This window comes from Streptomyces thermoalcalitolerans (assembly GCF_039525155.1).
In the GTDB taxonomy this organism is placed as follows: domain Bacteria; phylum Actinomycetota; class Actinomycetes; order Streptomycetales; family Streptomycetaceae; genus Streptomyces; species Streptomyces thermovulgaris.
This window is the reverse complement of sequence record NZ_BAAAHG010000020.1, coordinates 1-57671: the sequence shown is the minus strand read 5'-3', so window position 1 is coordinate 57671 and position 57671 is coordinate 1. Positions and strand designations below refer to the sequence as shown.

Genomic DNA, 57671 nt, shown 5'->3' with positions numbered 1-57671 from the left:
TCCTCCGCCCGCCCCGACCGGCACGCGGCTGCCGTGGCCCACCTGCCCACCACCCTCTCCCGCCCCGCCCGAGCCGTCCTGCTGGCCAGGGAATGGGCCGACGAGGCCGCCTGGCTCATCGGCGCCCCCCTGATCACTGCTGCCGTGGTCTCCGCCTGGTGGGCCGGGCCCGCATGGGTCGCCGTCGCAGCGGCCGGACTGCTGCTGCACGGGCCCGTCACCACCGCCCGGCTGCTGGCATGGGCACCCCGCCTGCACGCAACCGTCCACCCGCCACTGCGCCGGCAACTGCCCAGGCCCGCCCCCGCACATCCCCGCGCTCTCATCGCCGCCAGCCCACTCCAACCGTTCGTACGACTTGCTGGGCCCTGGCGCTGGATCTGGCAGAAGAGCACCGGACACCACCGCGGTTTCGGCAAGACTGAACGCTGACCTCTCTTCCAACCACCCGCCAGCGAGAGTGGAGTCCACCGTGGCCGACCCCGTCACTCCGATCATCCGCACCTCCGCCAAGGCCGTCGTCGTCCACGACGGCCACGTCCTTCTCCAGCACGCCACCTGGGAGGGCCAGGACTGCTACTTCCTGCCCGGCGGCGGCCAGCACCCCGGCGAACCCCTCGACGCCGCCGTACGCCGCGAAGTCCACGAAGAAACCGGCCTGACCGTCACCGTCGAGCAACTGCTGTGGCTGCGCGAGTACATCGGCGCCAACCACGACCACGCCGACACCGAGGCCGGCACCCACCGCATCGAAGCGATCTTCCTCTGCACTCCCGAAGGCGACCCCGACTGCCTCGGCGGCCACGCCGAAGACCACCTGCAGACCGGCCTGGAATGGGCCGAACTGGAAAAGGTGCCCGGCCTGAACCTGCTCCCCCACGCCCTGCGCCAGCCGATCGCCGACCTCGCCACCACCCGCCCCGCACCCAGCTACCTCGGCGACGTCGCCTGAACCATGACCATGCCGGACGGACGGATCCCCCACGGAGCCAGGGAGATCACCACCGGACAGGCCAACCGTGTCTGGTACATCGACGGGCCCGAGCCGTATGTGCTCAAGCACTACAGCGACCCCGCCCGCGCCGCCAACGAGGCCGAGGCCCTCACTCTCCTCAACCGGTACCAGACCCCAGCCCCCAGGCTCCTGGGCGCCGCCCCCGAAGCACGGCCGGCGTGGACTGCGCAAACCGCGGTCCACGCCGAACCCGTCCCCGCATCCCAGCTCTTGAAGGCACTGGCCGAACCCCTGACGACGATCCATCGCATTCCGGGCCCCCACGTCGGGCGCCTCGCCGGCGCCCGCCACCACCACAGGTGGCGCGACTACCTCCACGACCGTCTCGACACCTACGCCGCAGCGGCCCCCGACCTCGTCCGCACAGCAGCAGCGCTCCATCATGAACTCGACACTTTGGACGACAACATCCAGCCGAGACTGCTCCACCACGACCTGCAGCCGGGCCACCTCGTCCGCTCCCACACCGGCAAACCACTGCTGCTGGACTGGGAACTCGCCGCCTTCGGCGACCCGTTGTCTGACCTCGCCCGCCTAGCCGTCCGCCTCGGCCTTCCCGACCCCGCGGACACACTCCACCTCGCCCACCAACCCGGTCCGGCAGCCAACCGCCGCGTCCATCTGTACTGGCGCATCCACCTGCTCGCCGACGCGGCTCTCAGCACCGACCCCGTTGTTCGGCATCGCGGACGAACCCAGCTCTCGTAACAGCAAGTCCCCATGCGCTCTCACGTCACGAATAGGCGTGAAGCCACACGGCCCCAGCTTGACGGAACACCGTGGTGATCACTGATATGCAGCAGTCAACTGCGGCTATTCAGCGGCGCTTTGAGAGAGAAATGTCATGCAGTCACAGCATTGCTCTGTGCGCTCGTCTTGTCGCTTCAATGAGGAATCCGGATGAGCTACACAGAGCAGAACGTGCGCGAGGTGCGCAGGCTGATGGACGACGGCTGGGAGAACCGGCTGGCGATCAGGAACAAGCTGACGTGCGGCCCGGCGCAGCTCGACAAGATGCTGACCGAAGCCCGCGCCCGCACGCCGTGGCTGCGTGAAGGGGCGTCGGTGCCGCAGCAGCAGACCATCCGCGACTTCGCCAGGGCCCGCACCAAGGCGCTCAAGGACATCGCCAACCGGCTTCCGGTGCATCAGCGCGCCGGCATGCCCCGCTGCAGGAAGAAGCGAAAAGCGCTGCCGACGCTGAACTACACCCGGCGGGGCTTCCGGCTCAAGGACGGCCGCCTGCACCTGGCGGGCGGGATCGTCCTGACGGTGGTGTGGTCGCGGAACCTGCCGTCTGCGCCGTCGTCGGTGCGCGTGTACCGCGACAGCCTCGGCCACTGGTACACCTCCTTCGTCGCCGCCGCCGAGGTCCAGCCGCTGCCCGCCGCCAGCGCGGTGATCGGCGTGGACTGGGGCGTTTGTGAGACTGCCACCACCACATCCGCCGCGCACGATCTGCCCCACCCGCAGCACGGGAGGACTGCGGCGCGGAAGCCGGCCCGCCGCAAGCCACCGGAGGGCAAGCCCGAAAGCAGGGGATACCAGCACGCCGGACGGCAGGCGGCGAAGCTGCACAAGAAGGTGGCGCGGCAGCGGCAGGACACCGCCCGCAAGTGGGCGAAGAAGGTGGTCCGCGACCATGACGCAGTCGCCGTCGAGGACTTCCGGCCGACGTTTCTCGCGAGGACCACCATGGCGCAAGGCGGCCGGCGCCGCGATCGCTGCCACCAAGAGGGCCGTGATCGAGATGAGCCGCAAGCACGGGCGGGACATCCGTCTCGTGCACCCCGCGCACACCACCATGGACTGCGCATCGTGCGGAGCGAGAACCAAGCACGCACTTCCTCTAGCGGAACGTACCTACACCTGCACCGCGTGCGGCCTTGTGTCTTCCAGGGACAAGAACTCCGCGCGCGTGATGCTGGTCCGGGCTGGTCTCATCCCGGCTGGTGCTGAGGGCGTAAGACCTGCGGGAGCGCTGCTCCCGCAGGCAGCCTGAGCCAGGAATCCCCCGCCCCCGGGCAGGAAAGGAGGTCAATTCAACGAGTACGACAAACGGGACGTCGCTCTCGCTCAGGCGCGAGAGCTGGGGCTGGATCCCCGCTCGTGCGGGGCCGTCGGGGACAGCCGCTCCGACCTGCCCCTGTTCGCCTCCGTCGGGGTGAGCGTGGCGTTCAACGCCTCGGCCGGGGCACGCGAGGCGGCGACCGCCGCGGTGGACGGCGACGACCTGCGAAGCGTGCTTCCCGCCCTGAGCCGCCTGCTCCCGGCCACCCGCTGAGGGCCGCGACCGGCACGGTCGCCGCATCAGGCACCGCGCGCTTGCCCCATTTGTGCCGTACCCGGCGGCCGCAGCCCGGCGTCGGTCCGGCGTGCTTCGCCTGTGGCCGGCCGTGTGCCGGAATCGTTCACTGGATCAGCTCGATGTGCGGATGGTCCGGCGACACCGGGCAGATGTGGAGTTGCAGGTCGTACCCCCGGGCGATATTGAGCAGGGTGAAGTTCGCCGGAGGGGTGCCGGGAAGGAGCGGCGTGGGGTTGGCCTGCTCCTCTTCCGGCGCCCAGCTCTCGCTGCTGTGGTCCCACTCGGTGGTGGCGATGGTCAGCAGCGGGTCCGCCTCGGTGCCGCATTCGGGGCAGAGCCGGGGGACGGGGTCGGTGAGGCCCCAGCGGGTCCAGCCGCCGACCTTCCAGCCGGGGGAGATGGACAACATGTCCATGTAGAGCTCCTCTGGGGCGGCCTCGTAGGAGCTGTCCAGGGCCGGTCCGGCCGCCTGCCACCTGCTCCAGTCCCTCAGCTGCTGCTGCAGCTCCTTGCTCAACTCCATGAAGTGCGGGAACTCGGTGACCTGCTCCGGCGCGAGCAGGCACGGCTCCGGCAGATAGCCGGAGTACTGGACCACGGGGGCTCGGGCGGTGCGTCGAGCACGTCGGTGACATCGGCGGCGGACCGCCAGAACAGCGCGGTTCTGGGGTGTGCCGGGTGGTCGAAGGGACACCAGAGGACCTGGAGCAGATCGGCCTCGGACTGCCCGGGCGGGCGCAGCAGGGGGATGTCACGGACGTACAGCTGGGCCACGGGAAGCATGGCGATCGGACCCTCGGGCCACGGCCGGCCGGCCATGATCCGTCTTTCGGCCGCCAGTTCCTCGGGCGTGGCGGCGGGTGCCGGGGGTCGCGGCGCTCCCGGTCGGCCGCTGCCGCCTGGTTGCGGCGCAGCAGCCGGACGTCGTCCGGCGAGAGGGCCGCTCCCGCGGGTCTCACGTGCGGCCCTTCGCAGTACGGCCACGGCTGGTCGGCGGGCCACAGCAGCGGTCCGCCGACGGAGCTGTCCTGCCGCGACGGAGACCCGGGGCGGGGGTGCAGCCGGGTCGCCGTGCGTGCCAGCGGAGTCAGCCGAGGGAAGACCGCGGTGACGTCCAACGGCCGCGGTGGGGTGGTGAAACTCATTCAGGCTCCTGACGGCACGAACAGAGCGGGATCGGTTGCCGGGATCGAACGGCCCGGTGTCTCCGGCGGCGTCGGCCTAGACGGGGAACCGGCGGCCGGCCCACCTCCACAGGAACTCCAGGGCGGTCGCCGCGACCGCGGCGACGCCCACCGCGAGCCAGGGCATCGTCGTGCCGACCAGCTGCAGGGCGAAGAAGTCCTGGAGCACGGGGACGAGCAGCACGAGGAGAAAGGCCGAGCCCATCGCGGCCACCAGGGCGATGCGCCACCAGGTGTAGGGGCGGGCGACGATCGCCAGGACCCACATCGCGATCAGGAACAGTGTGAGCGTGGCCGCGCTGGTCTCCGCCTCCAGGGCGCCCGGGCCGGTGTAGTGGTGCCGGGCGATCAGGTACGTCGTGAAGGTCGCGGCGGCGGCCACCAGTCCGCCCGGAATCGCGTAGCGCATGACCCGCCGTACGAAGTGGGGCGTGGCGCGTTCCTTGTTCGGGGCGAGGGCGAGGAAGAAGGCCGGGACGCCGATGGTCAGCGTGGACAGCAGGGTCAGATGGCGGGGCAGGAACGGGTACTCCACCTGCGAGCAGACCACCAGCACCGCCAGCAGCACCGAGTAGACCGTCTTCACCAGGAACAGCGTCGCGACCCGCGTGATGTTGCCGATGACCCGCCGCCCCTCGGCGACCACGGCCGGCAGGCTCGCGAAGCTGTTGTTCAGCAGCACGATCTGGGCGACGGCCCGGGTGGCCTCCGAGCCGGAGCCCATCGCCACGCCGATGTCGGCGTCCTTCAGGGCGAGCACGTCGTTCACGCCGTCCCCGGTCATCGCGACCGTGTGCCCGCGTGACTGCAGGGCGCCGACCATGTCCCGCTTCTGCTGGGGGGAGACCCGCCCGAAGACCGTGGCCTCGTCGAGGACCTCGGCCATCTTCTCCCGCTCGGCGGGCAGCTTCCGGGCGTCGACGACGGCGCCGTCCAGGCCGACCTTCGCGGCGACCGCCCCGACGGACACCGCGTTGTCGCCGGAGATGACCTTGGTGCGGACGTCCTGTTCGGCGAAGTAGCGCAGGGTGTCGGCGGCGTCGGGCCGCAGCCGCTGCTCCAGGACGACAAGAGCGGCGGGGACGACGGTCCGGGCGACGTCCGGGTCGTCCAGGTCACGGGTGGCACGGGCGAGCAGCAGCACGCGCAGGCCCTGCTCGTTGAGCCGGACGGTCTCGGCGAGGGCGGGCGCGTCGGCGTGCAGGAGGACGTCCGGGGCACCGAGCAGCCACGTACTGGACTCGCCGTTGCCCTCGAAGCTGGCGCCGCTGTACTTGCGGGCGGAGGAGAAGGGCAGCGACTCCACGCAACGCCACTCGTCGTTGTCGGGACAGGCGTCGATGATCGCCTGGAGGGAGGCGTTCGGGCGCGGGTCGGACTCGCCGAGGGCACCGAGGACCTTGCGGATGTACGTCTCGTCGTGGCCGTCCAGGACTCTCAGCTCGGTGACGTCCATGCCGCCCTCGGTGAGGGTGCCGGTCTTGTCCAGGCAGACCGTGTCGACGCGGGCCAGGCCCTCGATCGCGGGAAGCTCCTGGACCAGGCACTGCTTGCGGCCCAGCCGGATCACGCCGATGGCGAAGGCGACGGAGGTGAGCAGGACCAGGCCCTCGGGGACCATGGGGACGATGCCGCCGACGGTGCGGGCGACGGACTCCTTCAGCTCGGTGTCCTTCACCACCAGCTGGCTGACGATCAGGGCGATCGCGGTCGGGACCATCATCCAGGTGACGTACTTGAGGATGGTGGAGATGCCGCTGCGCAGTTCGGAACGGACGAGCGTGAAGCGGGACGCCTCCTCGGCGAGCTGGGCGGCGTAGGCGTGGCGGCCGACCTTGGTCGCCTGGAACGCGCCGCCGCCGGCGACGACGAAGCTGCCGGACATGAGGGGGGCGCCGGGCCGCTTGACGACGGGGTCGGCCTCACCGGTGAGCAGGGACTCGTCGACCTCCAGGCCGTCGGCCTCGACACAGGTGCCGTCGACGACGATCTTGTCCCCGGGGCCGATCTCGATGAGGTCGCCCAGGACGATCTCGGAGGCGGCGACCTCGGTGGCGATGCCGTCGCGGCGGACCGTGGGCCGGACCTCGCCGATGAGGGCGAGGGAGTCCAGGGTCTTCTTCGCCCGCCACTCCTGGATGATGCCGATGCCGGTGTTGGCGATGATCACGAAGCCGAAGAGGCTGTCCTGGATGGGCGCGACCACGAGCATGATCAGCCAGAGCACGCCGATGATCGCGTTGAACCGGGTGAAGACATTGGCGCGGACGATCTCGAGCAGGGAGCGGCTGCTGCGGACCGGGACGTCGTTGATCTCGCCGCGGGCCTTGCGTTCCGCGACTTCGGCGGAGGTGAGTCCGGTCGCCCGGGCCGTCGCGGGGACGGACACGGGACGCACGGGGTCCACCTCGGCGCCCGCGTCGGTGTATGTCATGCCTCCGACGTTACGTGCGGTCGTGCTGTCGCACGCGTTGGAGCAGGGAAGATCAGGCCAGGGGAGGAGCGGGATCGTACGGGAGATGTAGGGGGGATCTCGTTTGTCCTCGGCAGGGGCCCGTGAGGTCCGGGGGAGTCCAGGGGAGTCCAATGGGGTGAGGGCGGTTCCGTTTCCTGGTCCTTGGGGCCTCGCTCCCCGGGGCCCGGGTGAGGCTCCGTCCCGGCCTCGGCGGGCACGCCGCCCGCGCTGCTCCGCTGCTCCGTCACTCCGCCGACGTCGGCTCCTCCTGCTGGGCGGACCGCTTCGCCGCCTCCCGTTTGATGGCCGCGTCCCGCTTCCGGACGTACCAGATGCCGAACAGGCCCAGCCCGCCGCCGGCCAGACAGGTCCAGAGCCACCAGGTGTGGCCGTGGTCGCGGAGCCAGCCGTAGAAGGGGAGCTGGACCAGGAAGAGGACGAACCAGACGATCGTGCCGCCGGTGATGGTGGCGACCACTGGGCCCTCCAAGGGCTCCGGTGCCTCGTACTTGGGGGTCCACTTCGCCATGGGGGTCAGTTTATGGTCCCCCGTCCCGTTGTTCGGCGCGGCGGCTCTCCCGCACGGGCTCCTGCCGGTCTTCTTGCCCGTCTCTCCTGCTGATCTTCTTGCCGGTCTTCTGTCGATCTTCTTGTCGATCTTCTTGTGGTTCCTTCTTCTACGCGCGGAGATGGTCTTTTGTCCTTCATATGTTCATACTGAAACGGTTCGTGTCTGACCACTTATCTTTGGAGGAATCTCCAAACAGGAGAGAACGGAGATATGAGGGGAAACCCTTCGGTCAGGCCCGCCACTCCGTGCCCATCCGCGTTTCCTGAGGTCAACTCGCATGTCCACCTCGGCCACCGCCAAGGCCCCTGCTCCCGAGGAACCGGGAACTCCGCCGGTGTACGGCGCTCTCGACCGCTTCTTCAAGATCTCCGAACGGGGCAGCACCCTGTCCCGGGAGATCCGCGGCGGATTCGCCACCTTCTTCGCGATGGCCTACATCATCGTGCTGAACCCGATCATCCTCGGCAGCGCGAAAGACATGTACGGGCACCAGCTCGACAACGGGCAGCTCGTCACCGCCACCGCCGTGTCCGCTGCCTTCAGCACGCTTCTCATGGGCGTCATCGGCAATGTGCCGATCGCGCTCGCCGCCGGCCTCGGCGTGAACACCGTGGTCGCGCTGCAGCTCGCACCGCGCATGTCGTGGCCGGATGCCATGGGCATGGTGGTGCTCGCCGGATTCATCGTCATGCTGCTCGTCGCCACGGGTCTGCGCGAGCGCGTCATGAACGCCGTGCCGCTCGGTCTGCGCAAGGGCATCTCCATCGGTATCGGCCTGTTCATCATGCTGATCGGGCTCGTCGACTCCGGCTTCGTCTCCCGTATCCCGGACGCCGCCCAGACCACCGTCCCGCTGCAGCTCGGCGCCAATGGCCACCTCAGCGGCTGGCCGGTCCTGGTCTTTGTGCTCGGCACGCTGCTCACGCTCGCGCTGATCGTGCGCAAGGTGCCCGGAGCGATCCTCATATCGATCGTCGCGATGACCGTCCTGGCCGTCGTGATCAACGCCGTCGCGAAGGTGCCCTCCTGGGGGCTCACCACCCCGAAGTGGCCCGGCAACCCCGTCTCGACCCCCGACTTCGGGCTGATCGGTCAGGTCAGCCTCTTCGGCGGCTTCTCCAAGGTCGGGGTGCTGACCGGCGTCCTGTTCGTCTTCACCGTGCTGCTGTCCTGCTTCTTCGACGCCATGGGCACGATCATGGGCATCAGCGACGAGGCCAAGCTGACCGACGCCCAGGGGCAGATGCCCGAGATCAACAAGGTCCTCTTCGTCGACGGCATCGCGGTCGCCGCCGGTGGCGCCAGCTCCTCCTCGGCCACCACCTGCTTCGTGGAGTCGACGGCCGGTGTCGGTGAGGGTGCCCGCACCGGTTTCGCCAACATCGTGACCGGCGCCCTGTTCGTCGTGGCGCTGTTCCTGACGCCCGTCGCCACCATGGTTCCGTCCCAGGCGGCCACCCCGGCCCTGCTCGCGGTCGGCTTCCTGATCCTGGCCGGAGCGGTCAGGGACATCGACTGGGCGGACTACACCATCGCCATCCCGGCCTTCATCACCATGGTGATGATGCCGTTCACCTACTCGATCACCAATGGCATCGGCATGGGCTTCATCGCCTTCGCGGTGCTGCGTCTGGTGGCCGGCCGTGGCCGGGAGGTCCCGGTGCCGATGTACGTGGTGGCGGCGGTCTTCGCCTTCTACTACCTGATGCCGGCTCTCGGCCTGACCTGATGCGGCCCGGTCCGGTCCAGCCCGGTCCGATCCGGTCAGGCGCTCAGGTCCGGTCCGGCCCGATCGGGCCCGGCCGGCCCGGGAGGGCCGGCCGGGTCAGGTGACTCCGTAGAACCTCTCCGTCTCCTCGACGGCGGCCTGGAATCGTTCGTCGAAGTCGGCTCGAATGAGCGTCCGGACGACATAGTCCTGGACGCTCATTCCTCTTTTTGCCGCATGGCCCTTGAGCCGCTCGAGCAGCTCATGGTCGATGCGCACGCTCAGCACGCTTGATCCCATGGGAACGAGAGTTGCCCCACTCTTCGGCACGAGGTGTGACGTTCCGTGCCGATATCACTCGAAAGAGTGACATTCTCTTGCCGTGGCAGGCATCACGGGTGCGGAGTGCCGTTGCCACTGGTATTTAGCGAGAGTAATGACTTACGCTAAATACCATGCTGGATCTCAGCCGCGCCGAAGACGCCGCCGCCGTGAATTCCCTGCGCTCTGCCGTGATGCGGCTGTCCCGTCGGCTCAGGCACCAGCGCGTCGACGAGTCGCTGAGCCCCACCGAGATGTCGGTGCTGGGCACCCTCTCCCTCTGCGGAAGCGCCACCCCGGGCGAGCTCGCCCGCAAGGAGCATGTGCAGCCCCCCTCGATGACCCGCATCGTGGCGCTGCTCGAGGCCAAGGGACTGGTCCGCCTGGAGCCGCACCCCGAGGACCGGCGCCAGAAGCTGGTCACCAGAACCGAACAGGCCGAGGCCATGCTCGAGGAGAGCCGCCGCAAGCGGAACGCCTTCCTGGCCGGTCTGGTCGAAGGACTGGACGAGGAGGAGTGGGCGAAACTGCGCGCCGCCGCCCCCGTGCTGGAAAAGCTCGCGCATCTGTGAAAGACGTCGGACAAGGAGGCGAAACCCTTTGAGTACGGGATCCGGAGCAGACTCCGTCCCCGCACCCACCCACCACGACACCACGCAGAACACTTCCGCATCCCCCCGCAGGACATCCCCCCGCACGTCCTCGATGTTCAGCTCGCTGAAGATCAGGAACTACCGCCTGTTCTTCTTCGGGCAAGTGATCTCCAACATCGGCACCTGGATGCAGCGCATCGCCCAGGACTGGCTGGTGCTGAGCCTCACCGGCTCCTCCGCCGCCGTCGGCATCACCACCGCCCTGCAGTTCCTGCCGATGCTGCTCCTGGGCCTCTACGGCGGTGTCCTCGTCGACCGGCTGCCCAAGCGGCCCACCCTGCTCGTCACCCAGACGTCCATGGCCGTCTCCGGTCTTGCGCTCGCCGCGCTCACCCTCACCGGGCAGGTCCGGGTCTGGCACGTCTACCTCGCCGCGCTGGCGGTCGGCCTCGCCACGGTCGTCGACAACCCGGCCCGCCAGTCCTTCGTCTCGGAGATGGTCGGCCCGAAGCAGCTGCCGAACGCGGTCAGCCTGAACTCCGCGAACTTCCAGTCCGCCCGTCTGATCGGCCCCGCCGTCGCGGGTCTCATGATCACCGGAGTCGGCACCGGCTGGGCGTTCCTCGCCAACGGCCTGTCCTTCCTCGCCCCCATCATTGGCCTGCTCCTGATGCGCGCCCGTGAGCTGCACGTCGTCGAGCGCACCCCGCGCGGCAGGGGCCAGCTCCGTGAGGGCCTGCGCCATGTGGCCGGCCGCCCCGAGCTGCTCTGGCCGATCGTCCTGGTCGGCTTCGTCGGCACCTTCGGCTTCAACTTCCCGGTGTGGCTGTCGGCCTACGCCGAGGACGTCTTCCACTCCGGCGCCGGCGCCTACAGCCTGTTCAACACGGTGGTGGCGGTCGGCTCGCTGACCGGCGCCCTGCTCGCCGCCCGCCGCCGCGCGGCCCGGCTGCGGGTGCTCCTCACGGCGGCCGCCGCCTTCGGCCTTCTGGAGATCGTGGCCGCGCTGGCCCCGTCGTACGGGCTGTTCGTCCTGCTGATGGCCCCCATCGGGATCTTCGGCCTGACGGTCAACGTCACGGCGAACACCGCGGTGCAGATGGCCACCGACCCGGCCATGCGCGGCCGGGTGATGGCCCTGTTCATGATGGTCTTCGTGGGCGGTACGCCGCTGGGCGCGCCCCTGGTCGGCTGGATCACCGACACCTACGGCGCCCGGGTCGGCTTCGCCTTCGGCGGTGCGGTCTCGCTCGCCGCGGCCGGTGTCATCGGCCTGATCCTGACCCGGGCCGGCGGGATGCGCCTGTCCTTCGGCTGGCACCACGGCCACCCGCGCGTCGGCCTGGTCCCGCGCGAGCGGCGCGAGGAGCCGGCGGCGCTGTAGGCCGGTGCCGCATGCAGGGCCGGTGCCGTGGAGCCGCCGGACGCACGGCGGGGACACTGGCTCCATGGGCTCCATGAGACTCTTCGCGGCCGTCCTGCCTCCCGAGAACGTCCTCGGAGCGCTCGCGCGCGAGGTCGCCGGGCTGAGGAAGCTGCCCGGCGCGGACCGGCTGCGCTGGACGCACCGCCCCGGCTGGCACTTCACGCTCGCCTTCTACGGCGAGGTCGACGAGGAGCTCGTACCGGAACTGTCGGCACGGCTGGAGAAGGCCGCACGGCGTACGGAGCCCTTCACCCTGGCGCTGCGCGGCGGCGGGCAGTTCGGACGCGGCAGGGCGCTGTGGGCGGGGGCGGACGGCGATCTGCGGGCCATGCGGCTGCTGGCCGGCCGGGCGGAGGCGGCGGCGCGGAAGGCGGGGGTGCCGACGAGGGAGCACCGCCCGTACCGGGCCCACCTCACGGTGGCCCGCAGCCGGGACGCGATGGACGTACGGGCGTATGTCCAGGCGCTGGCGGACTTCACCAGCCCCGCCTGGACCGTGGAGGAGCTGGTCCTCGTCCACAGCCGTCTGCCCAGGTCCGGGGTGGCGGGCGAGCAGCCCCGCTACGAGCCGGTCGCCCGCCGGCCGCTGCGCGGGGCCGGTTAGTCTCGAGGACGTGGACCCGAAAACCCGGAACCGGATCATGGCCGGTGCACTCGTGCTGATGTTCGCCGTCGTGGCCCTGGCGGCCGCGTTCGGCAAGTGACGCCCGTGGACGCGACCGCCGGGGCGGAGGCGACGGGTCCGTAGACGCCTGCGCGGATGCCTGCCGGGGCCTGCGGACCCAGGGAGCCTGGGGACCCGCCCGTCGAGCGGGCCTGGGGACCCGCCCGTCGAGCGGGCCTGGGGACCAGCCGGGCCCGCGGGGCGCGGGTCCGGCGGGTCCGATCCGCCGACTCGGCCGGACTCGGCACCCCACGGCTCGACCCCCAGGGCTCGTGGACCCGCCGGGCCCGTGGTCTCTCCGGGCCCGTGGTTCCCGGAACCGCCGGGATCTACCAGGCGAAGGCCTCCGGGGACGGCCCCGGACCCGGGAAGATCTCGTCGAGTTCAGCCAGCAGTTCCTCGCTCAGTTCCAGCTCGACCGCCCGCAGGGCCGACTCGAGCTGCTCGACGGTGCGCGGCCCCACGATCGGACCGGTCACGCCGGGCCGGGAGAGCAGCCAGGCCAGCGCGACCTCGCCGGGCTCCAGACCGTGCTTGTCGAGCAGGTCCTCGTACCTCTGGAGCCGGGAGCGCAGGGACTCGTCGCCGAGCGCCTCGGCGGCCCGCCCGGAGACGCGCCGGACACCCTCGGCCTCCTTCCTGATCACCCCGCCCAGCAGTCCGCCGTGCAGCGGCGACCAGGGGATGACGCCGAGCCCGTAGTCCTGTGCGGCCGGGATGACCTCCATCTCGGCACGGCGCTCGACGAGGTTGTAGAGGCACTGCTCGCTGACCAGCCCGATGGTGCCGCTCCGGCGGGCGGCGATCTCATTGGCCTGCGCGATCTTGTAGCCGGGGAAGTTGCTCGACCCCACGTAGAGGATCTTGCCCTGCTGGATCAGGACGTCGATGGCCTGCCAGATCTCCTCGAAGGGGGTGCTGCGGTCGATGTGGTGGAACTGGTAGAGGTCGATGTAGTCCGTCTGCAGCCGCTTGAGGCTGGCGTCGACGGCCCGCCGGATGTTCAGAGCGGACAGTTTGTCGTGGTTCGGCCAGGCGGGGGCGCCGTCCGGGGCCATGTTCGCGTACACCTTGGTGGCCAGCACGACCTTGTCGCGCCGGTCACCGCCCTTGGCGAACCAGTTGCCGATGATCCTCTCGGTACGGCCCTTGTTCTCGCCCCAGCCGTACACATTGGCGGTGTCGAAGAAGTTGATCCCCGCGTCCAGCGCCGCGTCCATGATCGTGTGGCTGGTCGCCTCGTCGGTCTGCGGGCCGAAGTTCATCGTGCCGAGCACCAGTCGGCTGACCTTGAGCCCTGTGCGTCCGAGCTGTGTGTACTCCATGGTTTCCAAGCCAACGTCCTGGAGTGCGCTCGAAGCAAGGGGAGCCGGGCAGAGGGGTGCGGCAGCGGTCAGTCGCGGGGGAAGCCGTCGGTCTTGAGGGTGAGGCCGAGAGGAGTCGAGGTCATGTCGACCTCGCCGCCGTAGGCGATGGACGTCTCGCTGAGGTATGTACCGTCCTTGGGCTGGGTGAACAGGCGGCACTCGCCCGCGTAGGGGTCGGCGATCAGGTGGACGGGAACCCCGGCGCGGGCGTACGCGGCCTTCTTGGGGCCGTAGTCGTTGAAGCCGGTGTCCTTGGAGATGACCTCCGCGATGAACTCCACGTCCTTCGGGGACCAGCGCCCCCGCGCGTCGGGCGTGGCACCGTCACGGAACTTCACCAGATCCGGGGCGAAGCCGTTCCGATGGCCAGGGAAGTCGACGCGGACGTCGGACACCAGGTTGACGTCTTCGCCGAAGCGGGCCATCAGCACTTTGATGAGCAGAAAAATGGTCTGCCAGCGCACGGTGCGCCGCGGCGACATGCAGACGGTCCCCTCGACGATTTCCACTTTGTATCCCTCGGGGACGGGCATCTTCTCGAGCCGCTCGAACATGTCGTCGAGCCACCGCGTGTCGTCGCTCTCGGCCATCGTGATCCTGCCGTCCAGGACGGTCATCGCGGCGCTCCTCCCCGGCCGCACCGTGGACGAGTACAGCCGCGCAGTACAACGATACGCACGGTGACAAGGACACGGCTCCCCGCGCGTACGCCGAAAGGAGCCGGCGCGGCTCAGCCGCCCTTGTACTCCCCGCCCCATCCCCACGCCTGGTGCATCGCCCTCGCGAATGCTTCCGCGATCTTGTGCTCGCCGCTCTCGTTCGGGTGGGTGCCGTCGTAGGTGTCGGTGCGGACGTCGTACGCCGCCGGAGGGGAGGCGAGAAGCAGCGGGGAACGGGGCTCGTCCAGGTCGGACACCGCCTTGGCCAGCAGCTCGTTGAAGAGGGACACCTGGGCGGCGAAGGACGGGTCGGACGCGGCGAGGACATTGGGGATCACGGGGAGGACGACCATGCGGATGCGCGGGTTGCCCTCCCGCGCCGCCGCCACGAAGGCGCGCACGTTCACCTCCGTCTGCTCGGCGTTGGTGTAGAAGCCGAGGTCGATCAGGCCCAGGAACACCAGCAGCACGTCCGGCCGGTGCTCCCGCACCGCCTCGCCGATCACCGGGGCCATGTGCCCCCAGCCCTCGCCCCAGCCGGCCAGATGGGCGCGGGGAAAGTCCGGGACGGCATAGGCGTACGAGACCGGCGCGTTTGCCGTTTTGTCGTACAGCGCCTCGCGGGGACCGACGAACGTGAACGGGCCGTCGTACGTCGCGCACAGATGCCGCCACAGCCGGTAACGCCACGTGTGTTCGCCCGCGCTGCCGATGGTCATGGAGTCGCCGACGGGCATGAACCTGAGCATCCGCTCATGATGGACGATCACGGGACGCGGTGCGATGTGAGGCCCACCACGCGGGTGAACTCCCCTGCGAGATGGCAGGCTTGAGATATGCGCCGACCGTTCTCCCTGCTCGCCGGGGCTCTTCTCGCGGGTGCGCTCACCGTGTCCGCCGTGCCCGCCGCCTCCGCCGCCGACGGCGACGACGGGTTCACGATCAAGGACCCCCGGATCAAGGAGTCCAGCGGGCTCGCGGCCTCACGCCAACACCCGGGCGTCTACTGGACCCACAACGACAGCGGATACGGCCCCCAGATCTACGCCGTGGACGGCAGGACGGGCGAGACCGTCGCCACCGTCACCCTCAGCGGGATCGGCACGCCCCGCGACGTGGAGGCCATCTCCATCGGACCCGATGATCAGATCTACGTCGGCGACATCGGCGACAACCGCGGCGGCACCTGGCCGTATGTGTGGATCTACCGGCTGCCCGAGCCGAAGGAGCTGAAGGACCAGACGATCCGGGCCACGCAGTACGTCGTGAAGTACGAGAACGGCGCCCGCGACGCCGAGTCGATGGTGGTGCACCCGAAGACGGGGCGCGTCTACATCATCGACAAGAACGAGGACGGAGGGCATCTGTACGAGGGCCCCGCTGAGCTGTCCGCCTCGGGCACGAACATCTTCCGGCCGATCGCTCCCGTCGATCTGTGGGCCACCGACGCCGCCCTCTCGCCCGACGGCGAACACCTCGCCGTACGCGGCTACTTCGGCGGCATCCACTACGACTGGAACGGCGGCAGGATCAAGCGGGCCGGCCGGCTCCAGGTGCCGTTGCAGGCGCAGGGCGAGTCCCTCACCTACAGCGCCGACGGCAGCAAGCTGCTGTACGGCAGCGAGGGGGCCGACAGCCCGGTGGTGGCGTACGACGCGCCGGGCGCCGGGAAGAAGGGCACGGCGCCGTCCTCGCGGGACGGTTCGGGTGCCGCCGGGTCCGGCGCGGGCGGGAGCGGCGGCCTCGGGGCGGGCACCCTCGCGGCGGCCGTCGTGGCGGTGGTCGCGGTGCTGGGACTGGGGCGGCTGCTGCGCCGCCGGCGTTGACACGGATGCCCCCGCAGGTGAGACGTCGTTGACACGGATGCCCCGGCAGGTGAGACCAGCAGGTGACGCGCGGGCCCCGGCAGGGGCCGGGCCCGTGGGGTGCGGGGTCAGGCCGTGCCCCCACGGGCGGCTGAGGCGGGTGCCGGCCGGGCGGCGGCGGTGATGCGGGTGACGGCCCTGCGCGTCAGCTCGCGGTCGTGCGGGCTGGTGTCCAGGGCGCGGTGCAGGGTCAGGCCCTCGATCAGCGCGTCGAGCTGACGGGCGGTGTCCGCGTCGAAGTGCCGCTCCAGCAGACGGCGGCTGCGGTGCATCCAGGCCCGGGTCAGCTCCCGGTAGGCCGGGTCGCGGGCGGCGAGGGTGTAGAGCTCCTGGGTCAGGACGAGATCGCGGCGGGGGCCTTCCGAGAGGGCGTGGACGAGGTCGGTGACCGCCTCACGGGCCTGTTCGGGACCGTCGGCCCGGCCGAGGTGCTGCTCGAAGACGGCCACGATGCGGTCGGCGAAGCGGGTGAAGGCCTCGTGCAGCAGCTCGTCGATGCCGGAGAAGTGATACGTCATCGACCCGAGGGGGACCCGGGCACGGGCGGCGATCTTGCGGTGGGAGACGCCGGCGACCCCCTCGTCGGCGATCAGGTCGAGGGTGGCGGCGAGAATCCGCTCACGTCGCTGCGGGTCGGTGCGTCCGGTGGCCATGAGGGGGCCTCGGCTCAGAGGTCGCGGACGGGACGGGCGGGGTTGCCGACGGCCAGGACGTTGGCCGGGATGTCCTTGGTGACCACCGCTCCGGCACCGATGACGGAGTTGTCGCCGATGGTCACCCCCGGGCACACGATGACGCCGCCGCCGAGCCAGACGTTGTCGCCGATGGTGATGGGGAGCGCGGCCTCCAGCTTGTCGCGCCGGGGCTGCGGCTCCAGGGGGTGGGTGGGGGTGAGGAGCTGGACGTTCGGGCCGATCTGGCAGTCCTCGCCGATGGTGATCCGCGCGACGTCCAGTGCCGTCAGGTTGTAGTTGACGAAGGTGCGGGCGCCGATGCGGATGTTGCTGCCGTAGTCGACATGGAGCGGCGGCCGTACGTCGACGCCCTCGCCCACCGCGCCGAGCAGCTCGGCCAGCAGCGGCCTGGCGCCGTCGGCGTCCTCGGCATAGGCGGCCTGGTAGCGGGCGGCGAGCCGCATCGCGCGCTGCTGCCGCCGGGCGATCTCCGGATCGTCGGCGATGTACAGGTCGCCCGCGAGCATGCGCTCCAGGTTGGTGCGCGGGTCGTCGGCGAAGTAGTCGGTCGGCATGCGGACGACCGTATCCCACGAAGTGTACGAACGTACACTCCTCCGGGCGGGGAAGGGCGCCCGGAGGAGTCCGGCGAGCGCCCGGAGGACGGCGTCCCACGGCTCTGCCGCACCGGTCCCGCGGCTCTGCGCGGCAGGGATGCATCCGGCGCGACGGATCCGCCGAGGGGCTCGGGCCCGCCTGCTGAAAACCCCACCTGCTGAAAAGGTGTGAACACCCGGCCGGTGCACGCCTCTTGCGCACGTTGTGCGCACGCGTCCGGCACGCACCCGGGCGGTGTGCGCACACCGGGGGACGGGAAGCCCGAGGGTCACAGGGGGGACCTGAAGTTCCGCGGCCCGTAGATCGCGCTGCCGGCTCCAGTGGAAAAAGCCCAGTAGCGGTCGCCGTAGGACCAGTGCCACCAGTCGGTGGGGTGGTGCACCAGGCCCACGGCGGTGAGCGCGTCACCGAGCAGTCGCCGGTTGGCCCGCGCTTCGGAGCTGATGCGAGGGGCGGGCGGGGAGCAGACGCCGTCGCTCTCCTCCGGTCCGGCGTTCACCCGGGTTCCCATGTCGAGTTCCCGCCCGTCGGCGGAGATCAGTGTGAGGTCCACCGCGGCACCGGCGCTGTGCGGCGCGATCTCCGGCGGGGACACATGGCGGCTCGCGGCCTCGCGCACCTGCGCGAGCGACCACTCCGGGTTCTCGGCGCGCAGTTCGGTGACGTACCTCTCGAAGTAGGAGCGCTGCAGCACGGGCGGCCGGTATCCCTCGACGAACAGCAGACGGATGCCGTCCGGAAGCAGTTCCTGTGCCTTGAGAAGACGGATCAGGACGCCTTCTCTCACATGCGCGAACGCCCCTAAGGAATCGGCCCTGCGGGGGTCGACGACGAGGGATTCCTGAAGCCGGACGTCCAGCAGCGGTTCACCGCAGTCGGCCACCGGGATCGTCGCGATTCTCGGATCAGACATCAGCACGGTCTCGCTCATGCACCGATCCTTGCCGACCGGTCCACCCGGCAGGTCGGGTTCGCACGATTGAGGAGCAGGTCACCGGGGCTGCGGAAAGAATGGCGGGAACGGACGGCAGGAAACGCACGAAAGGCGCCCAGCGGACAGTCCGCCGGGCGCCTCTCACCGTCGTGGGGCGGCGATCACAGCCTCTCGATGACGTAGTCGATGCACTTCGTCAGGGCCTCGATGTCCGCCGGGTCGATGGCCGGGAACATGGCGATGCGCAGCTGGTTGCGGCCGAGCTTGCGGTAGGGCTCGGTGTCGACGATGCCGTTGGCGCGCAGCACCTTGGCGACGGCGGCGGCGTCGATCTCGTCGGAGAAGTCGATCGTGCCGATGACCTGGGAGCGCTTGGCCGGGTCGGTGACGAACGGCGTCGCGAACTTCACCTCCTCCGCCCAGCCGTACAGCGTGCGGGCGGAGGCGGCGGTGCGGCGGACCGCCCAGTCCAGACCGCCCTGGCCGTTGAGCCACTCCAGCTGCTGGTTCAGCAGGAAGAGGGTGGCCAGGGCCGGGGTGTTGTACGTCTGGTTCTTGCGGGAGTTGTCGATCGCCGTGGGGAGGCTGAAGAACGCCGGGATGTGGCGGCCGGAGGCGTGGATGCGCTCGGCGCGCTCGAGGGCGGCGGGGGAGAAGATGCCGATCCACAGGCCGCCGTCGGAGGCGAAGGACTTCTGCGGGGCGAAGTAGTAGACGTCGGTCTCGGCGATGTCGACCGGCAGGCCGCCGGCACCGGAGGTGGCGTCGACCAGGACCAGGGCGTTCTCGTCGGCGCCCGCGACCCGCTTGATGGGCATGGCCACACCGGTCGAGGTCTCGTTGTGCGTGAAGGCGTAGACGTCGACGCCGGCCTCGGCCCGCGGCTCGGGGTGCGTGCCCGGGTCGGTGGAGATGACGGTCGGTTCGGCGAGCCACGGGGCGAGCTTGGCGGCCTTGGCGAACTTCGAGCTGAACTCGCCGAAGCTGAGGTGCTGCGACTTGTTCTCGATCAGACCGTGGGTCGCGATGTCCCAGAAGGCCGTGGAGCCGCCGTTGCCGAGCACGACCTCGTAGCCGTCGGGGAGCCGGAACAGCTCGCTGATGCCCTCACGTACCTTGCCGACCAGGCTCTTGACCGGAGCCTGGCGGTGGGAGGTGCCCATGAGGGACGTGCCGGTGGCGGCGAGGGCGTCCAGCGCCTCCGTCCGCACCTTGGAGGGACCCGCGCCGAAACGTCCGTCCGCGGGCTTGATGTCAGAGGGAATCTGGATCTCAGCCACGAACGGGAGCGTAGCGGGTCGGGGAAATCCGGGTGAAACACATTCCGCCGGATGAGACTGCCCAGGACAGCCCTTGGACAACCTCTGGACAACCCCTGGACAGCTCCCCGGAACAAACGCCCCGGACAGCCTGCTGGAGCGGTTCCGGACGGCCCCCGGGAGCAGCGATTCCGGACGGCTGCGGACGGCCCGGGACGGCCGCGTGGAGAGCTGTGTGCATGCTGGGACGCATGACCGATTCCTCGGGGCTTTCTTCCGGGTTTTCCTCCGGGATTCCGTCCGGGCTCCGGACGCGGCTGCGCCGGGCCGTGCGCGGTGACGTGGAGTTCGACGTCACCGCGCGGGCGCTGGTCACCATGGACGCCTCCAACTACCGGCGGGTCCCGCTGGGTGTGGTGGCTCCCCGGGACGCCGACGACGTGGCGGCGGTGCTGGAGATCTGCCGGGAGCACGGCGTGCCGGTGGTGGCGAGGGGCGGCGGGACGTCGATCGCGGGACAGGCGACCGGAACGGGCGTGGTGCTGGACTTCACCCGGCACATGAACCGGCTGCTGGAGATCGACGCCGGGACGCGGACGGCCGTCGTCCAGCCGGGGCTGGTCCTCGACCGGCTGCAGGAGGCCGCCGCACCGTACGGGCTGCGCTTCGGGGCGGACCCCTCCACGCACAGCCGCTGCACGCTCGGCGGGATGATCGGCAACAACGCGTGCGGCTCCCACTCGGTGGCCTGGGGGACGACCGCGGACGGGGTGCGGGAGCTGTCGGTGATCACCGCGCGCGGGCAACGGCTGCGGCTGGGACCGGGATGGGCCGGGGCCCCGGACGGACTGCGGGAGCTGGTGGAGGGCGAGCTGGCCCGGCTGCGCACCGGATTCCCCGAGCTGCCCCGCCGTATCTCCGGATACGCGCTGGACGCCCTGCTGCCCGAGCGCGGCGCGGACGTGGCGCGGTCCTTCTGCGGCTCGGAGGGCACCCTGGGCGTGCTGACCGAGGCGGTCGTACGGCTGGTGGAGGTGCCACGCGCGCGTGTACTGGTCGTCCTCGGGTACGCCGACGAGAGCGCCGCCGCCGAGGCCGCGGCCGGTCTGCTGCCGCACCGGCCGCTCACGGTGGAGGGCATGGCACGGGACCTGGTGCCCTCGGCGACCGGGCTGCCGCGGGGCGACGCCTGGCTGTTCGTGGAGACGGGCGGGGAGTCGGAGCGGGAGGCACGCGCGCACGCGGAGACGATCGTGCGCGCGGCCGGTGCCGTGGACGCGCTGATCGTCGGTGAACCGGCCGCCCAGCGCGCGCTGTGGCGGATCCGGGAGGACGCCAGCGGGACGGCGACCCGGATGCCCGACGGCACCGAGGCATGGCCGGGCTGGGAGGACTGCGCGGTGCCGCCGGCCCGGCTGGGCCCGTATCTGCGCGACTTCCGGGCCCTGCTGGCCGCCCACGGGCTGCGCGGCACGCCGTACGGGCACTTCGGGGACGGCTGCATCCACGTCCGCATCGACTTCGACCTGCTGACGAAGGAGGGGATCGGCCGTTTCCGGCGGTTCTCGGAGGAACTGGCCGGGCTGGTGGTGGCGCACGGCGGTTCGCTGTCCGGGGAGCACGGGGACGGACAGGCACGGGCCGAGCTGCTGCCGAGGATGTACGGCGAGGAGATGGTGGCCCTCTTCGAGCGGGTCAAGGGCATCTGGGACCCCGACGACCTGCTCAACCCCGGGATGCTGGTCCGCCCGGCCCCGCTGGACGCCAATCTGCGCTTCTCCGTGCTGCCCCGCCGCCCGGTCGACGTGGCCTTCGGCTACACGGCCGACGGCGGCGACTTCTCGGCGGCGGTACGCCGGTGCGTGGGCGTCGCCAAGTGCCGTACGACCACGGCGGCGGGCCCGGCGGTGATGTGCCCCTCCTTCCGGGTCACGGGCGAGGAGCGGCACTCCACGCGCGGGCGGGCCCGGCTGCTGCACGAGATGCTCGCGGGCGAGCTGGTGACCGACGGCTGGCGGTCGGCGGAGGTCCGGGACGCGCTCGACCTGTGCCTGGCGTGCAAGGGCTGCCGGTCCGACTGCCCGGTCGAGGTCGACATGGCCATGTACAAGGCGGAGTTCCTGCACCACCACTACGCCGGACGGCTCCGTCCCGCCGCCCACTACGTCCTGGGCCGGCTCCCGGTGTGGCTGCGCTGGGTGGCCCGTACCCGCACCGCCCCGCTGCTGAACGCGCTCGCCGCGGTGCCCCCGCTGGCGTCGGCGGCGAAACGGCTGGGCGGCATCGCCCCCGAACGGGACGTCCCACGGGTGGCGGGGGAGCCGTTCACCCGGTGGTGGCGCCGCAGGCGGACGGGCGGGGAGCGGGGGCGGGGCGAGCTGGTCGTCCTGTGGCCGGACACCTTCACCGAGCATCTGTCGCCCGCCGTGGGCCGTGCGGCCGTCCGGGTGCTGGAGGCCGCCGGGCTGCGGGTGGCGCTGCCGCCGACGCTGCACCTGCGCCGGCCTTTCGTGGGCGACGGACGGTCGGTGACCTTGAACCCGGTGTCCGTGCTGCGCGGCCGGGGACGGGTGTGCTGCGGGCTGACGTACCTCTCCACCGGCCAGCTCGACCGCGCCCGCGCCGTGCTGCGCCGCACCCTCGACCTGATGGAGCCGGTGCTCGAGACCTCCGCCCCGGTCGTCGTCCTGGAACCGAGCTGCGCCGCCGCCCTCCGCGCCGACCTGCCGGAACTGCTGCCCGACGACCCGCGCGCCCGGCGTCTGGCCGGCCGGGTGCTGACCTTCGCCGAGACCCTTCGGCGCCACGCCCCCGACTGGACCCCGCCCCGCCTGGACCGCCCGGTCGTCGGCCAGACCCACTGCCACCAGCACGCGGTCCTCGGCGATGCGGCCGACCGGGAGCTGCGCGCGGCGGCGGGACTGACCGGTGAACCGGCCGGTGGCTGCTGCGGCCTGGCCGGGAACTTCGGTTTCGAGAAGGGCCACTGGGAGGTGTCGGTGGCCTGCGCCGAGGAACAGCTCCTGCCGTCGGTGCGGCGGGCGCCGGACGGGGCGGTGGTCCTGGCGGACGGCTACTCGTGCCGTACGCAGCTGGAGCAGCTGGCCGGGGTGCGGGGGCGGCACCTGGCGGAGGTGCTGGCGGAGGGGCTGGAGAAGGGATCGGGGGAGAAGCCGGAAGAGGAGCCGGAGGGGAGGTGAGGGGGCCGCCCCTGGGTTTTCCGGGGGTGAGGGGTCGGGAGGGTCAAGGATTCTTCGGTCCGTTGTGTCCTGGTTCGAGTTCTCGGCCCTCCAGCCGCCCTTCTCGGAACGCGGCGTCGATCCATTCGGCGCGCTCGGCGGTCTGCTGCTGGAGCTTGGGGATGCCGAGGCCGGCGGTCTGGGCGGCGCACGAGGGTGGTTTTGCCGGTGGGGCGGGTGCCGACGGCGACTGTGCCACTGCGGTGGTCACTGCCCCCTGGGGCACTGCGGGGCCGACGTGAAACGCAACCCTCTTCACAGCCCAAACGTCAACGACCGCGATCTGTTACGCCCTCTGATGCCGTGGACGTTGGAAGGCGACGCGGAGCGTCAGTTCACGGAGTTGGCAGCCTGTGGTTGTGATGTTGTATCGGCGCGCGTTGTTGACGGCCGCCTCGGTCAGGACCTTGCGCCGATGGAGGTCGCGGCCCATCTCGTCCAGGGCTGTGGCCAGTGAGCGCGGGTCGCCAGGAATGTAGGGAACACCAGAGCTCCCGAGGATTTCCCTCACACCGGGAAGATCGGAGTGGGCAACCGGAAGTCCGTGGGCTTGAGCTTCGATGAGGACGAGCCCGAAAGCCTCCAAGCCTCTGGTCGTGAAGACGAAGACGTCGAATGTCGGCAGGCGGCGCCACAGTTCGGCGCGGGGTAGGAACGGTTCAAACCGAACCCGGTCTCGCAGCCCGAGTTCGTTGATTCGCTGTTCCAGACGACCCCGGAGGCTGCCGTCTCCGATCACGGTCAAGCGATGCGGCTGACAGGTCAGAGCGAGGGCTTCGATGGCGGTGATTGTGGATTTGTTGTCGTCCAGTCGGCCAGCGTGCACCAGGGACAGGGGCCCGGTTCCGGTAGGCGGTTGGTCGCGTACCCGGACATCGTTCAATGGGATGCCCCATGGGATGACGGTGAGCCGATCGGTGAATCGGTGTCCGGTGAGGCAGTCGATGCGGTCGGCGAGGGCAGAGGTCGGAGCTACGATCGCGGCGCTTGCGGCAGCCACTTCGTTCATGGCCTCGCGTTCCAGTGAGCTGCGCTCGGCTGCCATCACGTCGGGACCGTGGGCGATGGCGATGATCGGGATGTTGCCGACGGTTCGGGTGAGGGCCAGGCTGAGAGCGAACCCGAGGTACTGGGCGTGAATGGCATCCGGCTGCGGCTGGATCTTCTTGATGAGAGCACTGACCTCACGCGTGAGCTCGTCAACGTAGGCGTCGAAGTCCGGGCCGTGAGGCCGTTTCGTCGTGGAGAGGATGAGCAGCTGATCAAACGCGGCCTTCCACTCCTGATCAACCGGTGCCCTGCCCAGGAAGGTCGTGTGGACGTCAGGCATCGCGCTGCCATAGAGATCGCTGACGAGGATCATGCTCCCGGACGAAGGCTCGGAGGCGCGGTTGACACCGGTCAGGACGTTCAGGATTTTGGCGCTCATGTGGAAATTCCATTCAGTGATGACCGTTGGGGGAGAATCGAAGACCGGGCTTCCAAGGCCAACTTGACTTGTGAATTTTCTGCGGTGTCCTGCAGCTCGTGCTGACGGGGAGGCACCCACCACGACGCCAGGTGCGGTGTGAAGATAACTGCGATCTCATCGGCCGGATGTAAACATCCTTTGCTGTCCTGTTCTGCAAGCCATACCCGGACTGTCGACCGGGGGTAGACGGGATTGATCCCAATCTCTCCCTTGGGGAGGATTCCGTTGAAGGGGGTGGGTATTCCCTCGCAGTTCCAGTAGTTCCATGCCTCGAGGGCCTTGGCCTTCTCGAAGCAGTGATACAACTGCCGATAGCGGGGCATATACCGGATCTCGCGGAAGACTATCTGGCCGATCAATCCTGGCGCGGCTTTCCGGAGCATGTCGAGATCGGTGCCCTGGAAGGTTACTGTTGCTGCGTCCTGAGACGGGTGCAGTGCGGTTCGGGCGAACAGATGGGACAGGCGTCTCCGCACGTACTCGGCGACTCCCGGGACGAGTGCCGGTTCCATGCCTTCGATGATCTGAACGAGCCGGTGATGACGTGGATGGAAACGGGACAGGTCGAACACCTGGTCCATGCCGTCCACGGCGGCGTAGGCGAGTCGTTTGTAAAGCCAGTTGTTCAGTTCCCCGACCTGGGCGTAGGTCTTGGTCTCCGAGGTAGCGGAGTGGAGCATCAGGTATTCGGACACAACCTCGAAGTACAGGTAGCCAAGGAACGGCACATGCATCACGGCGTCGGACAACTGGTCGATGAACTGGGGCGCCGGGGTGGCGTGGCCGGCGGCGTTGCGCAGGGCGGTGTCGAGGAACGGGGCGGCGAGGCGCAACCCGGTCAGCACGGCGCGGTCGAGCTGCTCGTTCTCGGCCGGAGTGAGGAAGCTTTGGTAGCGCTGGAACGTGCGCAGGTGGATGGGACCGAGGTGCAAGTAGTCGATGCCCTTGGGCCGGATCGGGCCATCCGGGGTGACCTCGAGGATCATGGGCGTGGTGGAGGGTTTCGTTCGCAACAGGTAGGCGCCGAGGTTGTGCGGGCGCAATCCGTCGCGCTGGCTGGCGAGAGGTGAGCAGTACAGGGCCCCGACCAGGCATCCGGTGGAAACGTGCAACTCCCCGCTGGCGCGGATGGCTTCGATGTTCTTGGTGACGTGCAGCAGGTGCATCGGCCGTCCGCTGACGAGTGCTTCGGTCATGGCGTTGTTCTGCATCAGCCAGCCGTTGGGGGTTGAGTGCTCCAGATAGTCACGCCAGTCACTCTCGCTTTCTGCCAGCGATGCAGGAATATGACGCTGCGCGGGCACGGTGTAGTCCATGTGGGCGTGTTCCCATTCGTCGTGCAAGACAACTCCGGGGAAATGGATGATCGACTGCGGGGCCTGGGGGTTTGATCGGCTAAAGGGTCTCGACGTTCGGCCCGGAAAGGCGGTTTCGGCAGTCGAGAACATAGGCAGCGTGTTGCTGGATCATCGAGAGATCGAATTGCGGGTGATCCATGAGAAGGATCACTGCATCAGTGGCAGCCACTTCGTCCGGAGTTGCGTCGACCCGGGGCACGTTCAGCTTGGCGTCGTCGCCGTCTGGGATGTTGGGTTCGGCCCCACGGACATCGGCACCGAGGCCGAGGAGAAGTTCGGCGACACGTGCCGATGGAGAATTGCGAAGGTCAGTGGCGTTGTACTTGTAGGTCAAGCCGAGCAGCAGAATGCGAGATCCGCTGGCAGGAATTCCGCGCCTGTCGAGTGCTGCCACGGGACGCCGGACGACGTAGTCGGGCATGCGTCGGTTCACATCGGCGGCGAGTTCCGCGAACCGAAAGGGGATACCAAGCTCCTGCTGAACCTTCCAAGATAGGAACATCGGGTCAACGGGCAGGCAGTGCCCACCGACTCCCGGCCCCGGGGTGAACCGCATGAATCCGAATGGCTTGGTCGCGGCAGCGTCAATTGCCTCCCAAATGTCCACGCCGAGGGAAGCGGCCAACATTGCCAGCTCATTGATCATGGAGACGTTGACGAACCGGAAGGTGTTCTCGATCAGCTTGGCCAGTTCGGCGACCTTCGTCCCGGACACCGGTACCGTAGTCTGAAAAATTCCGTCGTAGAAGCCCTTGATCACGTCGAGTGATGTGACGTTGATCCCCGACACCAACTTCGGCGTCCCCTCGAACGACCAACGCTTGTTTCCGAGCCGCTCGGGACTGAATCCGGCCAGGAAGTCCACCCCGCCCTTGAGACCCGACACCTCCTCCAGGATCGGCAGCAGTAATTCCTCCGTGGTGCCGGGATAGGACGTGGACTCCAGGACCACCGTCGCACCAGGGCGAAGGTACTTGCCCAGCATCCGGGCGCAGGACTCGATGTAGCTCAAGTCCGGCACGTCGTCCCGCAGGGGGGTCGGCACAGTGATCACCGCGATGTCGAAGCCGGCGAGCGCGTCAGCGTCGGTGGTCGCGGAGTAGGCCCCGGACTTCAGCACTGCGCACAGCCGCGAGGAGTCCACCTCCCTCACGTAAGACCGGCCGGCGGCGAGCTGCCCGACGCGGTGCGTGTCCACGTCGTAGCCGACGACACGGTGCCCCACCTCAGCGGCGCGTACGGCCAAGGGAAGCCCCACATAGCCTTGGCCTGCGACAACTACCTGCATGGCGACTCCTACTCGAAACCGGTGCTTGAATGGACTCTCGTTCTTGGGCTGGTGAGGAGAAGGACTGTGCCCCTGGTGTCGGTCGTGATGCCCGTGTACAACTCGGCAGCCACCCTCGGCGCAGCCGTCCGATCGGTGCTCACGCAGACCCACAGCGACCTGGAGCTGCTGGTCACCGATGACCAGTCCTCCGATGGGTCCATGGACCTGCTTCGCGAGTTCGCCGAGCAGGACGAGCGCGTCCTGCCGGAGTCGGCACCCGAGCGGGGTGGTGCGGGCCGGGCCCGCAACCTGGCGATTCAGCGGGCCCGCGGGGACTACATCGCCTTTCTCGACAGCGACGACATGTGGCTTCCGGAGAAGATCGAGAAGCAGCTCGCCTTCGCCGCGGAGGGTGATGCGCCGCTGACGTTCACCTCGTACTACAAGATGGACGCCGACTACGACGGCGAGAGCACCGACTGGGTCCCGAACGGGCGGGTGATCCATGCGCGCGAGCATGTCGACTACCGCGCGATGCTGGTCCGAGACCACATAGGTGCCCTCACCGCCATGTACGACCGCAAGGTGCTGGGCACGAGGCTGATGCCGGAGATGCGCAAGCGCCAGGATTACGCCCTCTGGCTGTCGATCATGCGGGACGGCGTGGACGCGCGGGGCCTGGATGAACCGCTTGCGGTGTACCGAGCCCACAGGGCGGGATCGCTGTCCTCCAACAAGCTGTCGCTTGTGAAGTACAACTGGGCCCTCTACCGCGAGCACGAGCATCTGTCCGTCCCACGCGCGACGCGGGCACTGGCCGGCGCTGTGTGGCAGTCGCTGCGCAACTCGCGCATCTAGCTCCGTGCACGGACCCGGAAAGCCGGCGCGCGACCGTTTCCGGGAGTGCCCGGCCAGGCCCCACCCCGTGGCCGTGCCACATGCCCGAGGCTGGCCCGAAGGGCGGCACTCGGCGGGCCACCAGTGCCGTCGGTCGGCTACACGACCACGCCGTCACCGGCCCTCGCCCGCAGGAACAACTGGAGGAGCAGCCGCCGGTCGGAGACCGGAACGGCCTCCTGGCCGCTGTGGAGCGCCTCCCGACCGTGCAGGAAGCGGCGCTGATTCACGATGAGGTAGTCCCCGGGCTGGAGCATGAAGGAGATCTGCCCCCGGACGAGTTCCTCGGCAAGCTTCCTGGCGGCGTCAGTGTGCGCCTGGCTGAGCTGGGACCTCTCCAGCATCTTGGCGGTGAACCGGACGAACCCCCTGCCTGGGGCGGAGCCGTCCAGGACCGGGAACGGCTTGTACTCCTCGCCGACGCCGAACAGGTCGTAGAACGTCCCGTAGTGGTAGGCAACCTCAGCCAGGAGGGCACGGGTGTCCTCCGGGAGCCGTGCCACGGCGGCGTGGGCGTCGGAGAGGATGCTCAGGCCGCCGCCGAGCGGGTCGGGGCGGACGCACAGGAGCGTGGTGTAGTCCGGGGGCAGGGTGGCGTTCACCAGGTCCATGTGAAACGCGTTGTATCCGGTCCCGGAGGACTTGCCAGGGTCCTTGGCGGTCTTGACCCCGATGTCCTTCCACAGAGGCCACTTCGGGAAGGGAGAGAAGGGGACGGCCACCTCGGCCGCGAAGGCCGTTGCCAGCCGCAGGAATCGGTCCCCGGTTCCCAGAGCCCTGGCGAGGTTCCCCAGGCGCAGCACCGCGTAGCCACCGTCCTGTCCGGTCAGCGCGCGGCGCAAGGCTGCGACGGTCTCCTCGAACCCGGGGGCAGCCGTCAGCTCTGCCCGGTACCGCTCCATCGTGCGCTTCACCAGCAACGAGCCGTCCAGCTCCCACGGCGGGAGAGGAAGACTTGCCAGAGCAGCTTCGAGTTGGTTCGGGATGTCGATGAACATACGGAACCTCCAAATCTCTTGGGGTGTTCGTCGTGTCGCTTGAACGGCGCGGGCCAACCGGTACTGGATCGCCGGACGTCACCCGGGCCACCGGACAGGTGATCAGAGGGATGTGCCCCTCTCCGGCGGGTGAGTACCGGCCACAGGGGGAGCCGACGATTCCGTCGTCCGCCGGAGAAGGGAGTCGAGAGCGCACCTGGTCAGAACGCGTGGGGTTACGTCGTCGTGTGCTGCCGGGGGTGCATCAGCTCCTCCAGGTCCACAACGCGGAACGAGCCCGGGCCCGCACCAGTTGTGAGGCGAGGAACGTGGACAAGTTCGGGTGCCCGTAGGGCAGGGGCGTGTCGGGGCTCGCCATCACCTGCACGCCGTCCTCGCCGTAGCCGTAGATCGTGCCGTTTTCTTGTCGGCCTTGTTGATGCACGCGAGCCGACCAGTTGCTTGAGGTGGCGCGTAAGCGCTGAGCAATGCCTTCGAGGTGCTACCTCGTCGATGACGGCGCAGACGTCGTCGAGCAAGGCGGAGCTGTTGGAGGGATTTCAGATGCGTGTCTTGACCAGCGCCTCTTCGAGTTCTGCGGCGGTGAGGGGCGGTTTTCGTCTCGCCGGCTGGTGCTGGGCGGTCGTCATGTCGAGCACCTCATAGGCAGGCGGTTGTTCAGTTGTTCGCCACCCGTAGGGACGCGGATTGCGGGCTGCTCGGGCATGACGGCTGGGCATTCGGGACTCCCATTGCGCAGGCCAGGTGCACCCGGGACTTGCGCCGCCTGTAGCTCGGCCCAGACGACCTTGCCCCAGTGCTTTTGGTCGTAGCCCCACTTCGTGCTCAGCAGATCCACCAGGTGGAGTCCCCGCCCGTTCTCGTCCTGCGGGTGTGCTTTCCGGAGCACGGGCGCCGACCACCGGTTCCCATCCGACACGCTGATGCGGACGGTGTCCTGGCTGAGGCGGGAAATCTTCACGTGCAGCAACCGGCACTTGGAGTGGTTGATGGTGTTGGTGGCAAGTTCGGAGACGATGATTTCTCCTACCGGGGCCAGATCGTTCATCCCCCACAGGCACATGGCCTCCTCCACGAGTCGGCGGGCCTTATGAGCAGACTTCGGTTCGCACGGCCACGTTTCGCTGTAACTTGAGGTGCCGGTCCCAGCTGGTCTGGCTGTCATCATCATTGAGCACTTGCCTTTACGAGGGGGTGGATTCCCCGGCTCCGGATTGCGGTGCACCAGAGCCAGGTTTTCTCCGCACGCCAGAAGGGAACCGGGTGGCTTGGTCACTTCAAGACGGCTGACGTCCAGCCAACCGCTGAAGACCGAAGCGAACAACGGCATCAATGCGGCACCTTTGACGCATCTCTGATGCACAGGAAACGCCGCGTGCGCAACGCCCTGGTCAAGCGGGGAAAGTGGGAAAGGAGCCGTCGTGAACTTTGCCAAGCGGCGTAAAGCCATGGGTTACAGTCAGGAGCAGTTCGCACATGCTCTCGGTGTGGACCGCACAACGGTCGGCCGCTGGGAGCGACGAGAGACACAGCCCACGCCCGAGCAGCGGCCGAAGATCGCCCAACTACTGCGCCTGGACCTCTCTGAACTCGACGCACTGCTGACCCCTTTACGGGCCGATCTTCCGGAGTCCGCGGCGTCGCTGATGAGTTCTCCTCGCGGTTCCGGGGGAATCATCGACGACATGATCCGACGCGAGTTCCTGCGCCTGCTGGCGGTGACCGGCGCACTCACGGCTCTCGATACGCAGACGGCCGAGGCCGTGGCGGAGTCCGCCGACCGGAGCTCGATCGACGACTTCCACATCATGAACAGGCACCTGTGGCAGGTGTACCAGCTCGCCCGCTCCAAGCGTTCGGTCACCGTGGTCGTACAGGACCAGCTCGTCGCGCTCAACGACACGCTGAAGTCCGGTCCGTCGCGATACGCGGACAGCCTGTGCACAGTGGTCGGCGACCTCTTCCAACTCGCCGGAGAACTGGCCTTCGACGCGAACCGGTACACGGACGCAGCAGCCTCCTACACCCTGGCGGCCTCTGCGAGCGCCCAGGCGCGGTCCTTCGATCTGTGGGCGTGCGCGTTGGTCCGGCATGCCTATGTCGACATGTACGCGCGCCGCTACGCGGAGGCCGCCGAGACCCTCGAAGTCGCACGGGGGATCGCCGTGCGCGGGGACAGTTCCCTCTCCACCAGGTATTGGGTCGCATCCGTGCAGGCGGAGGCGTACGCCAATCTGCGGAACCAGACGGCGTGCGAGCGTGCGATGGAGGAGGCGCAGAAGGTGTCAGGCCTTCCGGCGCCTGTGCACAACGCCGGCTGGCTGCGGTTCGACGGCTCGCGGTTGGCCGAGGAACGAGGAGCGCGCTACGTGCAGCTCGGCCATCTGGACCTGGCCGAGGACACGCTGAGGACGGCTCTGACGTCCGGCGCGCTCAAAAGCGGTCTGTCCTTCCGCCGCCGTGGCGCCGTGCTGGCTGATCTCGCCACGATCGGGGCCAAGCGGCGTGATGCCGAGCAGGTCGTCACCTACGGCAGTGAGGCGCTCCAGCTGGCCAAACAGTCAGGATCCGGATACGTCGTCCGTAGACTCCAGATGTTGCGCGCAGAATTCGGCTCTTTGGGGCAGGATCGCCGCGTGGCCGAGTTGGCCGCCGAGATCGGTGTGCTGTGCACAACCTGACGGAAGGGATGGGCATGTCGGAAGCCGCGGGCGCTCGACTGTTCCGTGAAGCGTGGATCGCAGGAGTGCGCAAGCACTTCCCCGGTGAGCCGAAGCCGGGCTATGTGGCTCCGTGGGAGGAGACGCCCGAGTGGGAGCGCGAGGCTGCCGGCGCCGTGTACGAGCAGGTGCGCCAGTTCCTCGAACTGAGCGGTGGGCACGCATCCCGCCTGTCGCGCGAGCAGAAGGGGCGTTTCGTCGCAACGTGCTGGACCGCGCAGATGTACAAGCACTTCGAGGACCCCAAGCCGGCGTACGTGGCTGACTGGCCCGCTCTGCCGACGTGGCAGCAGGAGACCGACGCCGACATCTTCGAGGCCATCGCGACGTCCTTGGCCTGACCGGTCATGCGCAGTGCCCCGCTTCCCGGGGCCGGGAAGCGGGGCACTGCGTGTCAGTGGCCGCCGGCCGGTGGGCCGAGGGCAGAGGACGACGGAAGGCCGTGCCGTCCCGGTCTTCACCGACCGCCATGCCCCTCCCCCATGTCGGTCAGCGCGTACGCCGGGCTTCAGAACGCCGGGCCCCTGCTCATGCCGGTGCGCGCCGCCCTCTGCTTTCATGGACTGAGACAGGCCCAAAAGGCTTCACACGCCTGACCTGAGTTCATTACCCTGGACTTTGAAGTACATCATGCTGGACTAATTCCGAGTTGAGGCCCGTGGACAGCCACCCCACCCCCGTCACCCCGTCCTCGTCGGCCCCGGCCGCTTCCGCCCCGGCCGCTTCCGCCCCGGCCGTCCCCGCGTCCGCGTCCAAAGGGCCGGGAGGGCCGGGCCGTTTCGGCTCGCTGGGGCCGGTCGGCCTGGTGCTCGCCGGCGGTGTCTCGGTGCAGTTCGGCGGCGCGCTGGCCGTGGCGCTGATGCCGAGGGCGGGCGCGCTCGGTGTGGTGACCCTGCGGCTGGTGGTGGGCGCGCTCGTGCTCCTGGTGTTCTGCCGGCCGCGGCTGCGCGGGTACTCGCGCGCCGACTGGGGCACGGTCGTCGTCTTCGGCATTGTGACGGCCGCCATGAACGGCCTCTTCTACCAGGCCATCGACCGCATCCCGCTCGGCCCCGCCGTCACCCTGGAGGTCCTCGGCCCGCTCACCCTGTCGGTGCTGGCCTCGCGTCGTCTGATCAACATCGTGTGGGCCGCCCTCGCCCTGACCGGTGTCTTTCTGCTCGGGGGCGGCGGCTTCAGCGATCTGGACCTCGTCGGGGTCGCCTTCGCGCTGGCGGCGGGCGGCATGTGGGCGGCCTACATCGTCTTCAGCGCCCGGACCGGCCGCCGCTTCCCGCAGGCCGACGGGCTGGCCCTGGCGATGGCGGTGGGCGCGGTGCTGTTCCTGCCGCTGGGGATCGCCGAGTCGGGCGCGAAGCTGATCGATCCGACGACGCTCGCGCTGGGCGCGGCGGTCGCGCTGCTGTCCTCGGTCCTGCCCTACACCCTCGAGCTGCTCGCCCTGCGCCGCCTGCCCGCCTCCACCTTCGCGATCCTCATGAGCCTGGAGCCGGCTCTCGCCGCCACGGCCGGCTTCCTCGTCCTCGGCCAGTCCCTCTCCCCTGACCAGGCCGCGGCGATCGCCCTGGTCATCGCGGCGAGCATGGGGGCGGTGCGGACCCAGGCGAACCAGCGGACCCAGGCGAACCGGGGGAAGGCGCCGGAGCCCGGGGCGGAGTCCTGAGAGCGGGGGCGGAGTCCTGAGAACCGAGGGGCGGAGTCCCGGGAGCGGACCCGCCCCTTCGCCGTGCGGACCGGAAGAAAATCATGCATTCATGCTTGAATGATTCGGGGAGCACTGTCATGCTCGCCTCATGGCCGATGCGACGCCCGTGCTCGACGACCTGCGCGCGGAGAGCGAAGAACTCGACCGGCTGGTCGCCCACCTCAGCGCCGAGCAGTGGCGACTGCCCACCCCCGCGCCCGGATGGACCATCGCCCACCAGATCGCCCATCTCGCCTGGACCGACCGGTCCGCCCTGCTCGCCGTCACCGACGCGGACGGCTTCCACGCACTGGTCGAGCAGGCGCTCGCCGCACCCGGGTCGTTCGTCGACCAGGGCGCGGAGGAGGGGGCCCGGCTCCCGCCGGACGAGCTGCTGACCCGGTGGCGCACGGGCCGCGAGGCCCTCGACGCCGCCTTGCGGGCGGCGCCGCCCGGCGCCCGGTTCCCCTGGTACGGGCCGCCCATGTCGGGCGCGTCCATGGCGACCGGACGGCTGATGGAGACCTGGGCGCACGGGCAGGACGTGGCCGACGCGCTGGGCGTGGTGCGCACCCCTACGGACCGGCTCAGGCATGTGGTGCGCATCGGGGTGCGGGCGCGGGACTTCGCCTTCACCGTGCACGGGCTGCCCGTGCCCGACGAGGAGTTCCGGGTGGAGGTGCGGGGACCCTCCGGCGAGCTGTGGACGTACGGACCCGAGGACGCCTCCCAGCGGGTCACCGGACCCGCCCTCGACTTCTGCCTGCTGGTCACCCAGCGGGCCCACCGCGCCGACCTCGCCGTGCGCGCCGAGGGCCCGGACGCCGACCGCTGGCTGGACATCGCCCAGGCCTTCGCCGGACCGCCCGGCACCGGGCGCGCACCCAAGGGGGCGGGCGCATGACACCGCGGACCCTGCGGATCGGCAACGCCTCCGGCTTCTACGGCGACCGTTTCGACGCGATGCGCGAGATGCTCACCGGCGGGGAGCTGGACGTCCTCACCGGGGACTACCTCGCCGAGCTGACCATGCTGATCCTGGGCCGGGACCGGCTGAAGGACCCGGCGGCCGGATACGCCCGCACCTTTCTGCGGCAGCTCGAGGAGTGCCTGGGGCTCGCGCACGAGCGGGGCGTGCGGATCGTCACCAACGCCGGCGGGCTGAATCCGGCCGGGCTCGCCGAACGGGTGCGGGAGCTGACCGGGCGGCTCGGGGTGCCGGTGCGGGTCGCCCACGTCGAGGGCGACGACCTCGCCCCCGCCCTTCCCCGGGTCCTCGGAACCGCGCGGCCGGAGGGGGTCCCCGCCGACGTCCTCGCCGCCCACGCCTACCTCGGCGGCTTCGGGATCGCCGCGTGCCTGCGCGCGGGCGCCGACGTGGTCGTCACCGGCCGGGTCACCGACGCGGCCCTGGTCACCGGGCCCGCCGCCGCCCACTTCGGCTGGCAGCCGAAGGAGTACGACCGGCTCGCGGGCGCCGTCGTCGCCGGGCACGTCCTGGAGTGCGGCGCCCAGGCGACCGGCGGCAACTACGCCTTCTTCGCCGACCACGCCCTCGAGCGGCTGCGCCGCCCCGGCTTCCCGGTCGCCGAGATCCACGAGGACGGAAGCTGCGTCATCACCAAGCACCCCGGCACCGGCGGTGTCGTGGAGGTGGGCACGGTGACCGCCCAGCTGCTGTACGAGACGGACGGCGCGCGCTACGCCGGACCCGACGTCACGACCCGGCTGGACACCGTACGGCTGCGCCAGGACGGGCCCGACCGGGTGCGCGTCGAGGGCGTGCGGGGAGAGGCCCCGCCGCCCACTCTCAAGGTCGGGCTCAACCGCCTCGGCGGCTTCCGCAACGAGGTCGTCTTCGTGCTCACCGGGCTCGACATCGAGCGCAAGGCCGCCCTCGTGCGGCAGCAGATGGAGGACGCCCTCAAGGCGTCACCGCCCGAGGAGATCCGCTGGGAGCTGGTGCGCACCGACCGCGCCGACGCCGACACCCAGGAGACGGCGAGCGCGCTGCTCCGGCTGGTCGCCCGCGACCGGAACCCCGAGGCCGTGGGACGGGCGTTCAGCGGAGCCGCCGTCGAACTGGCGCTCGCCGGGTATCCCGGCTTCCACCTCCATGCCCCTCCCGGCAAGGGCACGCCCTACGGCGTCTTCGAGACCGCGTACGTCCCCCAGGACGCCGTCGGCCATGCGGCCGTCCTCCCCGACGGCCGCCGTGTCGCCGTCCCGCCGGCCCCGGACACCCGCGTGCTTCAGGACGTACCGGAGCCGCCCCTGCCGGACCCCCTTCCCGCCGGCCCGACCCGGCGGGCCCCGCTCGGGCTCGTCGCCGGGGCCCGCAGCGGGGACAAGGGCGGCGACGCCAACGTCGGGGTGTGGGCGCGGTCGGAGGACGGCTGGCGGTGGCTCGCGCACACGCTGACCGTCGACCGGTTCCGGCAGCTGATCCCCGAGAGCCGTGCGCTGCCCGTCACCCGGCACGTCCTGCCCAATCTGCGGGCGCTGAACTTCGTCGTCGAGGGAATCCTCGGCGAGGGCGTCGCCGCCCGGCACCGTTTCGACCCGCAGGCCAAGGCGCTCGGCGAATGGCTGCGCTCCCGCCACCTGGACATCCCGGAGGTCCTGCTGTGACGGTCCTCTCCTCCGCCCTGGACACCGACTCCCCCGACTACCGGGCCAACCGCGAGGCCATGCTCGCCAAGCTCGCCGACCTCCAGGCCGAGCACGCCAAGGCGCTCGCGGGCGGCGGCCCGAAGTACGTCGAGCGGCACCGGCGGCGCGGCAAGCTGCTCGCACGGGAGCGGATCGAGCTGCTGCTCGACCCCGACACCCCGTTCCTGGAGCTGTCGCCGCTGGCCGGCTGGGGCAGCGAGTACACCGTGGGCGCCTCGCTCGTGACCGGGATCGGGGTGGTGGAGGGCGTGGAGTGCGTGATCGTCGCCAACGACCCGACCGTGCGCGGCGGCGCCAGCAACCCGTGGAGCCTGAAGAAGGCGCTGCGGGCCAACGACATCGCACTCGCCAACCGGCTGCCCTGCATCAGCCTCGTCGAGTCCGGCGGTGCCGACCTGCCCTCCCAGAAGGAGATCTTCATCCCCGGCGGCGCCGTCTTCCGGGACCTGACCCGGCTGTCGGCGGCCGGCATCCCGACCATCGCCGTCGTCTTCGGCAACTCCACCGCCGGAGGCGCCTACATCCCCGGCATGTCCGACCACGTGATCATGGTCAAGGAACGCGCCAAGGTGTTCCTCGGCGGTCCGCCGCTGGTGCGGATGGCGACCGGGGAGGAGAGCGACGACGAGTCGCTGGGCGGCGCCGAGATGCACGCCCGGGTCTCCGGTCTCGCCGACCACTTCGCCGTCGACGAGCACGACGCCCTGAGGCAGGCCCGCCGTGTCGTCGCCCGCCTCAACCACCGCAAGGCCCACCCCGATCCCCCCGCCGCACCGCCGCCCCTGTACGACGGCGAGGAGCTCCTCGGCATCGTCCCCGGCGATCTGAAGACCCCCTTCGACCCCCGCGAGGTCATCGCCCGGATCGTCGACGCCTCCGACTTCGACGAGTTCAAACCGCTGTACGGGACGAGTCTGGTCACCGGCTGGGCCGCCCTGCACGGCTATCCCGTCGGCATCCTCGCCAACGCCCGGGGCGTGCTGTTCAGCGAGGAGTCGCAGAAGGCGGCCCAGTTCATCCAGCTCGCCAACCAGCGCGACATCCCGCTGCTCTTCCTGCACAACACCACCGGCTACATGGTCGGCCGTGCCTACGAGCAGGGCGGCATCGTCAAGCACGGCGCCATGATGATCAACGCGGTGTCCAACTCACGGGTGCCGCATCTGTCCGTCCTCATGGGCGCCTCCTACGGCGCCGGGCACTACGGCATGTGCGGGCGGGCCTACGACCCGCGCTTCCTGTTCGCCTGGCCCAGCGCCAAGTCCGCCGTCATGGGCCCGCAGCAGCTCGCGGGCGTGCTGTCGATCGTCGCCCGGGAGTCGGCGGCGGCGAAGGGACAGCCCTACGACGAGGAGGCCGACGCGGCCCTGCGGGCGATGGTGGAGCAGCAGATCGAGTCCGAGTCGCTGCCGATGTTCCTGTCCGGACGGCTCTACGACGACGGCGTCATCGACCCGCGCGACACCCGCACTGTTCTCGGCCTGTGCCTGTCCGCCATCCACACCGCGCCCTACGAGGGCGTGCGCGGCGGCTTCGGCGTCTTCCGGATGTGAGGGACCGAACCGATGATTTCGACTCTGCTGGTCGCCAACCGGGGCGAGATCGCCTGCCGCATCTTCCGCACCTGTGCCGCCCTGGGCATCCGCACGGTCGCCGTGCACTCGGACGCCGACGACACCGCCCTCCACACGCGCACGGCCGACGCGGCGGTACGGCTGCCGGGGGTCACGCCCGCCGAGACCTATCTGCGCGGCGACCTGATCGTGAAGGCGGCGGTCGCGGCCGGCGCGGACGCCGTCCACCCCGGCTACGGCTTCCTGGCCGAGAACGCCGACTTCGCCCGGGCCGTCCTGGACGCGGGCCTGACCTGGGTCGGGCCGCCCCCCGAGGCCATCGAGGCGATGGCCTCCAAGACCCGCGCCCGAGACCTCATGGGCATCCGGCCCCTGGAGGACGTCACCGAGGCCGACCTGCCGGTGCTGGTCAAGGCGTCCGCGGGCGGCGGCGGACGCGGGATGCGGGTCGTGAGGCGCCTGGAGGACCTGGAGGGCGAGCTGGCCGCCGCCCGCGCGGAGGCGGCACGCGCCTTCGGGGACGGCGAGGTGTTTCTCGAGCCGTACATCGAAGGCGGGCGGCACGTGGAGGTGCAGATCCTCGCCGACACCCACGGCACCGTGTGGACGCTCGGCACCCGCGACTGCTCCCTCCAGCGCCGCCACCAGAAGGTCGTCGAGGAGGCACCCGCACCCAAACTGCCCGCCGCACTGGAGCGGGACCTGCGCGAACTGGCCCTGCGCGCCGCCCGCGCCGTCGACTACGTCGGCGCCGGCACCGTGGAGTTCCTGGTGGCCGACGGCCGGGCGCACTTTCTGGAGATGAACACCCGCCTCCAGGTCGAACACCCCGTGACGGAGGCCGTGTTCGGCATCGACCTGGTCGCCCTGCAGATCCGCGTCGCCGAGGGCCACGCCCTGGACCCCGACCCGCCCCGCGCCCAGGGCCACGCGGTCGAGGCCCGTCTGTACGCCGAGGACCCGGCCCGCGACTGGGCCCCGCAGACCGGCACCCTGCACCGCCTCGCCGTCCCCGGGAACGTCCGCCTGGACACCGGCTTCGCCGACGGCGACACGATCGGCGTCCACTACGACCCGCTGCTGGCCAAGGTCGTCGCCCACGCCCCCACGCGCGCGGAGGCGGTCCGCAAGCTGGCCGACGCGCTGGAGCGGGCGGCCGTGCACGGCCCGGTCACCAACCGGGACCTGCTCGTCCGCTCCCTGCGGCACCCGGAGTTCGCGCACGGCCGGATGGACACCGGCTTCTACGACCGCCACCTCGCCGGCCTCACCGAGCCCGCCCCCGACCCGCACGCCCCGCTGGCCGCCGCGCTCGCCGACGCGCACGGCCGCTCCCGGTTCGGCGGCTGGCGCAACCTGCCCTCGCAGCCGCAGATCAAGCGGTACCTGATGGACGGTCAGGAGTACGAGGTGCGCTACCGGCACACCCGCACGGGGCTCGTCCCCGAGGCCGACGGGGTGCGCGTGGTGCACGCGGACGCACACCGGGTCGTGCTCGAGGCGGACGGGGTGCGGCGGACGTACGAGGTGGCCCGCTACGGCGACCAGGTGTACGTGGGCGGCTGTGCCCTCACCGCCCTGCCCCGCTTCCCCGACCCCGCCGCCCAGCACGCCCCCGGCTCACTGCTCGCGCCCATGCCCGGCACCGTCGTCCGCGTCGCCGACGGACTGGCCGTGGGCGCCACCGTCCGGGCCGGGCAGCCCCTGCTGTGGCTGGAGGCGATGAAGATGGAGCACACGATCTCCGCGCCCGTCACCGGAACGCTCAGCGCTCTGCACGCCGCCCCCGGCCACCAGGTCGAGGTCGGTGCCCTGCTCGCCGTCGTCGAGGCACACCGGGAGGATCAGTGAGCGTCACACTGGAAACCGAGGAGCACAAGGCCCTGCGGGCCGCCGTCGCCGCGCTCGGCAGGCGCTACGGGCGCGAGTACTTCGTCCGGACCGTCGACGAGGGCCGCCGCCCCACCGAACTGTGGTCCGAGGCGGGCAAGCTCGGCTATCTCGGCGTCAACCTGCCGGAGGAGTACGGGGGCGGAGGCGGCGGCATCGCCGAACTCGCGATCGTCCTCGAGGAACTCGGCGCCGCCGGCTGCCCGTTGATGATGCTGGTCGTCTCCCCGGCCATCTGCGGCACCGTCATCGCCCGCTTCGGCACCGAGGAACAGAAGCGGACCTGGCTGCCTGGCCTCGCCGACGGCACCCGCACCATGGCCTTCGGCATCACCGAGCCCGACGCCGGCTCCAACTCCCACCGCATCACCACCACCGCCCGCCGCGACGGCGACGACTGGCTGCTCACCGGCCGCAAGGTGTTCATCTCCGGGGTCGACATCGCCGACGCCGTCCTGATCGTCGGCCGCACCGAGGACGCCCGCACCGGACGTCTCAAGCCCTGCCTGTTCATCGTCCCGCCGGACGCCGAGGGCTTCCAGCGGCGGCCCATCGACATGGAACTGCACGCCGCCGAGAAGCAGTTCGAGCTCGTCCTGGACGACGTCCGGCTGCCCGCCGACGCACTCGTCGGCGGAAGTCCCTCCCACGCCTCCGGCGCAGAGGGGAAGGGAGGGACGAGCGGAGAGGACACGGGACTGCTGCAACTGTTCGCCGGACTCAACCCCGAACGCATCATGACGGCCGCCTTCGCGATCGGCATGGGCCGCTACGCCCTCGCCCGCGCCGTGGAGTACGCGCGCGAACGCACCGTCTGGAAGACGCCCATCGGCGCCCACCAGGCCATCGCCCACCCGCTCGCCCAGGCCCACATCGACCTCGAACTCGCCCGCCTGATGACCCAGAAGGCCGCCCGGCTGTACGACGCCGGGGACGACATGGGCGCGGGCGAGGCCGCCAACATGGCCAAGTACGCGGCCGGGGAGGCCTGTGCGCGGGCCGTCGACCAGGCCGTGCACACCCTGGGCGGCAACGGCCTCACCCGCGAGTTCGGACTCGCCTCCCTGGTGACCGCCGCACGGGTGACCCGCATTGCCCCGGTGAGCCGGGAAATGATTCTCAACTACGTCTCCCACCAGACCCTGGGCCTGCCCAAGTCGTACTGAGGTGTCCTGAGACGTCCGCCGGCGTGCGAGGAGGAACCGTGTTCCGCAGCGAGTACGCAGATGTCCCGGTCGTGGAACTGCCCATCCACGAGGCCGTGCTGGGGCACGCCGACCGGTTCGGCGACGCCCCCGCGCTGATCGACGGCATGGACGGCACCACCCTCACCTACGAACAGCTGGACCGCTTCCACCGGCGTATCGCCGCCGCGCTCGCCGAGGCCGGTGTACGCAAGGGCGACATCCTCGCCCTGCACAGCCCGAACACGGTGTTCTACCCCGTGGTCTTCTACGCCGCCACACGCGCGGGCGCCTCGGTCACCACCGCCCACCCGCTCGCCACGGCCGAGGAGTTCGCCCGGCAGCTGAAGGACTGCGCGGCCCGCTGGATCGTGACCGTCTCCCCGCTGCTCAAGACGGCGAAGCGGGCCGCCGCCCTCGCGGGCGGGGTCGAGGAGATCTTCGTCTGCGACAGCGCGGACGGACACCGCTCGGTCATCGACATGCTCGGCTCCACCGCCCCCGAGCCGGCCGTCGCCATCGACCCGGCCGAGGACGTGGCGGCGCTGCCGTACTCCTCGGGGACCACCGGCACCCCCAAGGGCGTGATGCTCACCCACCGGCAGATCGCCACCAACCTCGCCCAGCTCGAACCCGCGGTCACGACCGGCCCCGGCGACCGCATCCTCGCGGTGCTCCCGCTTTTTCACATCTACGGCCTCACGGCCCTGATGAACGCCCCTCTGCGGCAGGGCGCCACCGTCGTCGTCCTGCCCCGCTTCGAGCCGGCCACCTTCCTCGCGGCCATCCAGAACCACCGCATCACCAACCTGTACGTGGCCCCGCCGATCGTCCTCGCCCTCGCCAAGCACCCGGCCGTGGACCAGTACGACCTGTCGTCGCTGCGGTACGTCATCAGCGCGGCGGCCCCCCTGGACGCCCGGCTGGCGGCGGCCTGCTCACGGCGGCTCGGCCTGCCGCCGGTGGGCCAGGCCTACGGCATGACGGAACTGTCCCCGGGCACCCATGTCGTCCCCCTGGACGCCCTGCACAAGGCGCCGCCCGGCACCGTCGGCCGGCTGATCGCCGGCACCGAGATGCGCATCGTCTCCCTCACCGAGCCCGGCCAGGACCTCGGCGCCGGCGAGGCCGGAGAGATCCTGATCCGCGGACCGCAGGTGATGAAGGGCTACCTCAACCGGCCCGACGCCACCGCCGCGATGATCGACGCCGACGGCTGGCTGCACACCGGCGACGTCGGATACGTGGACCGCGACGGCTGGCTGTTCGTCGTCGACCGGGTCAAGGAACTGATCAAGTACAAGGGCTTCCAGGTGGCGCCCGCCGAACTGGAGGCCCTGCTGCTCACCCACCCGGACATCGTGGACGCCGCCGTCGTCGGCACCCGTGACGCCGACGGCAACGAGGTGCCGCACGCGTACGTGGTGCGCCGGCCGGCCGCCGACTCCCTCTCCGAGGGAGAGGTCATGATGTACGTCGCCGAGCGCGTCGCCCCCTACAAACGCGTCCGGCGTGTCACCTTCATCGACGCGGTGCCCCGCGCCGCCTCCGGGAAGATCCTGCGCCGGGAACTGCGGGAATCACGGGAAGTGCAGAACGCACAGGAAGCACAGGAAGCACGGACGGCGCCGGGACCGCCGGACCCGCCGCAGCGGCAGCCCGAACCGAGGGAGACAACGGAACCGGGGGAGACGCCGTGACCCTGCTCGGACGCACGCGCACGCGTGCCGTCGAAACGCTCAGCCTGGACTCGCCGGACAACCGCAACGCCCTGTCGGCGGCTCTCGTCGGCGAACTCGCCGGCGCACTGGCCGACTGCGCCGAGGACGACGGGGTCCGCGCGGTCGTCCTCACCCACACCGGCACCACCTTCAGCGCGGGCGCCGATCTGCGCGACCCTCCCCACCCGGACGCCCTGACCGGCCTGCTGCGGCAGATCGTCGCCCTGCCCAAGCCGGTCGTCGCCCGCGTCACCGGACACGTCCGCGCCGGCGGCCTCGGCCTGCTCGCCGCCTGCGACATCGCGGTCGCCTCGCACCGGGCCACCTTCGCCTTCACCGAGGTGCGCATCGGTGTCGCCCCCGCCGTGATCTCCCTGCCGCTCCTGCCCCGCGCCGACCCGCGCGCCCTGGCCCGCTACTGCCTCACCGGAGAGCGCTTCGACGCGGCCGAGGCCGTCCGCACCGGCCTGGTGACGGCCGCCGGGGACGACGCCGACGCCGTACTGGAGCCGGTGCTCGACGGCCTGCGCCGCTCCTCCCCCCAGGCCCTGGCCGAGACGAAACGATTGCTCGCGGCTAGGGTGCTGGAAGCCTTCGACCGGGACGCGGCCGACCTGACCGCGCTCTCGGCCCGGCTGTTCTCCTCCGCACAGGCGCGCGAGGGCATGACGGCCTTCCTCGAACGACGGGATCCCTCATGGGTGGTGTGACCACACAGGAACGCGCGGGCCGCGCCGCACTCACGGACCGCACGGACCGCACAGACCGCACGGACCGCGCCGAGCGCACCGGGCGTGCCGAGCGCGTCCCCAAGCAGGACCGCAGCCGGGTCACCCGGCAGCGGCTTTTGCAGTCCGCCGTGGACTGCCTCGCCGAGCACGGCTGGGCCGGCTCCACGGTGTCCGTGGTCGCCGAACGCGCCGGAGTCTCCCGAGGGGCCGTCCAGCACCACTTCCCCACCCGGGAGGACCTGTTCACCGCCGCCGTCGAGTACGTCGCCGAAGAGCGCTCCACCGCCCTGCGGGCGCTGTTCCCGCAGGGCGCGGCCGGCGACCGGCGTGCCGTGGTCGCCGCTCTCGTCGACCTCTACACCGGCCCCCTCTTCCGCGCCGCCCTCCAGCTGTGGGTCGCCGCCTCCAACGAGGACCAGCTGCGCTCCCGGGTCACCGAGCTGGAGGCCCGTGTGGGCCGTGAGACCCACCGCATAGCGGTCGAGCTGCTGGGCGCGGACGAGTCCCGCCCCGGCACCCGCGAAACCGTCCAGGGCTTCCTCGACATGGCCCGCGGCCTGGGCCTGGCCAACCTCCTCACCGACGACACCGCCCGCCGCGAACGCATCGTGGCCCAGTGGACGGCCCTGCTGGAGCAGGCGCTGAGTGGAGAGACCGGAGAGACCGGGGAGACCGGGGGGACACCGCCCGAGGACCCGGCTCAGCGCACGAGGTCCTCGTAGCCCTCGACCTCCTGCGGGCTGCGCGGACCCGGACCCACATAGCGGGCGGACGGCCGCACCAGCCGCCCCGTCCGCTTCTGCTCCAGGATGTGCGCCGACCAGCCCGCCGTGCGCGCGCAGGTGAACATCGACGTGAACAGCTGCGGCGGCACCTCGGCGAAGTCCAGCACGATCGCCGCCCAGAACTCGACGTTGGTGGCCAGCACCCGGTCCGGGCGGCGGTTGTGCAGCTCCTCCAGGGCGGCCTTCTCCAGGGCCTCGGCGACCTCGTACCGGGGGGCGCCGAGCTCCCGGGCGGTACGGCGCAGCACGCGGGCGCGGGGGTCCTCGGCCCGGTACACCCGGTGGCCGAAGCCCATCAGCCGCTCACCGCGGTCCAGGATCCTCTTGACGTAGCCCACGGCGTCCCCGGTCCGCTCGATCTCCTCGATCATGCCGAGGACACGGGAGGGCGCACCGCCGTGCAGCGGTCCGGACATCGCGCCCACCGCACCCGACAGGGCGGCCGCCACGTCGGCGCCGGTGGAGGCGATGACCCGGGCGGTGAACGTGGAGGCGTTCATGCCGTGCTCGGCGGCGGACGTCCAGTAGGCGTCGATGGCCGCCACATGCTTGGGGTCCGGCTCGCCCCGCCAGCGGATCATGAACCGCTCGGTGATCGAGGTCGCCTTGTCGATCTCCCGCTGCGGCACCATCGGCAGCCCCTGCCCGCGCGCCGACTGGGCGACGTACGACAGCGCCATCACAGCGGCCCGCGCCAGGTCCTCGCGCGCCTGCTCCACGTCGATGTCCAGCAGCGGTTTCAGCCCCCACACCGGGGCGAGCATCGCCAGCGCCGCCTGGACGTCCACGCGGACGTCACCGGAGTGCACGGGGATCGGGAACGGCTCGGCGGGCGGCAGGCCCGGGTTGAAGGAACCGTCGACCAGCAGCCCCCAGACATTGCCGAAGGAGACATGGCCGACGAGGTCCTCGATGTCGACGCCCCGGTATCTCAGGGCGCCGCCCTCCTTGTCCGGTTCGGCGATCTCCGTCTCGAACGCGACGACTCCTTCGAGTCCGGGTACGAAATCGGACATCAGGCGGCTCCTCGTAGATCTGTGCGACAGGTGGGGCGATGGGGGTAGTGGCCGGATCGGGTGTCGGAGAGGTCGGGAACGGGCGTCCGCCGGCCGGGTCCACGTCGAGACCTGTCACTCGCGGGCCGTGGGCGGGCGCCCCGGTGATGCCCGTGCCGGTGGCCGTCATCACCGCACCGGTACGGCAGCAGCACCATAACGCCGGGTGCTGCGGAAGGGGAGGTCCACCGGCACCCGGTGCCCGTCACCCGCCCCCGCGCCGGCCCCGCCGGTGAGCCGCTCGCCGGCCCGGGGCACCTCGCAACGATGCTGCGCTGATACGGCAGTATGACCGCGTGACCGACCGAACCGACCGAACCGACCGGGAAACCGGAGAAGCCGGGGAAACCGCTCCCTTCGACCTCGCCTCCATGCGCAAGCACTACCGGGAGGAGGGCCTGACCGAGGCGGACCTGGCCGACACCCCCGTGGCCCAGTTCGCCCGCTGGTTCCAGCAGGCCGCCACCGAGGGCCGGCTGTTCGAACCCAACGCCATGGTCGTCTCCACCGCGGACGCCGAGGGCCGGCCCAGCTCCCGCACGGTGCTGCTGAAGTCCTTCGACGAGCGGGGCTTCGTCTTCTACACCAACTACGGGTCCCGCAAGGCCCGCGACCTCGCCCAGAACCCGTATGTCTCCCTGCTCTTCCCCTGGCACCCCATGGCCCGCCAGGTCATCGTCCAGGGCGTGGCCCACCGCACCGGCCGCGACGAGACCGCCGCGTACTTCCGCACCCGCCCGCACGGCTCCCAGCTCGGCGCCTGGGCCAGCACCCAGTCCGCGGTGATCTCCACGCGCGAGGAGCTCGACGCCGCCTACGCCGAACTGGCCGCCCGCTATCCCGAGGGCGAGCAGGTCCCCGTCCCGCCCCACTGGGGCGGCTTCCGCGTCGTCCCCCATGCGGTGGAGTTCTGGCAGGGCCGCGAGAACCGTCTGCACGACCGTCTGCGGTACGTCGCCGAGGAGGACGGAGGCTGGCGGGTGGAGCGGCTGAGCCCCTGATCCGGGCTCCTGAGCCCCTGAGAGGGCCGTTTCCCGCGGGTGCGCACACGGACAACGGGTGCGCACACGGACAACCCGCGGGCTCGGATCCCCGCCTGGCGGCGGAGGAGCCGGCCGGACCTGCCGGCGAGCCCGCGGGTCGGGTGACTGTGTGGATTGGGCCGGCTGCACGCGTCTCTCACGTGCCGGCCCGACACTGCACTGGGTGTGGTGACGGGCCGCTAGCCCGCAGCCACCTCGCGTGTCCGGGATTCACTCATGTACCCGATCACCTCCTTCCCGCGTGCGACACACCCTAGGAAGCGGCCAAGAGCCAATCAACCGGTTTTACGGGTTGTTGACCGCACCTGACCGCACCTGCCGGGGACCGGGCACCCGTCCCGGCTCAGGGGCTTTTGTCCCTCCGCAGCGCCGCCAGGTCCAGGGCCGCGGCGATGTGCGCGGCCACGCTCTCGGCGTAGACCGCGTCGGGGCGTGCGAAGGGGGAGCGTGCGGAGCCGCGCAGGAACGTCACGACGCCCAGGGTGCGGCCGCGGCTGCGCAGGACCGTGCACAGGGCGTGCACGGTGTCGGCCGGCCACTGATGGGCCTCGGCCCACGCGCGTGCCCGCGCGGGCGGGACGGCGCCGGCGGTGGCCCGTACCGAGCCGGCACGGTCGACGCACTGCAGGGCGGGATGGCCCTCGGCATAGCGGACGGGCAGACCGGACCGCCCGGTGAGCAGGCCGGAGCCGTCGGCCGGGGCGGCCGCGACGCGCACCAGCCGGACCGGCGCCGCCTGGTCACCGGACGGGGCGGCCCGCCCGCTTGCCACGCGGTCGATCAGGGCGTGGTCGGCGAAGCCGGCGAGGGCGAAGTCGAGGTGGACGGCGGCGGCCTCGACGGGGTCCTCGCACTCGGAGGCGGCGCGGGCGGCCCGGTGCAGCTGGTTGCTGCGGAACCGCAGTAGGGACGCCTCCTGTTCGGCCTGCTTGGCCTCGGTGACGTCGGCGAAGAGCCAGGCGACGCCGAGCGGCACCGGCTCCTCGGCGAGCGGTGAGGCGAGCCGGACGAATCCGCTGCGCCAGCAGCGCCGTCTGTCGCCCTCCGGGGTGCGCACGCTCACCCGGATGTCGGCGAGGGCGGGCGGGGTGCCCTCCGCGAGGACGTGGGTGAGCGCGCTCTCGAGTTCCTCCACGCCCTCGGAGAGCAGTTCACCGAGCGGCCGGCCGAGGACCGCCGTGCGCCCGGTGCCGAAGGCCCGGGCGGCATGGGCGTTGACGACGGCGGGCCGCAGATCGGCGTCGACGAGGACGACCCCCCAGGAGGCGTCCTGGAACAGGGCCTCGCTGAGCGCGATGGACCGCTCGAGGTCGATCTGCGTGTGCACCTCGCTGAAGGCGCAGTACAGACCGGCGGGCCTGCCGTCGGGGCCGCGCACGGCCGCGGACTGGGTGCGCACGAGGACACGGCCGCCGTCCTTGGTGAGCAGCGCGAACTCGTGCACCTGCCGTCCGGGGGCGTGCATGGCGGCCCTCAGCCGCCCTTCGACCTCCTCGGCGTCCGCGCTGCGCACGGCCCAGCCGGCCAGGCCGCGCCGGCCGACGGCCTCGGCCGCGGTCCAGCCGAGGATGCGCTCGGCCTCGCGGTTCCAGTGGGTGACGACCCCGTCGGCGTCGAAGGCGCACAGGGCGGCGTCCATGCCGTCGAGGAGGGCGGCGAGCAGGTCGGAGCCGTCGTGGCCGGCGGGACGGTCCGCGTCCGGCGGGCCGCCCCGCTCCGGCTCGGACTCGTCCGGTCCGAGTTCGTCGGTGGCCCCACTTCGCGGGGAAGCACTCACCTGGACCCCCTGCAGGCTGCGTTCGCACAGACGGCGCGTCGATCAGTCACCGGCTGTCATTCAACTTCACCGTGACCCAGGACACACCGGGTTTTCGCGACATCGAAGAAAACGAAGGAGACGAGGAACGCCGAGGAAGCCGAGGAAGACGAAGAAGCGCGGAGCGAGGAGGACGAAGAAGCGCGAAAAAGCGCGGAGAAACCGGAGAAATCAGAGAAGCCGGAGAAGCAGGAGAAAACACCGCCCACGGAATCGCCGCCCGCGGGAGTGCCGCGGGCGTCACAGGTGCCGCGGGTGCCGTGAGCGCCGCGGGTGCCTTCGTGCGCCGTCAGTGCCGGTAGAAGATCCGGTCCCCGTACTGCTCGAAGACACGGCTGTTCCACTCGTGGCCGCCGTCGACGTTGCCGGAGCGGAGCAGCGGCGGCTCGATGCCGCGCTCGGCGAGGGTGGCCGCGGTGGTGGCCAGGACCGCCTGGAGGAGGGCGGAGGTGACGACGGTGGAGGCGGGGGCGAAGGGCGCCGCGACGGTGTCGAGGGTGAGTTCGGCGTCGCCGACCGCGATCTTGGAGTCGAGGACGATGTCGCAGTGGTCCTTCAGAAAGGTCCCCGAGACGTGCCGGGAGGTGGTCTTGGCGGCGTAGGCCACCGAGGTCACGCCGATGACGCGCACGCCGAGGGCGCGGGCCCTCATGGCCATCTCGACGGGCAGGGCGTTGCGGCCGGACAGCGAGATGACGATCAGGGCGTCGCCGGAGCGGACGGGGGAGCTGTCCAGGACGGCGGTGGCGAGGCCGTCGACGCGTTCCAGGGCCGAACCGAGGGTTGCGGGCACGACGTCGACGCCGACGGTGCCGGGGACGGCGAGGAGGTTCATCAGGGCCAGGCCGCCGGCGCGGTAGACGACGTCCTGGGCGGCGAGGGAGGAGTGGCCGGCGCCGAAGGCGAACAGACGGCCGCCGGCGATCACGGTGTCGGCGAGCAGCGTCCCGGCGGCGGTGATCGCCTCGGCCTCCTCGTCGCGGACCCGTTGCAGCAGGCCGATGGCGGCGTCGAAGAACTGGCCGGCCGGCGTGCGGTCGCTCATGCGGGGTCCCTTCGGAAGCCGGTGGGATGCCGGTGGGGCATCTGCGGGGCGGTCTGCCGGGCGTCTGCCGGGTTTCCGGGTGTGTCGTGGATCACGGTGAGGTCTGGACCAGAGCCGTGTCAATAGCCCCGCCGGTCCTGTCGGCCCCGCCGACCCCACCGCCCCCGCCGGCTCTGCCGGTCCCGTCGGCCCCGTCGGCACGGCGGGACAGGGGCCGGAGGGGGGCAGATGCGAACGGCGCCCCCGGTTGTCGGCGGGATAGGCCAGAATTGAAGGTTCAGGGTCAGCGCACGCGCCGGAGAGCCGCCGGGCTTCCGGCAGAGGTAATCAAGGGGCACGGATGTCCGGACTGATCGACACCACGGAGATGTACCTCCGCACCATCCTCGAGCTGGAGGAGGAGGGCATCGTCCCCATGCGTGCCCGGATCGCGGAGCGGCTGGATCAGAGCGGACCGACGGTGAGCCAGACGGTGGCGCGCATGGAGCGCGACGGTCTCGTCTCCGTCGCTCCGGACCGCCACCTGGAGCTCACGGAGGAGGGCCGTCGGCTGGCCACGCGGGTGATGCGCAAGCACCGGCTCGCGGAGTGCCTGCTGGTCGACGTGATCGGCCTGGAGTGGGAGCAGGTGCACGCCGAGGCCTGCCGCTGGGAGCACGTGATGAGCGAGGCCGTGGAGCGCCGGGTGCTGGAGCTGCTGCGGCACCCGACCGAGTCGCCGTACGGCAACCCGATCCCGGGCCTGGAGGAGCTGGGCGAGACGGACGGCGCCGACCCGTTCCTCGACGAGAACATGGTGTCGCTGGCCGATCTGAAGCCGGGGACCGACGGCAAGACGGTGATCGTCCGCCGGATCGGCGAGCCGATCCAGACGGACGCGCAGCTGATGTACACGCTGCGCCGCGCGGGCGTGCAGCCCGGTTCGGTGGTGAGCGTGACGGAGTCGCCCGGTGGTGTGCTGGTGGGCAGCGGGGGCGAGGCCGCCGAGCTGGGGGCGGACGTCGCCTCGCATGTGTTCGTGGCCAAGCGCTGAGCCCGTCCGTCAGGCGCCGGACGGCAGCCGTCCGGTTTTCTTCCCCCCTTCGGTGAAGAAGCGTGCCGAAGGGCAGCGTTCGGTCGTTTCCCGTGCGAGGCTATTGCGAGGGGCATATGACCCGGAGGGGTGGGGAGAATGTGCCGTGTACATGGAGAGGACCCCGGCGCCGTGTGGCACCGGGGCCTGTCCTCCCCTGTGTCGACCCAGAGCCCCGAGCTCTCTGGGTCGTCCCCCTCGGACCTGTTTTCCCCGAGCGGTCCGCCTCCCGTTGGAGATCTCCCCGCGACGGCGACGATCAATCCTCGTAGGGGGTCACTCGAACGAGGGGTGTTCGTGGCAGAGAAGATGTTTTCGAATATCTATTCGATAGCCTGAACGCCTGTGAGTGACGAGCCCTACAGGGCTCGCGCCGCGGGAACGCGCACGACGGCATACGAGAAGCGGAACATGGTGCACAGGACCGGCCGGCCCGACCGGAGGCGGGCGGTCCGGGTGAAGCTAGGGGGGTGCCAGACCAGTGGTGCGGCGCATCGACGTGACCGGAGCGGGCGGCGTACGACTTGCCGCCTGGGAGTTCGGCGAGCCCCCGAAGGCCGGCCCCGACGGGGCCGTGCCCGGACAGGGGGAAACACGGGGGGAAGCACAAGGGGAGGTACAGGAGGAAGCGGACGCAGGGTCCGGACAACCCCTTGCGACGGCCCGGGCGGGGGCGTCCGGGCCGCATGAGCCGTCCGGCACCGGGACGGCGGAGCGCGCCCGCGGCGTGCTGCTGCTGCACGGGCTCATGGGCCGTGCCTCGCACTGGGCCTCCACCGCCCGCTGGCTCGCCGAGCGGCACCGTGCCGTCGCCCTCGACCAGCGCGGCCACGGCCAGAGCGAGAAGCCCCCGCAGACGGCCTACACCCGCGAGGCCTATGTGGAGGACGCCGAGGCCGCCCTCGAACAGCTGGGTCTCGGCCCGGCCGTCGTCATAGGGCACGCCATGGGCGCGCTGACCGCCTGGCAGCTCGCCGCCCGGCGCCCCGACCTGGTGTGCGGGGTGGTCATCTGCGACATGCGGGCCTCCGCGCTCGGCGCGGCCTCCCAGCGTGAGTGGGAGAACTGGTTCAAGACCTGGCCGGTGCCCTTCGCCACCCTCGCCGACGTACGGAAGTGGTTCGGGGAGGACGACCCGTGGGTGGAGCGTCCGAACCCGGCGCGCGGCGAGTTCTACGCCGAGGTCATGCACGAGGGCCCGGACGGCTGGCGTCCGGTCTTCGAGCCGCAGCAGATGCTCACGTCCCGGGAGAGCTGGGCGTACGACGCGCACTGGGAGGAGCTCGCCCAGGTCCCCTGCCCGGCCCTCGTGGTCCGCGGCCTGGACGGCGAACTGGGCCGGGCCGAGGCCCAGGAGATGGTCCGTGTGCTGCCGCAGGGCCAGTACGCGGAGGTGGCCGACGCCGGTCACCTCGTGCACTACGACCAGCCGGAGGCCTGGCGCGCGGCCATCGAACCGTTCCTCGACACGGTCCTCGCCGGATGACCGTCCCGACGGCCGCCCAGGAGGCGTTTCTGAGGGCCTTCCACGCCGAGCGCCCGGCGGTCACCGCGCACGCGTTTGCCGACGGCCGGGGCCCCGACGGGAGGTCCAGCTACGAGATCCTGCGCGACCGGGTGGCCGGCGCCCGCCGCGTCCTCGACCTCGGCTGCGGCGACGGCGTGCTGCTGGACCTGCTCGCCCGCACCGGGGAACGGCGACTGGCCGGTGTGGACCTCTCTTGTGAGGCGCTGGCCCTGGCCCGCCGCCGCCCGTCGCTGCGGGCGGCGGCACTGGCGGAGGCGCGGGCGCAGCAGCTGCCGTTCGCCGCCGGCACCTTCGACGCCTGTGTCCGCCACATGGCGCTGATGCTGATGGGGGACGTGGACCGGGTCGCGGCGGAGACGGCCCGGGTGCTGTCACCGGGCGGGGTACTGGCCTGCGTGATCGGCGGTGGCGCGCTCGGCGGGGAGGCGTACGAACTGTTCGGGCGCCTGCTGCGGGCCGCCGTCGAGCGGGCGCCCGCCGAGCAGCGCATCCCGCCGCTCGGGGACCGCAGGACCCGCAGCCGCACGGGACTCGCAAAGATCCTGGTGCCGGCCGGTTTCAGCGCACCGGACCGGGAGACGGTGCCGATCGATCTGAGCGGCCCGGCGGACCGGGTCTGGACCGCCCTGTCCGGGATCTACGACGTCGGACCGCTCGCCCCGGACGCCGTCCGCCGTCTGCGGGAGACGTTCCTGGCGGAGGCGGCCGGGCCCGCAGGACCGGACGGACGGGTTCCGTGCGGCTTCAGGATCCATGTGGTGACCGCGCGCCTGCGCTGACGCGGCCGCCCGCACGCCGGGGTCTCACCCCTTGCTCACCGCCGTCAGGATCTCCGGCAGCCGGGCCGCCGCGCGCGGTGCCGCCAGGCGCAGGCCGAGCAGGGTGATCCCCGCCCCGTACGCGGCACCGAGCGGCAGCAGCAGCGGCCCCCAGCTGTCCGCGGCGCCGCTGAGGTTCGACCAGATGACGAGGGCGATGAAGGGGGAGCACAGCAGGGCCGCCGCGACCATGCCGCCGACGATGGAGATCCAGGCGAGGCCGGCCTGACCGGGGGCGACGTTCTTGTGGCCCTCCTGCGGGACGGAGTACGGGAAGCGGGCCGACGTCCACGCCCCGGTCGCCAGCATCGCGCCGAGCAGGGCGAAGGACAGGCCGAGCACCTCGGGCAACCGGTCCCACGCGCCGAGCAGCCCCGTGGTCAGCACCGTGACCGTGATCGCGTACGGCAGGGTGATCACCAGCAGGGCCAGGGCCCGCGCGCGCAGCTCGACATAGGCGTCCCGCGGGGAGGAGATCGTCAGCGCGACCATCCAGAACGCCGAGGTGTCCTGCCCGAACTGGTTGTACATCTGGATGCCGAGCATCCCGGCGGCGAAGCAGGCGATGTACGGCGAGCCGGTGCCCTGCAGGGCGTTGAACACCGGCACGATCAGGCCGATGGCGAGCGAGGTCGCCCAGGCCGCCTTGGTCTTGGGATCGCGCCAGATGTACCGCAGGCCGCGTTCCATGACGGCGCCGGTGCGGCCGTGCGGCAGCAGCCGTGCCAGACCGCTTCCCTCACGGGTCCGCCCCCGCGCGGGAGCGTCGACGGGCTGCAGGGTGGAGGAGTCGGGCGAGGTCATCAGCCGGTCCAGACTGCGTCCCCACCCCGTGAGCAGGGCGGCCAGGGCCACCGCGGTCAGGGCGAGCTGGGCCGCCGCGACGCCGTAGGAGCCCCGGCTCGCCGAGTCCACCGCGCCCACCGCCGACGCGGGCGGCACCCACCGCAGCACGTCCGCGACCGGGGCGAGCCGGTCCAGGACCGTCGACCCCAGCTGCTGCATGCCGAAGTTGACCACCTGCACACCGACCGCGACGAGCAGCCCGCTGAGCACCGCGAGGTCCCGTCCCTTGCGGCTGGTCAGCAGCCGGATGTTGGCGGCGGCCACGGCCCGCGCGAGGGCCACGCACACCAGCAGCGCGAGAACGAGCGCGGGGAGGGCGACGGCGAACGCGACCGCCCCGTGCGCCACCGAGATCACGCAGCCCGCCAGCAGCAGCACCGTGAACAGCGGTCCGATGCCGACCAGTGAGGCCGCCAGCAGCGCGCCGACCAGCGGCCGTGGCCGCAGTGGCAGCATCACCAGGCGGGTCGGGTCGAGGGTCTCGTCGCCGCTGGGGAAGAACAGCGGCATCACGGCCCAGCCCAGCGCCAGCACGGCCGTGCCGGTGACGGTCACGGTGGCGGCGTGCGCATGGCCGCGCAGCACGATCAGCCCGAGCAGCTGCGACACGGCGAACAGCAGCGCGAGGACGGCCGAGGCGAGGAACGCGGCACGCCGCCCGCCGGACTGCCTCAGCCCGTTGCGCAGCAGCGACAGCTTCAGGCGGACGACGACGGAGGTGAGCGAGGGGGTTTCGGTGACGGCGCTCATCGGGAACCGCCGCCCAGCCAGTCCAGACGGGAACCGGCGTCCCGGTCCTGGGCGCCGACGAGTTCCAGGAAGGCCTGCTGGAGCGTGGGGGCCTCGCCGCGCACCTCGGCGAGAGGACCCTGGGCGCGGATCCGGCCGGCCGCCATCACGGCCACCCAGTCGCACAGCGACTCGACCAGCTCCATGACATGGGAGGAGAACACGACGGTGGCGCCGGAGGCGGTGTACCGCTCCAGGACGCCCCGGATGGTCTGCGCGGACACCGGGTCGACGCCCTCGAAGGGCTCGTCGAGGAACAGGACCTCCGGGTTGTGCAGCAGCGCGGAGGCGAGCCCTATCTTCTTGCGCATCCCGGTCGAGTAGTCGACGACGAGCTTGTGCTGGGCGCCGGCCAGGTCCAGCACGTCGAGCAGCTGGGTGGCCCTCCGGTCCACCTCGTCCCCGGGCAGACCGCGCAGCCGTCCCGAGTACGACAGCAACTCCCGCCCCGACAGCCGCTCGAAGAGCCGCAGCCCCTCGGGCAGCACACCGATCCGCGCCTTCACCGCCACCGGGTCCCGCCACACGTCGTGCCCGGCGACCTCGACGGTGCCCTGGTCGGGTCGCAGCAGCCCGGTCACCATGGAGAGCGTGGTGGTCTTCCCCGCCCCGTTGGGGCCGACCAGCCCGATGAACTGTCCCGCGGGCAGCTCGAGATCGATCCCGGCCACGGCGATCTGCTGCCCGAAGCGCTTCCAGAGTCCCTGCACGCGTACGGCGCTCGTCCCCACTGCGACTGCTCCCTCCGTCCCTTCGAACCCTACGGGCGGAGCACCCCGTTCACAGAGCGCGGGACTGCGCCGGGAGGCGGCTTCACCGCGTGGACGTGACCGGCCGCACACGAAGCGAAGCCGTAGAAACGGCAGAACAGCAGAAGGAAAGGGAAAAACCAGAGGAAAGAGCTCGAAAAGCGGAAGCGGGACAGGTGGAGCGCCGGCTGTCCCGCTACCTGTCCCTTCCGCACGCGTACGCCAGCGGCGGGATCAGCTCCTCCACGTCCGGCAGCCATCGGTTCGCCGGCGTCGGCCGGCGGGCCCACTGCACAGCCCCCCGTGAGCCGTAGCGCGTGGGCGGTGCGACCACGTACGCCCCCTCGCCCAGGGTGACCAGGTCGAGGGACGCCGGCGACCAGCCCAGCGTGCGCAGCAGCTCCGGCACCCTCGCGCACGCCCCCGGCAGCACGAGGAACTGCATCCGCCGCTCAGGGGTGAGGATCACCGGTCCGAGGGCCGACTCCATCCGTTCCAGCCGGGCCAGCGCGAGGAACCCGGCACTCTCCGGGACGGACACCGCGTCGAACGTACGGCCCGTGGGCAGCAGGATCGACGCGGTCGGCCGCTGCTGCCACAGCCGGCGGACCGCGGTCGCACTGCCGGTCGCCCGGGTCGCCCAGTCCTCGTGCGCCGGGTGTGCGCCGGGTGCCGTGCAGGCGGGGTCGCCGCAGGAGCAGCGCTGCACCCCGTCGACTGCTTCCAGCCAGGTGCCGGGGAACACGTCCCAGTGGCGTTCCTCGGCGTAGCGGACGGCTGCCTCCAGCAGGGATTCTCCGCGCTGCTGGGGAATCCGGCCGGTGGTCCGGCCGGCGGTGTGTACGGCTTGGGCACCCGGGATCGTCTTTTCCACGTTTCACTCAACTCCCGTACCCACCTGGGGTTACGGGGTGTGCGGGGCAGGTGCGCGCCGGGGAGGAGCATCGGCCCCGGCCCGGGGCGCATGGGTGCATGTGCGGGGGCGCGTGGGAGGAGCGTCGGGGAACGCAGGGTAGTTCGATATGGGGGGTGGCATCGTCTTTACCCCGGCAATCCTCGCATGTCCCGCATTTTCCGTATGTCAGCGGGGCATTGATCTTCACGGCCGGGACTCTCCGCCGGGACGCGGAGCGTTTCCGGCCGCGCAAGACTCGTCGACTCGGTGCATGGGCAGGCACCGCAGCTACAGGGGGTTACACCATGGCCGCAAGGCCTCTTGTGGCGCGGCAGCCGAACGAACGGCTGCAGGCGCTCATCCAGGAAGCAGGCTGCTCGAACGCCGGGCTGGCCCGGCGGGTGAACATGTGTGGTGCCGAGCACGGCCTCGACCTGCGGTACGACAAGACGTCCGTGGCGCGCTGGCTGCGCGGACAGCAGCCGCGCGGACGTGCTCCGGCGATCATCGCCGAGGCGCTGAGCCGCAAGCTGGGCCGCACGGTCACGATCGACGAGATCGGCATGGCCAACGGCAAGCACCTCGCCTCCGGCGTGGGGCTCCAGTTCTCGCCGACGGTACTGGGGGCCATCGAGCAGGTCTGCGAGCTGTGGCGCAGTGACGTGGGCCGCAGGGACTTCCTGTCCGGCTCCTCCGTCGCCGCCTCCGCGCTGGTGGAGCCGAGCCGCGACTGGCTGATCTCCGCACCGGACGGGCAGGTCGCGCGCACGGTGGGGCCGCGGGTGGGCCAGTCCGACGTGGCGGCCGTGCGGGCCATGACACAGGCGCTGGTCGCGCTGGACCACACCTACGGCAGCGGGCATGTGCGGCCGGTGGTCGTGCACTACCTCAACAGCGTCGTCTCCGGGCTGCTCTCGGGGTCGTACCGGGAGGCGGTGGGCCGCGACCTGTTCGGCGCGGTGGCCCGACTCACCGAACTCGCCGGGTACATGGCCGTCGACACCGGTCAACCGGGCCTGGCCCAGCGGTACTACATCCAGGCCCTGCGGCTCGCCCAGGCGGCCGGTGACCGCGGCTACGGCGGCTATGTGCTGGCCGCCTCCATGAGCCATCTCGCCGCGCAGCTCGGAAACCCGAGGGAGATCGCACAACTGGCGCGGGCGGCGCAGGAGGGCACGCGCGGGCGTGTGACACCGCGCGTGGAGGCGATGTTCCACGCGGCCGAGGCGCGCGGGCACGCGCTGATGGGCGACGTCCGGGCGACGCAGCTGGCCGCCGGGCGGGCGGTGAGCGCGCTGGAGGCCGCCGAGGCGGACTCGGGGGACGACCCGGAGTGGATCGCGCACTTCGACGAGGCCTATCTCGCCGACGAGCTGGCGCACTGTCACCGGGACCTGGGACAGGGCGAGGCGGCGGCACGGCGGGCGGAGGAGGCGCTGGCCGGGCATCCCGCGTCCCGGGTGCGGCGACGGGCCATCGGCTGTCTGCTGCTCGCCACCGCACAGGTGCAGCAACGGGAGATCGAACAGGCCTGCAGCACCGGGCTGAAGGCGGTGGAGCTGCTGCGGACGCTGCGGTCCGACCGGGGGGCGGAGTATCTGGAGGACTTCCAGCAGCGGCTCGAACCGTTCCGTGACGAGCCGGTGGTGAGGGAGTTCGAGGCGCAGCTGGAGATGCGGACAGCGGCATGAGATCGACCGAGTGACCCGTATACAGCGCTTTGCCGGCGGGTTTTGTTACTGCTGTCACGGGAAAGCGGTCTTGCCCCATGCTGCGTGGCATGGGACTCAGGGGACCCGGTAGCGTGAGCCGACGATTCCGAAAGTCCCCCATACGTAGGAGTCCCGGTGACGCAGAGTGGACAGGGCGAGGGGCCCTCGGCGCGGCCCGCGCGCGAAGGCATCGTGCTGCCCTCCGACGGAGGTGAGCCCCTGCTGCCGGGCATGACGGGCGGGCCGGGCGGCCAGACCCCGGCCGCGGCGTCCGCCGGCGATCAGGCCTGGGGCCAGCAGTGGAGCCCGGAGCAGCACCCCCAGCACGGTCAGGGCTGGCAGACCGCCCCGCCCGCCCGGACCTGGGACTCTCCGCAGCAGTGGGGTGCCCAGGCTCCCGCCGCCCACCAGGGCGCGGGCCCCCTGCCCCCGGAGGGCGCCCCGGGCCCGGCGGCCCCGGCAGCCCCGGCGGGCCCGCCCTATGGTG

General features: G+C 70.9%; 46 protein-coding genes and 5 pseudogenes (1 of these 51 running past the window's edge). 29 read left to right on the top strand and 22 right to left on the bottom strand.

Features of this window, described 5'->3' with window-relative positions; translation table 11 throughout:
* From ABD224_RS14345 to ABD224_RS14325, 5 genes and pseudogenes are all read left to right on the top strand, one after another.
* Positions 1-432 carry the 3' end of a hypothetical protein gene (locus ABD224_RS14345; protein WP_344049926.1) on the top strand. 1158 nt of this gene lie to the left of the window's left edge, so the window shows 432 of its 1590 coding nt (coding positions 1159-1590); the start codon falls outside the window, past its left edge; the stop codon is at positions 430-432.
* A 40-nt stretch (positions 433-472) separates the two neighbouring features.
* Positions 473-952 (top strand): NUDIX domain-containing protein, encoded by a 480-nt coding sequence (locus ABD224_RS14340; RefSeq protein ID WP_158100437.1) that lies wholly within the window; start codon positions 473-475, stop codon positions 950-952.
* 3 nt (positions 953-955) lie between these two features.
* A complete protein-coding gene (locus tag ABD224_RS14335; protein ID WP_344049925.1) occupies positions 956-1723 on the top strand; it encodes a phosphotransferase family protein in 768 nt (255 codons plus the stop codon).
* A gap of 276 nt (positions 1724-1999) precedes the next feature.
* Positions 2000-3017, top strand: a pseudogene (locus ABD224_RS14330) (RNA-guided endonuclease InsQ/TnpB family protein); the annotation flags it as partial.
* A gap of 39 nt (positions 3018-3056) precedes the next feature.
* Positions 3057-3299 (top strand): annotated as a pseudogene (locus ABD224_RS14325) (HAD hydrolase family protein); the annotation flags it as partial.
* 127 nt (positions 3300-3426) lie between these two features.
* Here the strand turns inward: ABD224_RS14325 and ABD224_RS14320 are convergent.
* The 3 genes and pseudogenes from ABD224_RS14320 to ABD224_RS14310 all read right to left on the bottom strand — a co-directional run bounded on the left by ABD224_RS14320 (position 3427) and on the right by ABD224_RS14310 (position 7491).
* A pseudogene (locus tag ABD224_RS14320) lies at positions 3427-4468 on the bottom strand (hypothetical protein).
* Between the two features lie 76 nt (positions 4469-4544).
* The gene (locus ABD224_RS14315; RefSeq protein WP_344049924.1) at positions 4545-6941 is read right to left on the bottom strand and encodes an HAD-IC family P-type ATPase; all 2397 of its coding nucleotides are present in this window, start codon (positions 6939-6941) and stop codon (positions 4545-4547) included.
* 265 nt (positions 6942-7206) lie between these two features.
* On the bottom strand, positions 7207-7491 hold the full coding sequence (locus ABD224_RS14310) for a DUF2530 domain-containing protein (protein ID WP_344049923.1): 285 nt from the start codon (positions 7489-7491) through the stop codon (positions 7207-7209).
* Between the two features lie 319 nt (positions 7492-7810).
* On the opposite strand from ABD224_RS14310, the gene ABD224_RS14305 reads away from it, so the two are divergent.
* Positions 7811-9262 carry an NCS2 family permease gene (locus ABD224_RS14305; RefSeq protein ID WP_344049922.1) on the top strand — a complete coding sequence of 484 codons (1452 nt, stop codon included), beginning with the start codon at positions 7811-7813 and terminating at the stop codon, positions 9260-9262.
* Between the two features lie 96 nt (positions 9263-9358).
* Here the strand turns inward: ABD224_RS14305 and ABD224_RS14300 are convergent, their stop codons facing one another.
* Entirely contained in the window at positions 9359-9541 is a 183-nt protein-coding gene (locus ABD224_RS14300) for a ribbon-helix-helix protein, CopG family (RefSeq protein ID WP_344049921.1), read from the bottom strand.
* Between the two features lie 155 nt (positions 9542-9696).
* Between ABD224_RS14300 and ABD224_RS14295 the strand changes: the two genes are divergently transcribed.
* The 3 genes from ABD224_RS14295 (at position 9697) to thpR (ending at position 12185) form a co-directional block, all read left to right on the top strand.
* Positions 9697-10134 carry a MarR family winged helix-turn-helix transcriptional regulator gene (locus ABD224_RS14295; protein WP_344049920.1) on the top strand — a complete coding sequence of 146 codons (438 nt, stop codon included), beginning with the start codon at positions 9697-9699 and terminating at the stop codon, positions 10132-10134.
* Between the two features lie 28 nt (positions 10135-10162).
* Positions 10163-11539: an MFS transporter gene (locus ABD224_RS14290; RefSeq protein ID WP_425580978.1), complete on the top strand. Its 1377-nt coding sequence runs from the start codon at positions 10163-10165 to the stop codon at positions 11537-11539.
* Between the two features lie 73 nt (positions 11540-11612).
* Positions 11613-12185, top strand: coding sequence for an RNA 2',3'-cyclic phosphodiesterase (gene thpR / locus ABD224_RS14285; protein ID WP_344049947.1), 573 nt, complete (start codon positions 11613-11615; stop codon positions 12183-12185).
* A gap of 389 nt (positions 12186-12574) precedes the next feature.
* Here thpR and ABD224_RS14280 read toward each other — a convergent pair whose 3' ends face one another.
* The 3 genes from ABD224_RS14280 to ABD224_RS14270 all read right to left on the bottom strand — a co-directional run bounded on the left by ABD224_RS14280 (position 12575) and on the right by ABD224_RS14270 (position 15020).
* Positions 12575-13570, bottom strand: a complete 996-nt coding sequence (locus ABD224_RS14280) for an aldo/keto reductase (protein WP_344049946.1) — start codon at positions 13568-13570, stop codon at positions 12575-12577.
* A 68-nt stretch (positions 13571-13638) separates the two neighbouring features.
* The gene (locus ABD224_RS14275; protein WP_344049918.1) at positions 13639-14229 is read right to left on the bottom strand and encodes a Uma2 family endonuclease; all 591 of its coding nucleotides are present in this window, start codon (positions 14227-14229) and stop codon (positions 13639-13641) included.
* A 113-nt stretch (positions 14230-14342) separates the two neighbouring features.
* Positions 14343-15020, bottom strand: a complete 678-nt coding sequence (locus ABD224_RS14270) for an SGNH/GDSL hydrolase family protein (RefSeq protein ID WP_344049917.1) — start codon at positions 15018-15020, stop codon at positions 14343-14345.
* Between the two features lie 87 nt (positions 15021-15107).
* On the opposite strand from ABD224_RS14270, the gene ABD224_RS14265 reads away from it, so the two are divergent.
* Positions 15108-16097 carry a WD40 repeat domain-containing protein gene (locus ABD224_RS14265; protein WP_344049916.1) on the top strand — a complete coding sequence of 330 codons (990 nt, stop codon included), beginning with the start codon at positions 15108-15110 and terminating at the stop codon, positions 16095-16097.
* Between the two features lie 107 nt (positions 16098-16204).
* On the opposite strand, the gene ABD224_RS14260 is transcribed toward ABD224_RS14265, so the two are convergent.
* From ABD224_RS14260 to serC, 4 genes are all read right to left on the bottom strand, one after another.
* Positions 16205-16789, bottom strand: coding sequence for a TetR/AcrR family transcriptional regulator (locus tag ABD224_RS14260; RefSeq protein WP_344049915.1), 585 nt, complete (start codon positions 16787-16789; stop codon positions 16205-16207).
* A 14-nt stretch (positions 16790-16803) separates the two neighbouring features.
* On the bottom strand, positions 16804-17385 hold the full coding sequence (locus tag ABD224_RS14255) for a sugar O-acetyltransferase (RefSeq protein WP_344049914.1): 582 nt from the start codon (positions 17383-17385) through the stop codon (positions 16804-16806).
* Positions 17386-17696: 311 nt separating this feature from the next.
* Positions 17697-18359: a M15 family metallopeptidase gene (locus ABD224_RS14250; protein WP_344049913.1), complete on the bottom strand. Its 663-nt coding sequence runs from the start codon at positions 18357-18359 to the stop codon at positions 17697-17699.
* 164 nt (positions 18360-18523) lie between these two features.
* Positions 18524-19642, bottom strand: a complete 1119-nt coding sequence (serC, locus tag ABD224_RS14245; RefSeq protein WP_344049912.1) for a phosphoserine transaminase — start codon at positions 19640-19642, stop codon at positions 18524-18526.
* A gap of 230 nt (positions 19643-19872) precedes the next feature.
* On the opposite strand from serC, the gene ABD224_RS14240 reads away from it, so the two are divergent.
* On the top strand, positions 19873-22821 hold the full coding sequence (locus ABD224_RS14240; protein WP_344049911.1) for an FAD-binding and (Fe-S)-binding domain-containing protein: 2949 nt from the start codon (positions 19873-19875) through the stop codon (positions 22819-22821).
* Positions 22822-23146: 325 nt separating this feature from the next.
* On the opposite strand, the gene ABD224_RS14235 is transcribed toward ABD224_RS14240, so the two are convergent.
* From ABD224_RS14235 to ABD224_RS14225, 3 genes are all read right to left on the bottom strand, one after another.
* Positions 23147-24289, bottom strand: a complete 1143-nt coding sequence (locus ABD224_RS14235; protein WP_344049910.1) for a glycosyltransferase family 4 protein — start codon at positions 24287-24289, stop codon at positions 23147-23149.
* The gene (locus tag ABD224_RS14230; RefSeq protein WP_344049909.1) at positions 24286-25647 is read right to left on the bottom strand and encodes a hypothetical protein; all 1362 of its coding nucleotides are present in this window, start codon (positions 25645-25647) and stop codon (positions 24286-24288) included. The genes ABD224_RS14235 and ABD224_RS14230 overlap by 4 nt, the downstream gene beginning before the upstream one ends.
* A gap of 79 nt (positions 25648-25726) precedes the next feature.
* Complete coding sequence (locus ABD224_RS14225; protein WP_344049908.1) at positions 25727-26977, bottom strand: nucleotide sugar dehydrogenase; 1251 nt, start codon at positions 26975-26977, stop codon at positions 25727-25729.
* Between the two features lie 66 nt (positions 26978-27043).
* Between ABD224_RS14225 and ABD224_RS14220 the strand changes: the two genes are divergently transcribed.
* Positions 27044-27817, top strand: coding sequence for a glycosyltransferase family 2 protein (locus tag ABD224_RS14220; RefSeq protein ID WP_067395925.1), 774 nt, complete (start codon positions 27044-27046; stop codon positions 27815-27817).
* Between the two features lie 137 nt (positions 27818-27954).
* Here the strand turns inward: ABD224_RS14220 and ABD224_RS14215 are convergent, their stop codons facing one another.
* Together ABD224_RS14215 and ABD224_RS14210 are read right to left on the bottom strand one after the other, a co-directional pair.
* A complete protein-coding gene (locus ABD224_RS14215) occupies positions 27955-28854 on the bottom strand; it encodes a TauD/TfdA family dioxygenase (protein WP_344049906.1) in 900 nt (299 codons plus the stop codon).
* Between the two features lie 625 nt (positions 28855-29479).
* Complete coding sequence (locus tag ABD224_RS14210; protein ID WP_344049905.1) at positions 29480-30184, bottom strand: ATP-binding protein; 705 nt, start codon at positions 30182-30184, stop codon at positions 29480-29482.
* A gap of 91 nt (positions 30185-30275) precedes the next feature.
* On the opposite strand from ABD224_RS14210, the gene ABD224_RS14205 reads away from it, so the two are divergent.
* The 11 genes and pseudogenes from ABD224_RS14205 (at position 30276) to ABD224_RS14155 (ending at position 43753) form a co-directional block, all read left to right on the top strand.
* Entirely contained in the window at positions 30276-31535 is a 1260-nt protein-coding gene (locus ABD224_RS14205) for a helix-turn-helix transcriptional regulator (RefSeq protein ID WP_344049904.1), read from the top strand.
* 14 nt (positions 31536-31549) lie between these two features.
* Positions 31550-31915 (top strand): hypothetical protein, encoded by a 366-nt coding sequence (locus ABD224_RS14200; RefSeq protein ID WP_344049903.1) that lies wholly within the window; start codon positions 31550-31552, stop codon positions 31913-31915.
* A 317-nt stretch (positions 31916-32232) separates the two neighbouring features.
* Positions 32233-33237: an EamA family transporter gene (locus ABD224_RS14195; RefSeq protein WP_344049901.1), complete on the top strand. Its 1005-nt coding sequence runs from the start codon at positions 32233-32235 to the stop codon at positions 33235-33237.
* Between the two features lie 130 nt (positions 33238-33367).
* Positions 33368-34162 (top strand): TIGR03084 family metal-binding protein, encoded by a 795-nt coding sequence (locus tag ABD224_RS14190; protein ID WP_344049900.1) that lies wholly within the window; start codon positions 33368-33370, stop codon positions 34160-34162.
* A complete protein-coding gene (locus tag ABD224_RS14185; RefSeq protein WP_344049899.1) occupies positions 34159-35889 on the top strand; it encodes an acyclic terpene utilization AtuA family protein in 1731 nt (576 codons plus the stop codon). The genes ABD224_RS14190 and ABD224_RS14185 overlap by 4 nt, the downstream gene beginning before the upstream one ends.
* On the top strand, positions 35886-37484 hold the full coding sequence (locus ABD224_RS14180; RefSeq protein WP_344049898.1) for an acyl-CoA carboxylase subunit beta: 1599 nt from the start codon (positions 35886-35888) through the stop codon (positions 37482-37484). The genes ABD224_RS14185 and ABD224_RS14180 overlap by 4 nt, the downstream gene beginning before the upstream one ends.
* A 12-nt stretch (positions 37485-37496) precedes the next feature.
* Positions 37497-39356: an acetyl/propionyl/methylcrotonyl-CoA carboxylase subunit alpha gene (locus ABD224_RS14175; RefSeq protein WP_344049897.1), complete on the top strand. Its 1860-nt coding sequence runs from the start codon at positions 37497-37499 to the stop codon at positions 39354-39356.
* The gene (locus ABD224_RS14170) at positions 39353-40561 is read left to right on the top strand and encodes an acyl-CoA dehydrogenase family protein (protein ID WP_344049896.1); all 1209 of its coding nucleotides are present in this window, start codon (positions 39353-39355) and stop codon (positions 40559-40561) included. Before ABD224_RS14175 ends, ABD224_RS14170 begins: the two co-directional genes overlap by 4 nt.
* A 38-nt stretch (positions 40562-40599) precedes the next feature.
* Positions 40600-42165, top strand: a pseudogene (locus ABD224_RS14165) (4-coumarate--CoA ligase family protein); the annotation flags it as partial.
* A gap of 110 nt (positions 42166-42275) precedes the next feature.
* Positions 42276-43010, top strand: coding sequence for an enoyl-CoA hydratase family protein (locus ABD224_RS14160; protein WP_344049895.1), 735 nt, complete (start codon positions 42276-42278; stop codon positions 43008-43010).
* A complete protein-coding gene (locus ABD224_RS14155; protein ID WP_344049894.1) occupies positions 42998-43753 on the top strand; it encodes a TetR/AcrR family transcriptional regulator in 756 nt (251 codons plus the stop codon). Before ABD224_RS14160 ends, ABD224_RS14155 begins: the two co-directional genes overlap by 13 nt.
* Here the strand turns inward: ABD224_RS14155 and ABD224_RS14150 are convergent.
* The gene (locus ABD224_RS14150) at positions 43732-44832 is read right to left on the bottom strand and encodes a citrate synthase 2 (protein WP_344049893.1); all 1101 of its coding nucleotides are present in this window, start codon (positions 44830-44832) and stop codon (positions 43732-43734) included. The genes ABD224_RS14155 and ABD224_RS14150 overlap by 22 nt on opposite strands.
* A 410-nt stretch (positions 44833-45242) precedes the next feature.
* Between ABD224_RS14150 and pdxH the strand changes: the two genes are divergently transcribed.
* Complete coding sequence (gene pdxH / locus ABD224_RS14145) at positions 45243-45872, top strand: pyridoxamine 5'-phosphate oxidase (protein WP_344049945.1); 630 nt, start codon at positions 45243-45245, stop codon at positions 45870-45872.
* Between the two features lie 385 nt (positions 45873-46257).
* Here pdxH and ABD224_RS14140 read toward each other — a convergent pair whose 3' ends face one another.
* A complete protein-coding gene (locus ABD224_RS14140; protein ID WP_344049892.1) occupies positions 46258-47691 on the bottom strand; it encodes a PAS domain-containing protein in 1434 nt (477 codons plus the stop codon).
* A gap of 328 nt (positions 47692-48019) precedes the next feature.
* On the bottom strand, positions 48020-48775 hold the full coding sequence (locus ABD224_RS14135) for an SIS domain-containing protein (protein WP_344049891.1): 756 nt from the start codon (positions 48773-48775) through the stop codon (positions 48020-48022).
* Positions 48776-49115: 340 nt separating this feature from the next.
* On the opposite strand from ABD224_RS14135, the gene ABD224_RS14130 reads away from it, so the two are divergent.
* The 3 genes from ABD224_RS14130 (at position 49116) to ABD224_RS14120 (ending at position 52154) form a co-directional block, all read left to right on the top strand.
* Positions 49116-49808, top strand: coding sequence for an iron-dependent transcriptional repressor DtxR (locus ABD224_RS14130; RefSeq protein WP_344049890.1), 693 nt, complete (start codon positions 49116-49118; stop codon positions 49806-49808).
* 520 nt (positions 49809-50328) lie between these two features.
* A complete protein-coding gene (locus ABD224_RS14125; RefSeq protein WP_344049889.1) occupies positions 50329-51333 on the top strand; it encodes an alpha/beta fold hydrolase in 1005 nt (334 codons plus the stop codon).
* Entirely contained in the window at positions 51330-52154 is an 825-nt protein-coding gene (locus ABD224_RS14120) for a class I SAM-dependent methyltransferase (protein WP_344049888.1), read from the top strand. The genes ABD224_RS14125 and ABD224_RS14120 overlap by 4 nt, the downstream gene beginning before the upstream one ends.
* Before the next feature lie 24 nt (positions 52155-52178).
* On the opposite strand, the gene ABD224_RS14115 is transcribed toward ABD224_RS14120, so the two are convergent.
* The 3 genes from ABD224_RS14115 to ABD224_RS14105 form a co-directional block, all read right to left on the bottom strand.
* On the bottom strand, positions 52179-53789 hold the full coding sequence (locus ABD224_RS14115; RefSeq protein WP_344049886.1) for a transporter: 1611 nt from the start codon (positions 53787-53789) through the stop codon (positions 52179-52181).
* Positions 53786-54559, bottom strand: coding sequence for an ABC transporter ATP-binding protein (locus ABD224_RS14110; RefSeq protein ID WP_344049884.1), 774 nt, complete (start codon positions 54557-54559; stop codon positions 53786-53788). Before ABD224_RS14110 ends, ABD224_RS14115 begins: the two co-directional genes overlap by 4 nt.
* 214 nt (positions 54560-54773) lie before the next feature.
* Positions 54774-55451: a bifunctional DNA primase/polymerase gene (locus ABD224_RS14105; RefSeq protein WP_344049883.1), complete on the bottom strand. Its 678-nt coding sequence runs from the start codon at positions 55449-55451 to the stop codon at positions 54774-54776.
* Between the two features lie 326 nt (positions 55452-55777).
* On the opposite strand from ABD224_RS14105, the gene ABD224_RS14100 reads away from it, so the two are divergent.
* Both ABD224_RS14100 and ABD224_RS14095 read left to right on the top strand, forming a co-directional pair.
* Positions 55778-57163, top strand: a complete 1386-nt coding sequence (locus tag ABD224_RS14100) for an NsdA family TPR-like regulatory protein (protein WP_344049882.1) — start codon at positions 55778-55780, stop codon at positions 57161-57163.
* 156 nt (positions 57164-57319) lie between these two features.
* Positions 57320-57671: pseudogene (locus ABD224_RS14095) on the top strand (hypothetical protein); the annotation flags it as partial.

Excerpts from the sequence above, each read along its gene's own strand:
- ABD224_RS14335 (WP_344049925.1), top strand. The coding sequence starts at position 956 with ATGACCATGCCGGACGGACGGATCCCCCACGGAGCCAGGGAGATCACC.
- ABD224_RS14315 (WP_344049924.1), bottom strand. The coding sequence starts at position 6,941 with ATGACATACACCGACGCGGGCGCCGAGGTGGACCCCGTGCGTCCCGTG.
- ABD224_RS14310 (WP_344049923.1), bottom strand. The coding sequence starts at position 7,491 with ATGGCGAAGTGGACCCCCAAGTACGAGGCACCGGAGCCCTTGGAGGGC.
- ABD224_RS14305 (WP_344049922.1), top strand. The coding sequence starts at position 7,811 with ATGTCCACCTCGGCCACCGCCAAGGCCCCTGCTCCCGAGGAACCGGGA.
- ABD224_RS14300 (WP_344049921.1), bottom strand. The coding sequence starts at position 9,541 with ATGGGATCAAGCGTGCTGAGCGTGCGCATCGACCATGAGCTGCTCGAG.
- ABD224_RS14295 (WP_344049920.1), top strand. The coding sequence starts at position 9,697 with ATGCTGGATCTCAGCCGCGCCGAAGACGCCGCCGCCGTGAATTCCCTG.
- thpR (WP_344049947.1), top strand. The coding sequence starts at position 11,613 with ATGAGACTCTTCGCGGCCGTCCTGCCTCCCGAGAACGTCCTCGGAGCG.
- ABD224_RS14280 (WP_344049946.1), bottom strand. The coding sequence starts at position 13,570 with ATGGAGTACACACAGCTCGGACGCACAGGGCTCAAGGTCAGCCGACTG.
- ABD224_RS14275 (WP_344049918.1), bottom strand. The coding sequence starts at position 14,229 with ATGACCGTCCTGGACGGCAGGATCACGATGGCCGAGAGCGACGACACG.
- ABD224_RS14270 (WP_344049917.1), bottom strand. The coding sequence starts at position 15,020 with ATGCTCAGGTTCATGCCCGTCGGCGACTCCATGACCATCGGCAGCGCG.
- ABD224_RS14265 (WP_344049916.1), top strand. The coding sequence starts at position 15,108 with ATGCGCCGACCGTTCTCCCTGCTCGCCGGGGCTCTTCTCGCGGGTGCG.
- ABD224_RS14260 (WP_344049915.1), bottom strand. The coding sequence starts at position 16,789 with ATGGCCACCGGACGCACCGACCCGCAGCGACGTGAGCGGATTCTCGCC.
- ABD224_RS14255 (WP_344049914.1), bottom strand. The coding sequence starts at position 17,385 with ATGCCGACCGACTACTTCGCCGACGACCCGCGCACCAACCTGGAGCGC.
- ABD224_RS14250 (WP_344049913.1), bottom strand. The coding sequence starts at position 18,359 with ATGAGCGAGACCGTGCTGATGTCTGATCCGAGAATCGCGACGATCCCG.
- ABD224_RS14240 (WP_344049911.1), top strand. The coding sequence starts at position 19,873 with ATGACCGATTCCTCGGGGCTTTCTTCCGGGTTTTCCTCCGGGATTCCG.
- ABD224_RS14235 (WP_344049910.1), bottom strand. The coding sequence starts at position 24,289 with ATGAGCGCCAAAATCCTGAACGTCCTGACCGGTGTCAACCGCGCCTCC.
- ABD224_RS14230 (WP_344049909.1), bottom strand. The coding sequence starts at position 25,647 with ATGGACTACACCGTGCCCGCGCAGCGTCATATTCCTGCATCGCTGGCA.
- ABD224_RS14225 (WP_344049908.1), bottom strand. The coding sequence starts at position 26,977 with ATGCAGGTAGTTGTCGCAGGCCAAGGCTATGTGGGGCTTCCCTTGGCC.
- ABD224_RS14215 (WP_344049906.1), bottom strand. The coding sequence starts at position 28,854 with ATGTTCATCGACATCCCGAACCAACTCGAAGCTGCTCTGGCAAGTCTT.
- ABD224_RS14210 (WP_344049905.1), bottom strand. The coding sequence starts at position 30,184 with ATGCCGTTGTTCGCTTCGGTCTTCAGCGGTTGGCTGGACGTCAGCCGT.
- ABD224_RS14200 (WP_344049903.1), top strand. The coding sequence starts at position 31,550 with ATGTCGGAAGCCGCGGGCGCTCGACTGTTCCGTGAAGCGTGGATCGCA.
- ABD224_RS14190 (WP_344049900.1), top strand. The coding sequence starts at position 33,368 with ATGGCCGATGCGACGCCCGTGCTCGACGACCTGCGCGCGGAGAGCGAA.
- ABD224_RS14185 (WP_344049899.1), top strand. The coding sequence starts at position 34,159 with ATGACACCGCGGACCCTGCGGATCGGCAACGCCTCCGGCTTCTACGGC.
- ABD224_RS14175 (WP_344049897.1), top strand. The coding sequence starts at position 37,497 with ATGATTTCGACTCTGCTGGTCGCCAACCGGGGCGAGATCGCCTGCCGC.
- ABD224_RS14155 (WP_344049894.1), top strand. The coding sequence starts at position 42,998 with ATGGGTGGTGTGACCACACAGGAACGCGCGGGCCGCGCCGCACTCACG.
- ABD224_RS14150 (WP_344049893.1), bottom strand. The coding sequence starts at position 44,832 with ATGTCCGATTTCGTACCCGGACTCGAAGGAGTCGTCGCGTTCGAGACG.
- pdxH (WP_344049945.1), top strand. The coding sequence starts at position 45,243 with ATGCGCAAGCACTACCGGGAGGAGGGCCTGACCGAGGCGGACCTGGCC.
- ABD224_RS14135 (WP_344049891.1), bottom strand. The coding sequence starts at position 48,775 with ATGAGCGACCGCACGCCGGCCGGCCAGTTCTTCGACGCCGCCATCGGC.
- ABD224_RS14130 (WP_344049890.1), top strand. The coding sequence starts at position 49,116 with ATGTCCGGACTGATCGACACCACGGAGATGTACCTCCGCACCATCCTC.
- ABD224_RS14120 (WP_344049888.1), top strand. The coding sequence starts at position 51,330 with ATGACCGTCCCGACGGCCGCCCAGGAGGCGTTTCTGAGGGCCTTCCAC.
- ABD224_RS14115 (WP_344049886.1), bottom strand. The coding sequence starts at position 53,789 with ATGAGCGCCGTCACCGAAACCCCCTCGCTCACCTCCGTCGTCGTCCGC.
- ABD224_RS14100 (WP_344049882.1), top strand. The coding sequence starts at position 55,778 with ATGGCCGCAAGGCCTCTTGTGGCGCGGCAGCCGAACGAACGGCTGCAG.